Source organism: Psychrosphaera sp. 1_MG-2023 (assembly GCF_030548245.1).
Classification (GTDB): domain Bacteria; phylum Pseudomonadota; class Gammaproteobacteria; order Enterobacterales; family Alteromonadaceae; genus Psychrosphaera; species Psychrosphaera algicola.
This window is the reverse complement of record NZ_JAUORW010000014.1, coordinates 57672-115342: the sequence shown is the minus strand read 5'-3', so window position 1 is coordinate 115342 and position 57671 is coordinate 57672. Positions and strand designations below refer to the sequence as shown.

57 protein-coding genes and 5 tRNA genes (1 of these 62 only partly in view) are annotated in these 57671 nt (G+C 39.6%); 13 read left to right on the top strand and 49 right to left on the bottom strand.

Translation table 11 applies throughout. The features are described 5' to 3' along the window. The first annotated feature begins 243 nt into the window (after window positions 1-243). Window positions 244-2004, top strand: coding sequence for an acetolactate synthase 3 large subunit (locus Q4575_RS14305; RefSeq protein WP_252736564.1), 1761 nt, complete (start codon window positions 244-246; stop codon window positions 2002-2004). Further along, a complete protein-coding gene (gene ilvN / locus Q4575_RS14300) occupies window positions 2004-2501 on the top strand; it encodes an acetolactate synthase small subunit (RefSeq protein ID WP_215964833.1) in 498 nt (165 codons plus the stop codon). Before Q4575_RS14305 ends, ilvN begins: the two co-directional genes overlap by 1 nt. A gap of 115 nt (window positions 2502-2616) precedes the next feature. On the opposite strand, the gene Q4575_RS14295 is transcribed toward ilvN, so the two are convergent. The 5 genes from Q4575_RS14295 to Q4575_RS14275 are packed head-to-tail and all read right to left on the bottom strand — an operon-like array spanning window position 2617 to window position 7670. After that, entirely contained in the window at window positions 2617-3402 is a 786-nt protein-coding gene (locus Q4575_RS14295) for a VacJ family lipoprotein (protein WP_303523293.1), read from the bottom strand. After that, the gene (gene ccmI / locus Q4575_RS14290) at window positions 3399-4643 is read right to left on the bottom strand and encodes a c-type cytochrome biogenesis protein CcmI (protein ID WP_272182438.1); all 1245 of its coding nucleotides are present in this window, start codon (window positions 4641-4643) and stop codon (window positions 3399-3401) included. The genes Q4575_RS14295 and ccmI overlap by 4 nt, the downstream gene beginning before the upstream one ends. Beyond that, window positions 4640-5140: a cytochrome c-type biogenesis protein gene (locus tag Q4575_RS14285; protein ID WP_272182437.1), complete on the bottom strand. Its 501-nt coding sequence runs from the start codon at window positions 5138-5140 to the stop codon at window positions 4640-4642. The genes ccmI and Q4575_RS14285 overlap by 4 nt, the downstream gene beginning before the upstream one ends. Beyond that, a complete protein-coding gene (locus Q4575_RS14280) occupies window positions 5137-5709 on the bottom strand; it encodes a DsbE family thiol:disulfide interchange protein (RefSeq protein ID WP_303523292.1) in 573 nt (190 codons plus the stop codon). The genes Q4575_RS14285 and Q4575_RS14280 overlap by 4 nt, the downstream gene beginning before the upstream one ends. After that, a complete protein-coding gene (locus Q4575_RS14275) occupies window positions 5709-7670 on the bottom strand; it encodes a heme lyase CcmF/NrfE family subunit (protein ID WP_215964829.1) in 1962 nt (653 codons plus the stop codon). The genes Q4575_RS14280 and Q4575_RS14275 overlap by 1 nt, the downstream gene beginning before the upstream one ends. Window positions 7671-7915: 245 nt before the next feature. Here Q4575_RS14275 and Q4575_RS14270 point away from each other — a divergent pair, with 245 nt between their 5' ends. Both Q4575_RS14270 and Q4575_RS14265 read left to right on the top strand, forming a co-directional pair. Beyond that, on the top strand, window positions 7916-8824 hold the full coding sequence (locus Q4575_RS14270) for a hypothetical protein (protein ID WP_303523291.1): 909 nt from the start codon (window positions 7916-7918) through the stop codon (window positions 8822-8824). After that, window positions 8821-9102 carry an EscU/YscU/HrcU family type III secretion system export apparatus switch protein gene (locus Q4575_RS14265; protein ID WP_215964827.1) on the top strand — a complete coding sequence of 94 codons (282 nt, stop codon included), beginning with the start codon at window positions 8821-8823 and terminating at the stop codon, window positions 9100-9102. The genes Q4575_RS14270 and Q4575_RS14265 overlap by 4 nt, the downstream gene beginning before the upstream one ends. A gap of 94 nt (window positions 9103-9196) precedes the next feature. Here Q4575_RS14265 and Q4575_RS14260 read toward each other — a convergent pair whose 3' ends face one another. From Q4575_RS14260 to Q4575_RS14210, 11 genes are all read right to left on the bottom strand, one after another. Beyond that, window positions 9197-11047: a SurA N-terminal domain-containing protein gene (locus Q4575_RS14260; protein WP_215964826.1), complete on the bottom strand. Its 1851-nt coding sequence runs from the start codon at window positions 11045-11047 to the stop codon at window positions 9197-9199. Between the two features lie 238 nt (window positions 11048-11285). Beyond that, window positions 11286-11558 (bottom strand): HU family DNA-binding protein, encoded by a 273-nt coding sequence (locus tag Q4575_RS14255; RefSeq protein WP_215964825.1) that lies wholly within the window; start codon window positions 11556-11558, stop codon window positions 11286-11288. A gap of 208 nt (window positions 11559-11766) precedes the next feature. Beyond that, window positions 11767-14118, bottom strand: coding sequence for an endopeptidase La (gene lon, locus Q4575_RS14250; protein ID WP_215964824.1), 2352 nt, complete (start codon window positions 14116-14118; stop codon window positions 11767-11769). A 112-nt stretch (window positions 14119-14230) separates the two neighbouring features. Further along, the gene (clpX, locus tag Q4575_RS14245; RefSeq protein ID WP_215964823.1) at window positions 14231-15499 is read right to left on the bottom strand and encodes an ATP-dependent protease ATP-binding subunit ClpX; all 1269 of its coding nucleotides are present in this window, start codon (window positions 15497-15499) and stop codon (window positions 14231-14233) included. An 86-nt stretch (window positions 15500-15585) separates the two neighbouring features. After that, window positions 15586-16227, bottom strand: coding sequence for an ATP-dependent Clp endopeptidase proteolytic subunit ClpP (gene clpP / locus Q4575_RS14240; RefSeq protein WP_215964822.1), 642 nt, complete (start codon window positions 16225-16227; stop codon window positions 15586-15588). A 95-nt stretch (window positions 16228-16322) separates the two neighbouring features. Continuing rightward, entirely contained in the window at window positions 16323-17630 is a 1308-nt protein-coding gene (tig, locus tag Q4575_RS14235) for a trigger factor (protein WP_215964821.1), read from the bottom strand. A gap of 215 nt (window positions 17631-17845) precedes the next feature. Next, window positions 17846-17922: transfer RNA gene (locus Q4575_RS14230), tRNA-Pro, on the bottom strand. Window positions 17923-17936: 14 nt separating this feature from the next. Beyond that, window positions 17937-18021 (bottom strand) — tRNA-Leu (locus tag Q4575_RS14225). A 6-nt stretch (window positions 18022-18027) separates the two neighbouring features. Further along, window positions 18028-18103: transfer RNA gene (locus Q4575_RS14220), tRNA-His, on the bottom strand. Between the two features lie 25 nt (window positions 18104-18128). Then, window positions 18129-18205, bottom strand: a tRNA-Arg gene (locus Q4575_RS14215). Window positions 18206-18238: 33 nt separating this feature from the next. Beyond that, window positions 18239-18315, bottom strand: a tRNA-Pro gene (locus Q4575_RS14210). 256 nt (window positions 18316-18571) lie between these two features. Between Q4575_RS14210 and folD the strand changes: the two genes are divergently transcribed. After that, complete coding sequence (folD, locus tag Q4575_RS14205) at window positions 18572-19429, top strand: bifunctional methylenetetrahydrofolate dehydrogenase/methenyltetrahydrofolate cyclohydrolase FolD (protein WP_215964820.1); 858 nt, start codon at window positions 18572-18574, stop codon at window positions 19427-19429. A 100-nt stretch (window positions 19430-19529) separates the two neighbouring features. Here folD and purF read toward each other — a convergent pair whose 3' ends face one another. The 10 genes from purF to fabB form a co-directional block, all read right to left on the bottom strand. Beyond that, window positions 19530-21044 (bottom strand): amidophosphoribosyltransferase, encoded by a 1515-nt coding sequence (purF, locus tag Q4575_RS14200; protein WP_215964819.1) that lies wholly within the window; start codon window positions 21042-21044, stop codon window positions 19530-19532. 13 nt (window positions 21045-21057) lie between these two features. Next, window positions 21058-21549: a CvpA family protein gene (locus Q4575_RS14195; protein WP_215964818.1), complete on the bottom strand. Its 492-nt coding sequence runs from the start codon at window positions 21547-21549 to the stop codon at window positions 21058-21060. A gap of 68 nt (window positions 21550-21617) precedes the next feature. After that, window positions 21618-22268, bottom strand: coding sequence for an SPOR domain-containing protein (locus tag Q4575_RS14190; protein ID WP_215964817.1), 651 nt, complete (start codon window positions 22266-22268; stop codon window positions 21618-21620). Between the two features lie 8 nt (window positions 22269-22276). Beyond that, window positions 22277-23656, bottom strand: a complete 1380-nt coding sequence (locus Q4575_RS14185) for a folylpolyglutamate synthase/dihydrofolate synthase family protein (protein WP_303523290.1) — start codon at window positions 23654-23656, stop codon at window positions 22277-22279. Further along, on the bottom strand, window positions 23656-24528 hold the full coding sequence (accD, locus tag Q4575_RS14180; protein WP_303523289.1) for an acetyl-CoA carboxylase, carboxyltransferase subunit beta: 873 nt from the start codon (window positions 24526-24528) through the stop codon (window positions 23656-23658). The genes Q4575_RS14185 and accD overlap by 1 nt, the downstream gene beginning before the upstream one ends. A 199-nt stretch (window positions 24529-24727) precedes the next feature. Beyond that, a complete protein-coding gene (gene truA, locus Q4575_RS14175; protein WP_215964814.1) occupies window positions 24728-25513 on the bottom strand; it encodes a tRNA pseudouridine(38-40) synthase TruA in 786 nt (261 codons plus the stop codon). A gap of 62 nt (window positions 25514-25575) precedes the next feature. Next, window positions 25576-29112 carry a FimV/HubP family polar landmark protein gene (locus Q4575_RS14170; RefSeq protein WP_303523288.1) on the bottom strand — a complete coding sequence of 1179 codons (3537 nt, stop codon included), beginning with the start codon at window positions 29110-29112 and terminating at the stop codon, window positions 25576-25578. 523 nt (window positions 29113-29635) lie between these two features. After that, window positions 29636-30655 carry an aspartate-semialdehyde dehydrogenase gene (locus tag Q4575_RS14165; RefSeq protein ID WP_215964812.1) on the bottom strand — a complete coding sequence of 340 codons (1020 nt, stop codon included), beginning with the start codon at window positions 30653-30655 and terminating at the stop codon, window positions 29636-29638. Between the two features lie 243 nt (window positions 30656-30898). Further along, window positions 30899-32041 carry a 4-phosphoerythronate dehydrogenase gene (locus tag Q4575_RS14160; protein WP_303523287.1) on the bottom strand — a complete coding sequence of 381 codons (1143 nt, stop codon included), beginning with the start codon at window positions 32039-32041 and terminating at the stop codon, window positions 30899-30901. Between the two features lie 114 nt (window positions 32042-32155). Beyond that, window positions 32156-33364 (bottom strand): beta-ketoacyl-ACP synthase I, encoded by a 1209-nt coding sequence (gene fabB, locus Q4575_RS14155; protein ID WP_215964810.1) that lies wholly within the window; start codon window positions 33362-33364, stop codon window positions 32156-32158. A gap of 623 nt (window positions 33365-33987) precedes the next feature. Between fabB and mnmC the strand changes: the two genes are divergently transcribed. After that, a complete protein-coding gene (mnmC, locus tag Q4575_RS14150; protein ID WP_303523286.1) occupies window positions 33988-35397 on the top strand; it encodes an FAD-dependent 5-carboxymethylaminomethyl-2-thiouridine(34) oxidoreductase MnmC in 1410 nt (469 codons plus the stop codon). Window positions 35398-35419: 22 nt separating this feature from the next. On the opposite strand, the gene Q4575_RS14145 is transcribed toward mnmC, so the two are convergent. From Q4575_RS14145 to Q4575_RS14085, 13 genes are all read right to left on the bottom strand, one after another. Then, window positions 35420-36130, bottom strand: a complete 711-nt coding sequence (locus tag Q4575_RS14145) for a ZIP family metal transporter (protein WP_215964808.1) — start codon at window positions 36128-36130, stop codon at window positions 35420-35422. A gap of 52 nt (window positions 36131-36182) precedes the next feature. After that, on the bottom strand, window positions 36183-36614 hold the full coding sequence (locus Q4575_RS14140; RefSeq protein ID WP_272182421.1) for a hypothetical protein: 432 nt from the start codon (window positions 36612-36614) through the stop codon (window positions 36183-36185). 161 nt (window positions 36615-36775) lie between these two features. After that, window positions 36776-37237 carry a hypothetical protein gene (locus Q4575_RS14135; RefSeq protein WP_303523285.1) on the bottom strand — a complete coding sequence of 154 codons (462 nt, stop codon included), beginning with the start codon at window positions 37235-37237 and terminating at the stop codon, window positions 36776-36778. 284 nt (window positions 37238-37521) lie between these two features. After that, entirely contained in the window at window positions 37522-37998 is a 477-nt protein-coding gene (locus tag Q4575_RS14130; protein ID WP_303523284.1) for a GNAT family N-acetyltransferase, read from the bottom strand. Window positions 37999-38116: 118 nt separating this feature from the next. Further along, complete coding sequence (locus Q4575_RS14125) at window positions 38117-38695, bottom strand: YdeI family protein (RefSeq protein WP_303523283.1); 579 nt, start codon at window positions 38693-38695, stop codon at window positions 38117-38119. 348 nt (window positions 38696-39043) lie between these two features. Next, complete coding sequence (locus Q4575_RS14120) at window positions 39044-39250, bottom strand: hypothetical protein (protein ID WP_215964803.1); 207 nt, start codon at window positions 39248-39250, stop codon at window positions 39044-39046. 34 nt (window positions 39251-39284) lie between these two features. Beyond that, entirely contained in the window at window positions 39285-39680 is a 396-nt protein-coding gene (locus Q4575_RS14115; protein WP_368393327.1) for a DUF3465 domain-containing protein, read from the bottom strand. 300 nt (window positions 39681-39980) lie between these two features. Then, window positions 39981-40667: a 2'-5' RNA ligase family protein gene (locus tag Q4575_RS14110; RefSeq protein WP_215964801.1), complete on the bottom strand. Its 687-nt coding sequence runs from the start codon at window positions 40665-40667 to the stop codon at window positions 39981-39983. An 84-nt stretch (window positions 40668-40751) separates the two neighbouring features. Then, a complete protein-coding gene (locus Q4575_RS14105) occupies window positions 40752-41435 on the bottom strand; it encodes a YoaK family protein (protein WP_215964800.1) in 684 nt (227 codons plus the stop codon). 66 nt (window positions 41436-41501) lie between these two features. Beyond that, window positions 41502-41834: a hypothetical protein gene (locus Q4575_RS14100; protein WP_303523282.1), complete on the bottom strand. Its 333-nt coding sequence runs from the start codon at window positions 41832-41834 to the stop codon at window positions 41502-41504. Window positions 41835-42331: 497 nt separating this feature from the next. After that, window positions 42332-42703 (bottom strand): hypothetical protein, encoded by a 372-nt coding sequence (locus tag Q4575_RS14095; protein WP_215964798.1) that lies wholly within the window; start codon window positions 42701-42703, stop codon window positions 42332-42334. A 136-nt stretch (window positions 42704-42839) separates the two neighbouring features. After that, complete coding sequence (locus Q4575_RS14090; protein WP_303523281.1) at window positions 42840-43385, bottom strand: hypothetical protein; 546 nt, start codon at window positions 43383-43385, stop codon at window positions 42840-42842. Window positions 43386-43665: 280 nt separating this feature from the next. Then, window positions 43666-44544 (bottom strand): OmpA family protein, encoded by an 879-nt coding sequence (locus Q4575_RS14085; RefSeq protein ID WP_303523280.1) that lies wholly within the window; start codon window positions 44542-44544, stop codon window positions 43666-43668. 437 nt (window positions 44545-44981) lie between these two features. Between Q4575_RS14085 and rnt the strand changes: the two genes are divergently transcribed. After that, entirely contained in the window at window positions 44982-45611 is a 630-nt protein-coding gene (gene rnt / locus Q4575_RS14080; RefSeq protein WP_215964936.1) for a ribonuclease T, read from the top strand. A gap of 24 nt (window positions 45612-45635) precedes the next feature. On the opposite strand, the gene syd is transcribed toward rnt, so the two are convergent. Further along, a complete protein-coding gene (gene syd, locus Q4575_RS14075) occupies window positions 45636-46178 on the bottom strand; it encodes a SecY-interacting protein (RefSeq protein WP_215964795.1) in 543 nt (180 codons plus the stop codon). 91 nt (window positions 46179-46269) lie between these two features. Here syd and queF point away from each other — a divergent pair, with 91 nt between their 5' ends. Both queF and Q4575_RS14065 read left to right on the top strand, forming a co-directional pair. Next, window positions 46270-47166: an NADPH-dependent 7-cyano-7-deazaguanine reductase QueF gene (gene queF / locus Q4575_RS14070; RefSeq protein ID WP_303523311.1), complete on the top strand. Its 897-nt coding sequence runs from the start codon at window positions 46270-46272 to the stop codon at window positions 47164-47166. Window positions 47167-47256: 90 nt separating this feature from the next. Beyond that, window positions 47257-47652 (top strand): ribonuclease E inhibitor RraB, encoded by a 396-nt coding sequence (locus Q4575_RS14065; protein WP_303523279.1) that lies wholly within the window; start codon window positions 47257-47259, stop codon window positions 47650-47652. Between the two features lie 154 nt (window positions 47653-47806). Here the strand turns inward: Q4575_RS14065 and Q4575_RS14060 are convergent, their stop codons facing one another. Then, window positions 47807-49228 carry a sodium-dependent transporter gene (locus Q4575_RS14060; protein WP_215964793.1) on the bottom strand — a complete coding sequence of 474 codons (1422 nt, stop codon included), beginning with the start codon at window positions 49226-49228 and terminating at the stop codon, window positions 47807-47809. Window positions 49229-49401: 173 nt separating this feature from the next. Between Q4575_RS14060 and Q4575_RS14055 the strand changes: the two genes are divergently transcribed. Continuing rightward, window positions 49402-49701 carry a YciI family protein gene (locus tag Q4575_RS14055; protein WP_303523278.1) on the top strand — a complete coding sequence of 100 codons (300 nt, stop codon included), beginning with the start codon at window positions 49402-49404 and terminating at the stop codon, window positions 49699-49701. Between the two features lie 20 nt (window positions 49702-49721). Next, complete coding sequence (locus Q4575_RS14050; RefSeq protein ID WP_303523277.1) at window positions 49722-50162, top strand: hypothetical protein; 441 nt, start codon at window positions 49722-49724, stop codon at window positions 50160-50162. A 136-nt stretch (window positions 50163-50298) separates the two neighbouring features. On the opposite strand, the gene Q4575_RS14045 is transcribed toward Q4575_RS14050, so the two are convergent. The 3 genes from Q4575_RS14045 to Q4575_RS14035 all read right to left on the bottom strand — a co-directional run bounded on the left by Q4575_RS14045 (window position 50299) and on the right by Q4575_RS14035 (window position 52097). Next, window positions 50299-50733, bottom strand: a complete 435-nt coding sequence (locus Q4575_RS14045) for a hypothetical protein (RefSeq protein ID WP_303523276.1) — start codon at window positions 50731-50733, stop codon at window positions 50299-50301. A 121-nt stretch (window positions 50734-50854) separates the two neighbouring features. Continuing rightward, the gene (locus Q4575_RS14040; protein ID WP_215964789.1) at window positions 50855-51073 is read right to left on the bottom strand and encodes a hypothetical protein; all 219 of its coding nucleotides are present in this window, start codon (window positions 51071-51073) and stop codon (window positions 50855-50857) included. Window positions 51074-51083: 10 nt separating this feature from the next. Beyond that, window positions 51084-52097: a nucleoid-associated protein gene (locus Q4575_RS14035; RefSeq protein WP_215964788.1), complete on the bottom strand. Its 1014-nt coding sequence runs from the start codon at window positions 52095-52097 to the stop codon at window positions 51084-51086. 70 nt (window positions 52098-52167) lie between these two features. On the opposite strand from Q4575_RS14035, the gene Q4575_RS14030 reads away from it, so the two are divergent. Then, the gene (locus tag Q4575_RS14030; protein WP_215964787.1) at window positions 52168-52392 is read left to right on the top strand and encodes a DUF1414 domain-containing protein; all 225 of its coding nucleotides are present in this window, start codon (window positions 52168-52170) and stop codon (window positions 52390-52392) included. 40 nt (window positions 52393-52432) lie between these two features. After that, entirely contained in the window at window positions 52433-53899 is a 1467-nt protein-coding gene (locus Q4575_RS14025) for a DUF3413 domain-containing protein (protein WP_303523275.1), read from the top strand. A gap of 141 nt (window positions 53900-54040) precedes the next feature. On the opposite strand, the gene Q4575_RS14020 is transcribed toward Q4575_RS14025, so the two are convergent. The 5 genes from Q4575_RS14020 to pabC form a co-directional block, all read right to left on the bottom strand. Continuing rightward, entirely contained in the window at window positions 54041-54367 is a 327-nt protein-coding gene (locus Q4575_RS14020) for a PilZ domain-containing protein (RefSeq protein ID WP_215964785.1), read from the bottom strand. A 2-nt stretch (window positions 54368-54369) separates the two neighbouring features. Beyond that, window positions 54370-55236, bottom strand: coding sequence for a hypothetical protein (locus tag Q4575_RS14015; RefSeq protein ID WP_303523274.1), 867 nt, complete (start codon window positions 55234-55236; stop codon window positions 54370-54372). Then, a complete protein-coding gene (gene tmk / locus Q4575_RS14010; protein WP_303523310.1) occupies window positions 55236-55862 on the bottom strand; it encodes a dTMP kinase in 627 nt (208 codons plus the stop codon). Before tmk ends, Q4575_RS14015 begins: the two co-directional genes overlap by 1 nt. Window positions 55863-55875: 13 nt before the next feature. Beyond that, entirely contained in the window at window positions 55876-56859 is a 984-nt protein-coding gene (gene mltG / locus Q4575_RS14005; protein WP_303523273.1) for an endolytic transglycosylase MltG, read from the bottom strand. A gap of 65 nt (window positions 56860-56924) precedes the next feature. Continuing rightward, window positions 56925-57671, bottom strand: partial view of an aminodeoxychorismate lyase gene (pabC, locus tag Q4575_RS14000; RefSeq protein WP_215964782.1) — the 3' portion only. It continues 60 nt past the right edge of the window; the window shows 747 of its 807 coding nt (coding positions 61-807); its start codon lies beyond the right edge, outside the window — the gene reads right to left on this strand; its stop codon occupies window positions 56925-56927.

Genomic DNA, 57671 nt, shown 5'->3' with positions numbered 1-57671 from the left:
AATCTTTTAAAACTAAGATGGGCTATTTTTTAAGTAATATTGAAACGCCAAAATTAAGTATCCCCACACCTTCCTGGTTAAAAATCACACTATTATTTAGTAAATAAACGGTTATCGCACCAATCGTCCTAACATAGATAAATTTATTTTACTTATTCGGCGATTTGCCCTTGTAATCGGTGTGCGAATTAGAGTAAAAACGTAACTAGCTACGATCAATAAGTTTTGAAGTGAGAAAATACGATGGAGAAGAATTCGCCAACCATGTTATCCGGTGCGGAAATGGTAGTGCAAGCGTTAGAAGACATCGGGGTAAAACACCTGTTTGGTTATCCTGGTGGCGCGGTATTAGATATATACGACGCTTTGTTTGAACATAATAAAATAGAACACATTCTTGTCCGTCACGAACAAGCCGCCGTTCACGCTGCAGACGGTTATGCTCGTGCTACAGGTGACGTAGGTTCTGTCCTTGTGACCTCAGGTCCAGGCGCAACCAATACCATTACCGGCATCGCAACAGCATATATGGATTCTATCCCACTTGTTGTATTGTCTGGTCAAGTTCCAACCACTGTTATCGGTGAAGACGCATTCCAAGAATGTGACATGGTGGGTTGTTCTCGCCCTATCGTAAAACACAGCTTTTTAGTGAAACGAGCTGAGGATATTCCTGAAGCTATCGCTAAAGCCTATTACATTGCAAAAACAGGTCGACCGGGCCCTGTTGTTGTCGATTTACCTAAAGATATCGTCAATCCAAAAATTAAAGCGCCTTATGTAATGCCTGCTGAAATTAATATGCGGTCATATAACCCAACGGTTAAAGGTCATTCAAAGCAAATTAAAAAAGCGGCAGAAATTTTATGTGCTGCGAAGCGCCCTATTTTGTACACCGGTGGCGGTATTGTAATTGCCAACGCATCTGAACAACTCACTGCGCTTGCAGAAAAACTAAATGTACCGGTAACAAATACTTTAATGGGGTTAGGCGGTATTTCTGGCGTTCATCCTCAGTTTGTTGGCATGTTAGGTATGCACGGCACGTATGAAGCAAATAAATCAATGTCCAACGCTGATGTGATTTTTGCCATCGGTGCTCGATTTGACGACCGTGTAACTAACAACGTTGCTAAATTTTGTCCCAATGCCACTATCGTTCACGTCGATGTAGACCCAACGTCTATTTCTAAAACCATTCCAGCGAATGTGCCAGTGGTAGGTGAAGCGAAAAAAGTTATTGAACAATTGCTTGCTTACATCGACAGTCATGATCTCAATACGGACCCTGAAGCCATGTCAACTTGGTGGAAGACGATTAACGATTGGCGTGCAGAAGACAGTTTGGCTTATAGCAAAATTGACAACCAAATTATGCCGCAACAAGTCATTGAATCGCTTTACAAGGTGACAAATGGTGATGCTTACGTTACGTCAGATGTCGGTCAGCACCAAATGTTTGCTGCATTGTACTATCCGTTTAAAAAACCACGTCAATGGATTAACTCAGGTGGTCTAGGCACAATGGGCTTTGGTTTACCTGCTGCGATGGGGGTTAAATTAGCGTTTCCTGATGCTCATGTCGCCTGTGTGACAGGAGACGGTTCAATTCAAATGAACATTCAAGAACTAGCGACGTGTTTACAATACGGTATTCCAGTTAAAGTGATTAACATCAATAACTCAGCTTTAGGCATGGTTAGACAATGGCAAACCATGTTTTATGATGGACGTCATTCTCATTCTTATATGGACTCACTTCCAGATTTTGTCAAACTAGCAGAGGCCTATGGTCATGTTGGTATCCGTGTGACAGACCCAGCGAAACTAGATCAAGCCATGGAAGACGCCTTTGCAATGAAAGACAAATTAGTCTTTATGGATATTGTTGTTGACCAGTCAGCACATGTTTATCCAATGCAAATCAAAGGTGGAAAAATTGACGATATGGTTTTAGCACCTAAGGGCAAAGTCGCAGGGGAAATTCAAGGGGAGAAAGAATAATGAGACGCATCCTATCTATTTTATTGGAAAATGAAGCTGGTGCCCTTTCTCGCATTGTTGGATTGTTTTCGCAACGTGGCTATAACATTGACAGTTTAACTGTGTCTAAGACCGACGACGACAGCTTATCGCGTATTACGATTACAACGGAAGGCGATCAACGTGTTATCGAGCAAATTACCAAACAAGTCAATAAGCTTGTTGACGTTTTAAAGGTTCGAGAACTAACGGAAAGTGCCCATGTTGAACGTGAAATCGTGCTTGTAAAAATAGCAGCTGACACAAACGAACAACGTGAAGAAATAAAACGCTGTGCCGATATTTTCAGAGGCCAGATTGTTGACGTTGCAAGCCGTGCTTACACCGTTCAAATGCTTGGTACTTCAGGCAAAGTTGACGCCTTTATTGATGTTATGAGAGATAACGGAACGATTATTGAAACCGTACGCTCTGGCGTAGTTGGTATCGGTCGTGGTGAAAAGGCATTAAAACCTTAAGGCACTAGTTTACCTATAATTAATACTAAAAAGGCCAAATTCAAGAATATTGAATTTGGCCTTTTTATTTACCTGGAACCGATTTTATAACTCAGTTTCAGCACTATTTATTTTATTAATCTATCTCGTCTAAAAACGCTTCATCAAACTCTTCAGGTTCTTCAAGCGGCGGGTTGCCGTCGTGAAGTTTGAAATTCTGATTTTGGTAATAAACTTCTTTGACAAAAATGTAAGAGTCTACAGAATTCTCAATCATACCCTCTTGCGCGATTAAATCAGCGCGAGTGTAAACGGCTTTAATACCCGTTTTTAACAAGGCTGCTGGCCAATCAAGTAAATACAGTGGAAAGATTTGACCATCAATAAAATCCCCCGTACCGTCTCGAATAGTTGTAGGACCGTAACCTGGGATCATAACGTAAGGTCCGTTACCAACACCATAAATACCCATAGTCTGCCCTGCATCTTCTTTGTGGCGTTCTATTCCCATATAGTCAGCAACGTCAATCAGGCCAAAAATTCCCACCGTAGAGTTAATAAGGAAACGACCTACTGCTTTACCGCTATGTTTTACTTTACCTTGCAGTAAGCTATTTACCGCATAACCTGGCTCTTCAAGGTTCGTCACAAAATTACGGACACCTGTTTGAGCTGGTCTTGGTAAATATTCTGAATAACCAACGGCCAAAGGTCTTAATACGTATTTGTCTAAAACATTCCAGTTAAAATCCCATAATGAACGGTTCATCGACTCAAACGGGTCACGTTCATCAACAATAGGGGCTATCACTTGTTCCGTGTTGGTCGCATCCACAGGTTGTGGCTCTGGCGTTTTGGCACAGGCAGACAACAACAATACGAAAGTGATTAAAACGACTTGTTTAATCCAAGTTGACTTCATTTTGTTTCCTTATTAATAACTATCGTAATAGGTTCATTTGCTGAGGGCTTAATATCAAGTAACTCTCCTTGCCACTCCCCTGCGGTCAAACCAGCCGCTTCGTCAATCGACAAACGAGCTGTAATATTAACTGAACTCTGATCCGATAACTTCACATCTGGTAACATGATATCCGAATCAGATAAATTAACTGTCAACGGGAAATTGCTTATTGGTAATTTTTTCACGGCGACAGGAACCGGACTTGACGCTGACTTGGCGAATAAAAATAAATAACGAAATTGTGTTCCAGACGCCGTAACGCGGTCATCTAGTTGCACTGTAATTGTTAATCCATTTTGTATATCGTTAGTTTGCGTATCAGGTGTTTGAGTGCCTGTGCTTTGATTAATAAATTCAATTCGTTGACGTAAAGCGACAGTGCGCTCGTCATCAGCATTAAGCTGAGACAATGCCAATTCAAATGCTTCTTTCGCATTATCAAAACGTTTTAATAGTAGGTTACTTTCACCAAAAATGATCAAAGCCATCATATTATCTGGTTGTAAATATAATGCTTCGCGCAATATGTTTACTGCTTTACCCAGTTCAAAGTCCTCTCCTTTTAAATAAAGAGCCTGTGCGTAATTGACGATATTGGTTACGCTTTTAGGATCTCTATCGTAGGATTTTTTGAATGCATCTATCGCCGAATTAATATCGTTTAAAGCCAATAAAGTACGACCTAACAACATCCACCCAATCGCTTCGTCTTTTACCGCTAATTTTGTTCTTAATCCCAGAGCGAAACTTTGCAATTCTTGAACGGTCGGTGCTTGGTTTTGATTTTGAATTATTTTTTGAGTTAAATCAGGTAACTCATCAATTGAATCCTGCCAATTAGACAACTTTGTATAATTGCCATAAAACAAATAAAACCCAGAGATAAATACAACAAACAGAACCGATATTAATATTTTTGAACTGAAACCAAATTCATTAATTATCGTGGGTTGTACCTTATTCTCTTTGGTCAGTTCGAATTTAGTGGTCAGTTTTAATTCGGTAACTGCAAACTCGTATTGTTGCTGAGTAAAACGGCCTTGTTCTAGTTCGTCTGTTAATTCTGCAAGACGTTGTTCAAACCACTGCGCCGAAGCATTACGTTTATGGCCAAATTGGCTGAATCGAAATAGCGGTACACATATAAACACTAACGCGACAATGCACATCCCGATAAAACTAAAAAATAGACTGCTCACGGATTGTTCCTCGTCGTTTCTGCGTTTTGTAGGTCACTAACTTCATCTAACAAATTATCAAGTTCTGAATTTAATCCCGCGGTGTCGGTGGCATTATCAACTTGCATTGACAGTCGACTGCGTCGCCACAATAAAATGATACACATAAGGATGAAACCTACTGGGATAGCCCACAACATAATTGTAGCGATATTAACTGGTGGGCGATAATGAGCAAATTGTCCGTAGCGATTAATCATATAGTCAACAACTTGTTGTTTGCTTTTGCCTTCTTGTAATAACAATAAAGCTTTTGCCCGCATATCTTTTGCAACAATGGCATTTGAGTCTGCAATATTCTGGTTTTGGCATTTAGGACACCGCAACTCTTTTATAAGTTCCCGGTATTCGGCTTCTTGCTTAGGATTGTCAAACGTCACCATTTCGTCAAAGCCATAAGATTTAACGCTAACCAGTGAAGCTAGGATCACGATTAATATTGAAATTGATTTCATCATTGCATTTCATTCCAAATTGGTGCCAATTTATCGCGCCAAACTCGCTCATTAACATCTCCCATATGGTGGGCTTTGATTACCCCATTTGAATCCATCAGAAAGGTTTCAGGAGCGCCCGTGACACCCAAATCTAAAGACAATGTGCGGTCGAGATCCAATATATGAAATTGATAAGGGTCACCAAGTTGAGCTAGCAATTGTTTAACTTCAACTTGGATCTGAGGAATATTTGCAAATTGACCAAACTCAGGCGCGTGATTTTGATCGTAATAAATACCGACAACCTTAACGCCATATTCCGTTTTAATTTTTGTCAAAAAAGGCAGTTCATATTTACAAGTAATGCACCAGGTACCCCAAACATTAAGGAGCACTTTTTCACCTCTTAGTGTTTGTAATGAGTGAACTTTTTCTTCATTCATTAAATCGGGTAATTGAAATTCAGGGAACGACTTACCAACCACTGCGGAGTCGCGTTGACGAGGATCGCTAAATAAGCCTTTTAATAAAAAGCCAACTAAGATCACAAAAATAATCAAGGGGAGAAACAAGCTTAATTTATACTTCATTACACAATCTCCGCGGCGGCAGAACTACGCACTCGAACAGACGACTTTTGCTGGCGGTACCGCTTGTCAGCGACTATCAATGCTCCTGCAAATGCGACAACAATACCACCAAACCAAAACCATCTGACATAAGGCTTAAGATGCAAACGTAAAGCCCATCCTTTATCAGGAAGCTGCTCGCCTAGTGAAATATAAATGTCGCGGAAAAATGTCGCGTCTATCGCTGCTTCTGTCATAGTATTGCGTTGCACAGGATAAAAACGCTTTTCAGCCAACAAAGTGGATACTTCTTGTCCTTGTTGTGTGATATCAATTTGCGCCGCCCATCCATCATAATTTGGACCTTTAACATCTTGTAGTTTTACAAATTTAAAGTCAAAACCAGAAAACGATTCGCTGCCACCCACAAACATTTTCACATCCCGTTCTGTAGAATATTGACTCGTTAAGCCAACTCCTGCAATAACAAAGGCCAAACCGACATGCCCTAAGACCATAGCAAAATGACTTAAAGGCAACTTGGTTAAGCGAACTTTTTGAGTCGTCTTTACCAGCTCAACGGCGGTGAAAAGTATGATCCACCAGAATAAACTTGTCGATAACCAAGCAAGCCCTTTAACCTCACCAAATTCGACAACTAACCAAAGGTAAGACAGAGCGACCGACGCCAAACAAATAATCAACGGAGTAGCCACAAATTTATTCGGTTTGTCTTGTTTCCATCGAATGTGTGGCGCAATACCGATTAATAATGCAAATGGCACAATGAGATAAGTAAACATCTGATTAAAGAAAGGTTCGCCTATTGAAATGGTACCAAGACCAATTTCTTTATGCACAAGAGGTAGCAAGGTACCTAATAAAACAATGATGGTCGCAGCAACTAAAAAGACATTGTTAAGCCAAAGGCTAGATTCACGAGAAAAAATAGAAAACTTGCCAACACTTTTAATTAATCCTGCTTTTAAGCTATACAACAACAAACTGCCGCCAATCACAATCGCCAGCAAAACAAGAATAAACACACCACGTGCAGGGTCCGTTGCGAAAGCATGAACCGAAACAATGACGCCAGAACGAACTAAAAATGTGCCCAATAGACTTAACGAAAACGATGCAATGGCTAAAAATACAGTCCAACTTTTAAAGGCATTTCGTTTTTCGGCAACAGCTAATGAGTGCAACAAAGCCGTTGCAACAAGCCAAGGCATTAAAGAAGCGTTTTCTACTGGGTCCCAGAACCACCAACCGCCCCAGCCGAGCTCAGAATAAGCCCACCAAGAACCAATGGTGATGCCGAGTGTTAAAAAGCCCCAGGCAACAGCAGTCCATGGACGTGACCATTTAGCCCACGTAGAGTCAAGATCGCCACTTAACAAAGCCGCAATTGCAAAAGAGAAACAAATACTCATTCCAACATAACCCATGTACAACAAAGGTGGGTGTATGATCATACCAATATCTTGTAATAGCGGATTTAAGTCAGCGCCATCAACCGGAAAAAACGGTAATGTACGGTCAAACGGATTAGAAACCGTAATGATATAAGCGTAAAACCCAACACAAATCCAGCCAATCACCATCAATACACGCGTACGCATTGTCGTAGGTAACGATTTAGACCACACGGCCACTGCGCAGGCCCAGCCAGACTGCATTAACAACCACAACAGGAACGAACCTTCGTGACTGCCAAAAGACGCGGCAAACTTATACTGAACCGGCAATGCAGAGTTGGAGTTTTGAGCGACATTTAATACCGTAAAGTCGTCGGTAACAAACGCGAAAACAAGGCATAAAAATGCAAACAAGGTGAAAACAAAAAGGCCAACCGCTAAATTAGGGGCTGTTTGCATTAACCCCATATTTGACTTACGAAGACCGATAAACGGCAGTATGGATAACAGTAAACTAAATCCGAATGCGATATAAAGCGCAAAATTACCTAACTCTGGGATCATATTAATACTTTCTACTAGTTAACTTTGTAAACTTTATAAACAGCTTTTTGCCGTCTATTATGAGTCTGGTCGTTACGACCAGTGGTATTTTAATTTTTCGTAGTCTTCGATAAATGCCTGAAGATCCGAAATAAAACGCGGCATTGTAACATAATGAATTTGCCGCTACCTAGATATTCAGGCAAACTGATCACTAAATTTGCCACTTTTTGGTACTTTAAGAACACGCTCATAAGGTATTTATTGTGTCGCATATTCCAAGTTCTTCACAATTAGGACAAGTTACCCAAAACCGTGCTGCTGATGTATCTATTGCATTAGTATCGTCACCTATACGGGCTGTCGCTAAAGTAGATCAACATCTGCTCCTCACGGTCCAGAATATGCCTCAATTGACAAACATCGATATCTCGCCAAAACGGGTTTCCATTAACCAACGTCAACTATTGGATTCTCAAACCGTATTATTAATGCAAGCGACGACTCGATTAGAAGTTTATCTATCCTCCTCTCTTCGACCAGCGAACTTAACTCTCAATCCGGCAATGACGGTGCTGATGACGCAGTACCTCAGTAGACAACAAAATGATAAAAATGTTTCAGTGCCAAAGGAAATAAATAAACTTTTATCGCAATTAACGGGGGTTAGCTCATCTAAACTTGATCATCGGCTTACTCAACTGGAACTGAGAAATAACCAACTAACCGCCTTGCTATTCATGGATGACCCGATAACGGAAATAAGCGCCAGTAAAAGACAAATTGGACAAACGAACCAAGACAGTAGTTCGTCACTTCTAAATTTAATTATTTTGTTAGACGAAAAAGCCAAATCACTTATTTCAATAAAACAGCAATCGAGTTCAAATAACGATCAGAAGATAGAACAACAATTACTTTCATTCGACTTTCAAATCACCTTAGAAAATATTGGAATTGCGCGTTGTAATGTCCGTTTACGTAATCAAGATTTGCAATTCACCAATACGTGTTCGTCTGCGGTCATGCTTGAGCGTGTGAACAGCTGTTGGCCGCTTTTACAAAATAGATTTACCGCATTAGGATTTGAATGCCAAGCTAACTTCGCAGTCGACAGTGCGTTAATTCAACCGTCGCCGGCTAAATCTACTGGTTTAATAGATATTAAGATATGAAAAATCATCATCATAAAAATACCGAAGCACTGTCTTTAGTTTACGATGGTTTTAGTGCACCTGAAATCGTCAGTAAAGGTTACAACGAACTCGCTGATCAAATTATTGAACACGCACGTGCTCATAATATATTGATACATAAAGATGAGGTATTGTTTAAACGGTTAGAAACAATGGCGGTAGGTGACAAAATCCCTCCAAATATGTACGTCGTCATCGCTGAACTTATCGCCTTTAGTTATTTACTTAAGGGTAAATTTCCAGATTCCTGGCAATAATTTGAATCGAAATCGTCTGTAGTTGACGATAAATTTTTGACATAAAAAAACCTCGAATAAATCGAGGTTTTTTGTTTTTTATACCAAAGCGGTATTAACGTTCAATTTCTGCACTTAGTCTAGCCGACTCAATAAATGCTTTGTTTGTCGCTTGAGATAAAATGCCGGCAACTTGTTCACCTGCATTTTTATCGCCATTAACATTGACATCTACGGCTTTTAAAACAACAACAGCTGCGCTGCCATTGGCCATATCAACCCAGTCTGAGCTCGTAGCGTCAGTTGCTGGTTTAGGCATTGTAAACACATGCTCTTTAACCGCTCTATCAACAGCAGTATTGTTACGATCTACACGAGTAAACGTTTCCGCAGCCAATGATGTGTCCGTTGTATAGTCAAACCCTTCAGAGATTTTAGCTAATAGCGCTTTAGCTTGCTCCTGAGCAAGTTCTGACGCTTTTTGTTTAGTTAATGCGCTTGTCACTAACCCTTTAACTTCTTCTAACGTCTGTGGGCGTGAGGCTTCATGCTCTAGGGCACGAACAACGATTGACTTGGTATCACTCAATTCAATCAGGTCACTATTTAGACCTTCAGAAATAAAGTCGACATCAAAGACTTTGTTCACTAATAGAGGATTGCTTAAGTCACCCGTTAATTGATAACGACTCGCCAATTTTTGAGTGCTTAATTCTAAACCAGCTTCTTTAGCCGCGTCAGTTAGATCATCCGGCACTTCAAAGGCCACTTCTGTCACTTTAGTTTGTGCTTCAATATACAATTCAGCAACTTTAGATTGACGTGCTTCTTCAGCAATAGTTTCTTTTACTTCAGCAAATGGCTTAACAACTTCAGGTGTTAACTCTGTTAACGTAATGAAATGCTGACCGCCGTCTGTTTCTACTAATGGTGAAACTTCACCAACTGTAGATAATGACGTTACTGCTGAGTCAAATGCGTCACCAAATACGCCAGATTCGAAATATTCTAAGTCACCACCGTTTTCAGCACTGAATGAATCTTCAGATAAAGACTTAGCTACGTCAGCGAAATTTTCGCCCGCATCTAGCTTAGCTTGAATTTCAGCAACCTTAGCTGCATCGCCAGATTCAACTAGAATATGTGAAATACGACGTTTTTCAGCTGTTGTAAACTCAGCAATATTATTTGTGTAATACGTTTTCAACTCTTCTTCTGAGACAACAACTTTACTTGCAAGTTTTTCGCTGTCGATCAAAATATATTCAAAAGAGATTTTTTCCTGCGTCTGGTAGCGAGATGCATTTAATTCAAAATAATTTTTGATGTCTGCTTCTTCAAGCGTAATTGACGCTTCTAATGCTTTTGCATCAAATTTGACTAAGTCAAATGAACGAGTTTGATTAAACAAAGCGGCAAATTGTTGCTTCTCTGACGGTAATACAAATTCAGAGCCCATTACAGAACCTGCAAATTGCGTACGGCTCAATTGTTGACGTAACATTTCACGGAATTGACTAGCTGAATATCCCGCTTGGCGTATTTTTGCCAAGTAAATATCATTGCTAAATTCACCAGCGAGTTGGAAAGCTGGCATTTCGATAATTGCTTTACGAATTTGTTCGTCGCTAACGCGTACGCCAATTTCTTTAGCTTGTTGTTTTTGTAGTTCTTCAACAACTAAGTTATCAATAATTTGTTCGCGGTAAGTTGCAACATAGGCTTCGTCGGCAAATAATTGCTCTACCATTTCACCATATTGTGATTGCAATTGTTGACGACCATTTTGATATGCCTGATCAACTTCAGATTTGGTGATTTCAACACCATTTACTGAAATAACTGTGCTATCCGATGTACTATTTATATAACTACCGATACCACTAATGGCAAAGGTAAAAATAACTAAACCCAATACGGATTTGGCAACGATTCCTTGAGAACCTTCTCTAATTCTTTCTAGCATTTTCACTTCTCTTAGCTGAACTGGAATTCAAATCAAACTAACAATATAGGGTCAATATTGTTGACCTCAATCCCTAGCCTATTATAAAAAAAGCGCATCTTACCAGATGCGCTTTAATGCTTGAACCTTTAATTAGTAGAACAGTGGAAACACGACCTGAATAACAATGTGTGTTCCAGCACAACAGTCAATGTTTATAGAGACTTTAATGCGTTTCCGTTTAATTAAAGAGTTTTAATTAGTTACAAGCGTCTTTTAACGCTTTACCAGCTTTAAACGCTGGAACTTTTGCTGCTGCAATTTCAATTGCTGCGCCAGTTTGCGGGTTGCGTCCAGTTCTTGCAGCTCGATCACGAACTGTAAAAGTACCAAAACCAACAAGAGCGACAGAATCGCCTTCCGCTAATGCGCCAGTTACGGCTTCAATGAATGAATCTAATGCACGACCAGCAGAAGCTTTTGAAATGTCAGCGCCTTCAGCCATTTTTTCGATCAGTTGAGATTTGTTCACAATATCATCCCCTATAATTTTTTAATTTTTTTATTAACAGCTAGGTTTATCACTCAGGCTGTAGTCCATTATGAGTATCATCGGACTGTATATTTAAGGTCTGGAAAATTAGTCTCCTAATCCCCCTAGAGGCAATAAACTAGCACAGTCCGAGGTTTTGAAAAGCCTTTTTTAGTAAAAAATTGCTTTTTTTCACCTTTTTTTGATTTTATGCGCAATTTTCGGTCGAAATTCGTTCTACAGGCTGACTTAATGCCACATTGAGCACCTCATCAATCCATTTAACAGGAATAATCGTAAGGTCTTTTTTCACGTTATCAGGGATCTCTTCGAGGTCTCTTTCATTTTCGTGAGGGATTAGTACCGTTTTAATACCACCGCGATGTGCCGCAAGTAATTTTTCTTTCAGACCACCAATTGCTAGGACTTCGCCCCGCAATGTAATTTCACCAGTCATTGCAACATCAGCTTTCACTGGATTTCCTGTTAAACTAGACACTAACGAAGTTACCATACCAACACCGGCACTTGGGCCATCTTTTGGAGTGGCACCTTCTGGTACGTGAATATGAATATCGCGTTTCTCAGAAAAGTCAGTGTTAATACGAAGCGATTCGGCACGGCTTTTAACTACGGTTAATGCCGCTTGAATCGATTCTTTCATTACATCACCTAACGAGCCCGTATAGACGAGCTTGCCTTTGCCTGGGACTGTGGCACATTCAATAGTTAACAAGTCACCGCCAACCTGAGTCCATGCTAGGCCAGTTACCTGCCCTATTCTGTCGTCGCCTTCAACTTTTCCATAATCGTAACGACGAACACCCAAATAATTATTTAAATTTGCGGCGTTGACAGTCACTGATGTTGTGTCTTTCTGCGTTAATATTTCAGTTACGACCTTGCGGCAAATTTTTGAAATTTCACGTTCTAAACTACGCACGCCAGCTTCACGCGTGTAATAGCGAACAATATCTACAATTGCATCTTCCGTTAAGTCAAATTCACCGTCTTTAAGGCCATTACGCTTTTTCTGCTTACTTAATAAATGTTCCAGCGCAATATTTACTTTTTCGTCTTCGGTATAACCAGCCAAACGAATAACTTCCATACGGTCTAATAATGGGCCTGGTATATCCATGCTGTTTGATGTGGCGACAAACATGATGTCAGACAAATCATAATCAACTTCTAAGTAGTGGTCATTAAACGCTGAGTTTTGCTCTGGGTCTAAAACTTCCAACAATGCAGACGATGGGTCGCCACGCATGTCCGAACTCATTTTATCGATTTCGTCTAATAGAAACAGTGGGTTTTTAACCCCAACTTTCGACATTTTTTGCACAATTTTACCCGGCATAGAGCCGATATACGTTCTTCTATGACCACGTATTTCAGCTTCATCACGCACACCACCTAATGCCATGCGAACATATTTACGTCCAGTCGCTTTAGCAATTGATTGACCAAGAGATGTTTTACCAACACCTGGAGGACCAACTAAACATAAGATTGGCCCTTTTAATTTACTTGTTCGTTGCTGCACCGCGAGATACTCGACAATACGTTCTTTAACTTTATCTAATCCGTAATGGTCAGAATCTAGAATATCCTGCGCTTTATTTAAGTCTTTTTTGACACGTGACTTTGCTTTCCAAGGTACGTTTGTCATCCATTCAATGTATCCACGAACCACAGTGGCTTCCGCAGACATAGCTGACATCATTTTTAATTTCTTAAGTTCTGAGCGTGTTTTAAGCTCAGCCTCTTCTGGCATTTCAGCTTCAACGATTTTTTGTTCTAATGAATCAAACTCGTCAACGCCGTCTTCAGTCTCGCCTAATTCTTTCTGAATGGCTTTCATTTGCTCATTCAAATAATATTCACGCTGACTTTTTTCCATCTGCTTTTTAACTCGGCCGCGGATTTTTTTCTCCACTTGCAACAAGTCTATTTCGCCTTCCATCAATGCCATTAAATATTCAAGACGTTCTCGAACATCTTCAATTTCTAATGCTTTTTGTTTCTCTTCAACTTTTAACGGCATATGGGATGCCATGGTATCGGCTAAGCGGTCTGCATCGTCGATACCTGAAACAGATGTTAAGACTTCAGGCGGGATCTTTTTATTAAGCTTAATATAGCCTTCAAACTGATTAATCGCTGAGCGGATCAATACTTCTTGCTCGCGTTCATCGGCTTCAAACACTTGAATTTGCTTAATGTTCGCTTCGAAATATTCGCCAGTTTCAGTATATTCACTAATTTTCGCGCGATAGTTTCCTTCGACAAGAACTTTAACGGTGCCGTCAGGTAATTTTAGCATCTGCAAAATAGTGGCTACTGTTCCAACGGTAAACAACTCTTCAACAGTTGGGTCATCAGTCGTTGGGTCTTTTTGAGCAACGAGAAAAATCTTTTTGTCTTTTTCCATAGCTTGTTCTAAACAGGCAATGGACTTTTCACGCCCAACAAAAAGTGGAATAACCATATGTGGGTAGACAACAACATCCCTTAAGGCTAAAACGGGGATATTAGAATTTGCGGGATCATGGGTCATATCAATGAATTCTCTGGATTCTGTTAATTACTAAGTATATGGGGCGGAGGAGAAAAAGTTCAATTGCTAAAAACAAAAAAGGAGTCAATTGACTCCTTTTTAATCGTTCCTGCTATTCAGGTACCGCTTTTGATTGTGAATTATCGTAAATAAGAATGGGATCTGAATCCCCGTCTATTACAGAAGCGTCCACAACAACTTTAGAAACATCGTCCATTGAAGGCAATTCATACATTGTATTTAACAATACACCTTCAATAATTGAACGAAGTCCACGCGCACCGGTTTTACGTTGCATTGCTTTTGCCGCAATTGCAGCTAAAGCATCTTCACGGAATTCAAGTTCGACGTCTTCTAATTTAAATAACGCACCATATTGTTTTGTTAGCGCATTCTTAGGTTCGCTTAAAATTTGTACCAAGGCATCTTGGTCTAGCTCACCTAATGTCGCAACAACTGGCAATCGACCAATAAACTCTGGTATCAAACCATATTTTACTAGGTCTTCTGGTTCAACATTTTGGAAATGTTCGGTTAACGTTTTAGCGTCAGCCATCGATTTCACTTCAGCGCCAAAACCAATTGCGGTGCCCGTTTCTGAGCGAGCTTCAATCACTTTATCTAGGCCTGCAAATGCACCACCACAGATAAATAAAATCTTCGAAGTATCAACCTGCAAAAATTCCTGCTGCGGATGCTTTCGACCACCTTGAGGCGGAATAGATGCAACAGTACCTTCAATCAGTTTTAACAACGCTTGTTGAACACCTTCACCCGACACATCACGAGTGATTGACGGATTGTCAGCCTTGCGAGAGATTTTGTCGATTTCGTCAATGTAAACAATACCGCGTTGGGCTTTCTCTACATCGTAATCGCATTTTTGCAAAAGCTTTTGAATTATGTTTTCAACGTCTTCACCAACATAACCGGCTTCGGTTAATGTCGTAGCATCAGCCATTGTAAACGGAACATCCAATAAGCGAGCTAATGTCTCTGCCAATAATGTTTTACCACTACCAGTCGGTCCGATTAGCAAGATATTACTTTTACCTAATTCAACGTCTAATTCGGTTCCGGCATTTTTAAGACGTTTATAGTGATTATAAACGGCTACAGACAATACTTTTTTGGCATGTTGTTGGCCAATAACGTAGTCGTCTAAATGCTTACAGATATCCATCGGAGTCGGTAAAGCTGAGTTATCACGCTTTGGTGATATCTCTTTTATTTCTTCGCGAATAATGTCGTTGCATAAATCAACGCATTCGTCACAAACATAAACAGAAGGGCCCGCAATCAGTTTTCTTACTTCATGCTGGCTCTTGCCGCAAAATGAACAATACAGTAGTTTGCTGTCGTTATCTGTATGCTCTGACATAAAGTCACCTCACTTTGCTAGCTACAAAACACTACTTAAGCGTAGTCAATAAAATTATATTTACCTATATCGGTCAATAGTAAATATTATTTAGTTTCACGGCTAGTTAAAATAGAATCAATTAAACCATAATCAAGGGCTTCTTGAGGGTTTAAGAAGTTATCACGGTCTGTATCTTTACATACCTTTTCAAAAGGTTGACCAGAGTGATCTGCCATTAAACGGTTTAAACGTTCTTTAATGGTTAAAATCTCTTTTGCATGGATTTCAAAATCAGACGCTTGGCCTTGAAAACCACCCAAAGGTTGATGGATCATCACCCGTGAGTTTGGCAAACAATGACGTTTACCTTTTGCGCCACCAGATAGTAAGAACGCGCCCATACTTGCTGCTTGTCCCATACATATCGTTGCGATGTCAGGTTTGATGAAATTCATCGTATCATAGATAGACATACCCGCTGTGACACTACCGCCTGGAGAATTAATATAAAGATAAATATCTTTATCAGGATTTTCAGACTCTAAAAACAATAATTGCGCACAGATTAAATTCGCCATGTGGTCTTCAACTTGACCAGTAAGAAATATAATGCGCTCTTTTAACAAGCGGCTGTAGATATCGTACGAACGTTCGCCTTTGGCTGTTTGTTCAACAACCATAGGAACTAATGCACTTAGTACATCAGCAGGGTTACCGCCAGCCACAGTATTTGTGTGGTTAAACATAGACCTTCCTTAAAAACAAAAATGGCTCGAAATACATTTAGTATATCGAGCCATTTAACCTTGTGTTCAACCCCTAAGTCAATCGGGATTTCACATTAAGCTTGTTGAGGGTTCATTATTTCATCAAAGCTTACAGTTTTGTCCGTTACTTTTGCTTTTTCTAAAATCAAGTCAATGGCTTGATCTTCAGTTGCTAGGCTACGGATGTTTTGTAATAACTGCTCGTTTGAGTAGTAATGTTCAATAACTTCTTCAGGTGCTTCATAAGCAGACGCTTGAGTGTTAATAATTTCTTTAACACGGTCTTCGTCGGCTTTAATTTCGTTAGTTTTGATGAACTCACCAAGTAAAAGACCAGTACGAACGCGATCTTTAGCTTGCTGTTCAAACAACTCTGCAGGAAGGTCTGGCATGTTTGCTGGGTCCATTTGACCACCGAAACGTTCCATAGCTTGCTTGCGCAAAGTTTCAACTTCTTGGTCGATTAACGCTTTAGGCACGTCAATTTCATTTTTCGCCAATAAGCCTTTGATAGTTGATTCTTTTACTTTCGCTTTAAGTGCTTGAGAAAGTTCACGAGTCATGTTGTTTTTAACTTCTTCTTTAAGTGCGTCAACGCCGCCCTCTTCGATACCAAATTTAACAACAAATTCGTCGTTTAATTCAGGAAGTACTTGAACTTCAACTTTATTAACCGTTACAGCAAACTCAGCGTCTTTACCTTTAAGGTTTTCAGCGTGGTACTCTTCAGGGAATGTAACGTTTACTGTTACTTCTTCGCCTGCTTTCTTACCGATGATATCATCTTCGAAACCAGCGATCATACGGCCTTGGCCTAACTCAAGACTAAAGTCTTCAGCTTTGCCGCCTTCAAATTCTTCACCGTCAACTTTACCAACAAAGTTAATTGTAACTCGGCTACCGTCAGTTGCCGCTTCAGCTGTTTCTTCCCATGATGCTTGTTGCTTACGCAATGTTTCCATCATTTTAGCAAGATCTTCGTCAGTTACTTCAGCAACTAGACGTTCAATTTCGATTTCTTCAACCGCTTGCACTTCAACTTCTGGGAATATTTCAAACGTTGCAACGAATACTAAGTCTTCGCCACGTTTCATGTTTTTAGGTTCGAAATAAGGCGCGCCAGCTGGATTTACTTTTTCTTGAATTACAGCTTGGATGTAGTTTTGTTGCATTTGCTCTTGAGCAACTTCAGCAAAAACTGATTGACCGTAACGTTTTTCAATTACAGTAACAGGAACCTTTCCTTTACGGAAACCATCGATACGCGCAGTTTTACCAACTTCACGTAAACGTTTTTTAACTAGTTCTTCGATTGAACCTGAAGGAAGCGTAATTGTAAGACGACGCTCTAAACCTTGAGTCGTTTCTAATGAAACTTGCATTTTCTACCTCAATTATTTTTATCTTGATGGCCGGAAGTTGTAAATCATAGACAACGGCCCGAATTCATGTTCTTAAAATGACGGCGCATTATAGCCATGTCTTTATTAATCGTCCATCCAAAACACAGCCAAATGACTTAAATAATGAGCAAACGAGTAAATTAATTTGATTTTTTTGACTTTACGGAGAAATGTGGACTTTAAAATGGATTTAATGGTCGGTGTTGCAGGATTCGAACCTGCGACCCCTTCGACCCAAACGAAGTGCGCTACCAAGCTGCGCTAAACACCGACAAATAAAAGTATTGGTGCGGAAGGAGAGACTTGAACTCTCACACCTTGCGATACTGGAACCTAAATCCAGCGCGTCTACCAATTCCGCCACTTCCGCAAAAGATGGGGTGACTGATGGGACTTGAACCCACGACAACCGGAATCACAATCCGGGGCTCTACCAACTGAGCTACAATCACCGCTATAGGACGTGTCAACGAGAAATGGCGCACCCGGTAGGATTCGAACCTACGACCGACGCCTTAGAAGGGCGTTGCTCTATCCAGCTGAGCTACGGGCGCATAACCTACGGGAAATATTTCAAAAATTTAAAGTGGTCGGTGTTGCAGGATTCGAACCTGCGACCCCTTCGACCCAAACGAAGTGCGCTACCAAGCTGCGCTAAACACCGACTTTAAATCTTTGAGAAATTGCTTCCTCGCGACAGGGCGGCATATTACGGATAACCCCTTTTGCAGTCAAACACTTTTTGAAAGATTTTTATCGTTTGGCGATTTTTACAGCAAATGAGTTAACTTTAACCAAGTTTTGTCTAAAACACATGCAAATTTAAGATAAACCTCAACATTGTCTCTATTTATAAATGCGAACGTTCTTTAAAAGGTTTACAATTCACTCAGTTTTTAGCATTTATTTTAGAGAGCGGTATGACTGCAAAATTAATTGATGGCAAAGCAATTGCCAAAACAGTAAGGGATAAAGTTAAAACTGGCGTCGCTGCACGCGTCAAAGCCGGTAAACGAGCGCCTGGGCTTGCTGTGATACTCGTTGGACACGATCCGGCGTCACAGGTCTATGTAGGCAACAAAAAACGCGCCTGCGAAGAAGTAGGCTTAGTTTCTAAGTCTTTTGACCTGCCAAGTGAATCAACTGAACAAGAGTTATTGACGTTAATAGACGAATTAAATGAAGATAAAGAGATAGATGGCATTTTAGTGCAACTTCCTTTACCTCATGGCTTAAACGTAGAGACTATTTTGGAACGTATACATCCACATAAAGATGTTGACGGTTTCCATCCATATAATATTGGCCGTTTAGCGCAACGTGTCCCTGCCCTTCGCCCTTGCACGCCAAAAGGCATAATGACATTGCTGGCTAATACCAGCACAGAATTTAAAGGTAAACATGCCGTTGTTGTTGGCGCGTCTAATATTGTCGGTCGTCCGATGTCCTTAGAATTATTGCTGGCGGGTTGTACAACAACAGTTTGTCATAAATTCACAAAAGATTTAGAACAACAAGTACGTCGAGCGGAAATTTTGGTTATTGCTGTAGGTAAACCAGAATTTATTCCAGGTACTTGGGTTAAAGAAGGTGCGGTCGTCATTGATGTTGGTATAAATCGATTAGAATCAGGAAAATTAGTTGGTGATATTAAATTTGACGACGCAGTTGAGCGTGCAAGTTGGATAACACCTGTCCCTGGTGGTGTTGGACCAATGACAGTGGCTTCACTAGTAGAAAATACGTTAGAAGCCTGTGAAAAGTTCCACAGCAAATAATTGAGTAGACGCTATTTTGAGAAATTAACATTTTCAAAAGCTAGAATTAAAAAGGCCAGATTAAATCTGGCCTTTTTAGTTTGAGTCACAACAAAGACAATTAATTCTCTTCGTTATGCATTTCCAAACCATTATCTAATGGCTCTGGACGATTTGCTTTGGCATTATCATTACGCGTCGTTTCTAATGACTCAAGATAATTTTGGTCAATATCGTTAGTAATGTAGTTACCGTTGAAAACCGAAGTTTCAAATGACACTAATGAATCATTTTCTTCTCGTACTGCAGATTCTAAATCTTCAAGCGATTGGAAAATAAGTTCATCCGCACCAATCATCTCAGCAATTTCTTCAACATCACGCCCGTGGGCAATTAGTTCATTAGCCGACGGCATATCGATACCATACACATTTGGAAAACGAATTTCCGGAGCCGCAGAGGCAAAGTAAACTTTTGCCGCGCCCGCTTCTCGTGCCATGTCGATAATTTGCTCCGATGTGGTACCACGTACAATCGAGTCATCGACTAACAATACATTTTTACCTTTGAATTCAACTTCAATGGTATTTAATTTACGGCGTACAGACTTTTTACGCTCTGCTTGACCAGGCATGATAAACGTTCGACCAACATATCTGTTTTTTACAAATCCTTGGCGATACGGTAAATCAAGTTCGTGGGCAATCTGTAGTGCAATATCGCAACTTGTTTCTGGTACAGGCACAACGACGTCGATGTCTAAGTCAGCCCATTCACGCTTGATCTTACGGCCTAAATATTCACCCATCTTGACACGAGAACCATAGACTGAAACATCATTAAGTCGCGAATCTGGACGAGCAAAATAAACGTATTCAAATATACACGGAACACATTTAGCGTTGTCAAAGCACTGTTGAGTAAACAACTCACCAGACTCAGAAATATAAATTGCTTCACCAGGCGCAACATCTCGCACCAACTTAAAACCATCGATATCAAGTGCGACACTTTCAGAGGCAACCATATATTCGATACCATCTTCGGTTTCACGTTGACCCAGTACAAGTGGGCGAATACCGTTAGGATCCCTAAATGCTAATAAACCATGACCAATAATGACTGAAACAACAGCATAAGCACCACGGATAACTTGATGAACTCGAGAAACCGCATTAAAAATATCATCCGGTTTTAACTCTAACAATTTAGATTCACATAATTCATGTGCCAAAATGTTAAGCAACAATTCAGAATCGGAAGTTGTATTGATATGACGGCGAGCTTCTTTGAACAACAATTCACGTAACTCAGCAGCATTGGTCAAATTGCCGTTATGGGCAAGAGCAATACCAAAAGGTGAGTTAACATAGAACGGTTGAGCTTCAGAAGAACTAGAGCTACCCGCAGTTGGGTAACGAACATGGCCAATCCCCATGTTGCCTTGTAAGCGTTGCATATGACGTTCTTGGAACACGTCACGAACAAAACCGTTGCCTTTTCTCAATCGAAAATGACCATCATCAATAGTCACAATACCAGCGGCGTCTTGCCCACGATGTTGTAATACTGTTAATCCATCATAAATAATTTGATTAACAGAAGATTTTCCAACAATTCCCACAATACCACACATGATTAGCTCTCCATCAATGTTGTGTCGACAATAAACTTGAATTTTGTTGTAACAATTCGAAGAACCAATCAACTACGATTGTAAATTCTGGAATCAGTACAGATGTTTTCCACCAATCAGCACCGTTAGCGGGCGTCATAGTGTCTAGAAATAATAATGTAGCCGCAACGATTAATACGCCACGTAACCCACCGAACACCATGCCGAGCATTTTGTCAGTGCCACTTAAACCTGTGTAATGGACAATCTCTGATAACAAATGATTAATCAGAGCACCTAAAATGAGAGTAATTACAAATAGAATTGCGATAGCAGCGCCATTGCGCACGAGTTCTTTTTCGATACCCGTTAGATAAACAGCAAGATCGGCATAGAAGCGACTTGCTATGAAGAAGGCAGAAACCCAGACGGCAAGAGACACCGCTTCTTTTATAAATCCACGAACTAAGCTTATTAACGCCGAAATAGCAACAATAGCGATAATCGCGTAATCGATCCAAACCATTAAAATTTCGTTTAACCTGCTGGGTAAATTTCGGCGCGAATTCTAACAGAAGCCAAATTCACAAGCCACTACTTTATCGGATCGTAGCGGGTTATTTTCCCCTCTACATCGGCAATTTCTTTTATCTTGGCTTGCGCTAAAATAAGGACATCTTTATTTAACTCTGGACCTAAATAGACCTTAGACAAGACGCCCCCCTTGGTCTGCACAGGTTTGGTAAACGTTTTTAGCCCTGCATCTGCTAGCTTTTGTCGCAATACATTGACATTCTCTTTGTGCTTAAAACTACCAAGCTGCAATATCCAAGCTGGTTCTTTAAATTTGACTTGATTACTAACCGGCGTTGGTGTTGATGCTGATTGGAAATTCGATGTTTCTTCTTTTAAAGTCGATACTTGGGTCGAATCCCCTTTTTCAATAATATCAGCAGCCGCAACATTCACACTGCCGTCTTGATTAACAGACTGCTTTTCTGATTCATTATCAGAGTCACTTGGCTTTGTATTATTTACTGGCGCGTTTAACATTGCATCAGATATTTGCTGCGCTGGAAATTCGGTCAAAATCGGCTGTTCATTAATTTCCGGTTTCGCTGGGACTTTTTTAAACTCTTCTTTTGTCAGTTGTTTTTCACCGTCGAGTAGGTCTGGCAAAAAAACAACACCTGCGATTACGATGATCAACATACCAACTAAACGTTGCTTAATTATTTCACTCACAAAAATCCCTAACCTTTTACATCATTACACGACAAAATTTCAGCCACAGTGTAAAACGAACCAACGCCAAGTAAAAGCGTATCAGCATCTATTTTTGTCGATGCACTTCTCCACGCTGACTTAACATCGTCGTGTATTACAATATTTGTTTCACCTATTTTAGCCAATTGCTGCTTGATGACATCTTTGGTTGCAGCCCTTTTGTTGTCTTTAAGTGAACCTAAATGCCAGTTCCGGACATGTGGTGCTAAACATTTTAGTGAAGCTTCAATATCTTTATCTGCCATCATGGCAAGAACCACATCGATTTGTTTGACCTGTGCAAACATTGGGTGCGTTTTTATAGTATCAATCAAATAATTTAACGCATGGGCGTTGTGCCCGACATCGACCATAGCCAAACCGGTTGGTACTTTGGACTGAGCTTCAATGACACTGTCAGGTGTGATGCTCGCTGCATTTACGGATTGGGCTTCATCATCAATCGATATCAATTGCATGCGGCCATACAATGAGATTGTTGAACATAAAGACTGTAACGTGCTTAAGTCGAGCTCGATACCTAACAAATTTAGCCCTACAATTGCGGTAGCCACGTTTTGAATAGGGATTAGAGGTCTTGGTAAGTTTGCAAAGTTAAATGTGTTACAGGACAACTGCCAGTGTGTATGGTCTTTTGAATAACTCACCTGATAATCGCGCCCTGCAACTATCAAGTCACTGACGTTTAAATTTTCAGCTTGTTCAAACACCGTAACTGGTGGCTCTATCATTCCCACCAGTGCCGGTTTATCGGCGCGGAAAATACCGGCTTTTTCAAAACCAATTAATTCAATTGTGTCGCCTAACCAATCAGTATGATCAAGTCCTAATGACGTCACTATCGATAAGTCATGGGGGAGAATATTTGTTGCATCTAGTCGACCACCTAGGCCAACTTCAACTAATACGTAATCTAATTCTGCTTGCTTAAAAATAGAAAACGCGGCCAATGTACCGTATTCAAAATACGTCAGTGGTGTCGTACCGCGAATTTTCTCTATATATTGAAATGCTGCAACATGCTGCTCATCGCCAAGCAAAGAATCATTAATACGCACGCGCTCATGGTAAACGTGCATATGCGGCGAACTATAGACACCGACCGAAAAACCTTTATCGAGCAAATACTGCTCCATAAAACGAATCGTCGTGCCTTTGCCATTAGTTCCGGCAACTAGAACAATTTTCGATTTACCAAAGGTTGTCAGTTGGCCTTGTTCCGCAACGGCTCTAACCCGTTGTAATCCCAATTCAATCTCTGCTGGATGTTGATACTCTAAATAAAAAAGCCAGTCATTGAGAGACTGGCTTGTAGGACAAGTTTGAATTGTCTTTTGTGTTGTCATTACGCCATTCTGTGTTCTTTTTCCAATGACGGTAGTTTACACATTTTTGCGAACAAACGTGCAACAGTATTTCGCATTTCACGTCGGTCAACAATCATATCAATTGCACCATGTTCTAATAAAAACTCACTGCGTTGGAAACCTTCAGGTAATTTTTCACGAACCGTTTGTTCGATAACTCGAGGGCCCGCAAAACCAATCAATGCTTTAGGTTCACCAATATTAACATCGCCTAACATCGCCAAACTTGCAGAAACACCACCCATAGTAGGATCGGTTAATACTGAGATGTAAGGGATGCCTTTTTCGCTTAACTTAGCCAACGCCGCACTTGTTTTTGCCATTTGCATTAAAGAAAATAAGGCTTCTTGCATACGTGCGCCACCTGAGGCAGAAAAACAAATAAATGGAATGTTTTCATTCAAACAAACATTTATCGCTTGCACAAACTTTTCGCCAACAACCGTAGCCATTGACCCGCCCATAAAAGAAAATTCAAACGAAGCAGCAACACAAGGTACGCCTTTTACACGACCTTTCATTACTATCATTGCGTCTTTTTCGTTACTTTGTTTTTGCGCCGCTGAAATACGGTCTTTATACTTTTTGGTGTCTTTGAAAGACAATACGTCTTGAGGTTCAAGATCCGCAGCTATCTCTACTTTTTCACCTGAGTCTAAAAATAATTCTAAACGCTTGCGACCAGTCAAACGCATATGATGGTCACATTTAGGGCAAACGCCTTGTTCTTTCTCTAAATCATTTTTATATAAAATAGAGTCACAACTTGTACACTTTGTCCAAATCCCTTCTGGGATGTTGCGTTTAGTTGATGTATTTGTTCTTGGAAGGATCTTTTCTATCCAGCTCATGTGATTGCTACCTGTGTAATGCTGTGGTCAATATGGGCCATTTATTTAGATGGGCAAGGCGTTTAAACGACTTGAACTGCATCAAATATTTAGACCGACGTCAAAATTGGCCCTATTAAACCACAATGTTTATGAAAAGAACTCATTAAACTGGTCTTATTTGTCGATAATGACCTTCTAAAAACCACTAATTTTAATTCTATTCTGGTAAAAACAGTGGTCCGGCACTTGATTTTGGCAAGTCAAAAATTTCTGGATATTCCACTTCAATTAAATAAAGACCGTTTGGCTTTGCAGTTTCACCGGCCTGTCTTCTATCTTTAACTGCCAACAACTCACCTACCCACTCAATAGGCTTATCGCCGCGACCTACCGCAATAAGACTTCCTGCAATATTACGAACCATATGGTGGACAAATGCATTGGCTTTTATATCTATAACTATAAATTCGTTATGGCGGGTCACTTTAATAAAGTGCATAAAGCGAACTGGTGATTTAGATTGGCATTGTGAAGCCCGAAAAGAACTAAAATCATTTTCGCCTAACAATGCCTGTGCTGCGATATGCATCTTTTTTTCATCAAGTGGCATGTGATAATGGCTCAAACCATGATTGAGTATGCCAGGACGAAGTTTGCCATTGTAGATAATATAGCGATATCGCCGTGCTGTCGCAGAAAAGCGAGCGTGGAAATCGTCAGGAACAACTTTCATCCAACGGACTGCAACAGCGTCAGGCAAATTGGTATTGACCCCGAGAGTCCAGCCCCGCTCACCACGAACAGAGTCTGTTTCAAAATGCACAACTTGCCCAGTACCATGTACGCCTGTATCGGTGCGACCAGCACAAAATACATTAACTTTGTGATTAGCGACTTTCGATAAAGCGGCTTCTAAAACTTCTTGTACTGTCTCAACATCATTTTGCCTTTGCCAACCACAAAACTTTGCACCGTCATACTCTACGCCTAAGGCAATTCTCATAAGACCTAACTTAATATCTAAAAAGGTGCAAAATTATAAAAAACTGGCAGATTTATTCAATCTTATTTGTTAATAAATTCTTTTAATAGCAGATCAGCCTGTTCAATTGCGTCCGCATGACCAGTTTCTCGAATTTCATTTAATAGCAATTGTGCGTTTTCTTCATCGTCCATTTCAAGGTAAGTTCGCGCCAAATCCAGTTGCGATGCCATTCCACCATCTTCCAAGTCAACGTCAACTGAGCCACGTTCGCCATCTAATTCGTCAAAATCATCTAATCCAACATCGATATCAAAATCGTCTGGCACATTCGTTTCGTCACCATCACCAAGCTCGTCGATTAAATTATCAACACTGACAAAATCTAATTCTTCCGCTGTCAAATCAACATCGGCGGCTAAATCGTCTCCGAGTTCATCCGCAATATCTAACGCAGGTTCAGCAACATTACTAGCTGTATCATCTCCGCTCGGTAATTTTTGTTCAGTTACATCTGGTTCAAGCTCTGCAGTGCCAAAATCATCCGACAATTCCGATAATAAATCGTCAAAATCAGCCTGTTCCAATTCATCGATACTAAAGGATTCTTCAGTGTTTTTAGCCGACCCATTATCATCGCTGTCTGTTGGATCAGCCGCTGAATCTAAATCGATGTCTTCTTCACCAAATTCTTCATTCAGTAAATTCTCAATATCAGAGTCACCAAAACCGGCATTCATCAAATCAGCATCAGACATTAATTCTTCTGAGGATAATTCAGGATCCGACAGTAAACTTTCGATATCTGCGTCGATTAAATTATCTTCATCTGATTCTTCGGATTCGTCTTCTCCGTCAAGGCTTGGTAACGAGTCTGGATCAAAATCATTGTCTTCATCATCCATAGAATCGTCATCTAACGACTCATCAAGATTTAATTCGGGGTAAACGTCAAGTTCAGCACTCGCTTCAACATCTCTAATAGGCTGGTCGCTTTCTGCTTCATTTTCATCTAAATCTATGTCGTCTAATTCTGACTCGTCTGCAAGTTCATCAAATGAATCGTCGTCTTCTTCGTCTTCTGCATCAAGCTCTTCAGTTTCTAAATCGGATTGTTCTAAGTCAAATTCATCAAGTTCTGACTCATCGAACTCTGGCTCTTCTAGCACAGGCTCATCTAGCTCTGGCTCTTCTAGCTCTGGTTCTTCTAGCTCTGGCTCTTCTAGCTCTGGTTCTTCTAGCTCTGGCTCTTCTAGCACAGGCTCATCTAGCTCTGGCTCATCTAGCTCTGGCTCATCTAGCTCTGGCTCATCTAGCTCTGGCTCTTCTAGCTCTGGCTCTTCTAGCTCTGGCTCTTCTAGCTCTGGCTCTTCTAGCTCTGGCTCTTCTAGCTCTGGCACTTCTAGCTCTGACTCTTCTAACGTTTCGTCAAGCAATTCTGTATCTAATTGCTCATCGTCTAGATTGAGGGCATCTAACTCATCTATTGCGTCAAGTTCACTTTCTTCTAAGCCATCTATTTCAGATTCGATTTCGGCAAGTTCACTTGCTTCTTCAAGATCTAATTCTTCATCAATTGCCTCTTCAACGAGAGCATCTTCCTGCGACGGTGTTTCATCCGCCGCTGGTTCTGCAACCGGTTCATCGAGTAAATCTGCGATCAATTCGTCAGACTCGACTTCGCTAGTTTCCTGTTCAGTCTCATCTTCTTCTATTGTCGGATCAGTCTCATCACCATCAAATAGTGAATCGTCAACATCACCGATTTCAGGTTCAATGTGCGCTTCTAATGGCTCAGCCTGAGTTTCAGCAAGCAGAGCGTCAATATCATCCATTTCATCATCAGAATCAGTCGATGCTTGCCCTTTTTCTTCATCGCCCTCAGCCAAATTGGCGCTATCTATGAGTGCGTCAATATCAAATTCATCATCTACAGGGTTTTCTTGCTCTGGGGTAGCCTCTGGTTCAACCGTTGCTGAATCGATACCAGCTTCATCAATGAGTTGATCAACATCAAATTCATCATCCGCTTCAACTTCAGGTTCAGGCTCTGTTTCGGATTCATCTGCAGTTTCTTGCTCCGACGCTTGGTCAATTAAATCATCGATGTCAAAATCGTCATCGTCATCTGTAACACCACTAAATTCTTCTTCGGTATCGAGATCATCTAGATCGTCACCAATGCCCAACTCGTCCATAATCTCATCGACATCATCAACGCCAGTATCAAGCATAGTGTCTTCGTCGATTTCTGAACCATCATCTTCAGCCATTAACTGGTCGATATCGTCCGAACTTAATAAGTTATCGACATCTAAATCGTCGCCATCTAAATCGTCGTCTTCCGATAACAATTCGTCAATATCTGATGCCTGTAACAAGCCATCATCAGCACTCAATAAATCGTCTTTATCAGACTCGTCATCTAATAAAATTTCTTCCGAATCGTCACTTAATAGGTCATCAGCGAGTAGGTCATCATCAAAGTCATCGCCACCTAAATCAAGATCATCGCCGAGGTCTAAATCGTCACCAATGTCTAAGGTGTCAGATATATCTAGCTCATCTTCTACGTCAAGTTGAATGTCATCATCATGCAGTAGATCATCGCCTAAATCTAAATTATCTAACCCCTCGTCTAATTCATCAACCGGCTCAGACAGGTCAAGATCCGCCATCGTTGCTGCGGCCGCTGTCGCAGCGATTGGCGCTAAGACGTCAGGGGATTCTTGTTCTGATGCTTTAGGTTTGTTGCGATTACGCAGTTTCATTGCGACTAAAACCAACAACAAAATAAGAATAGAACTCGAAATAATGATCATTCCTAAGGTCGTTTTTGCAAAAGCAACAAACTCTTCCCACACCGTTGTTTCTTCAACTAATGCCGTTGTGTTCGTTAGATTTTGCTCTGACGTTATCCTTACCTGTTCTAAAAGCGCTAACTCCGCTTGGCGAATTTCGCGCTCTTTTAGCAACTCTTCCTGCATACGGAGCAGCTGTTCACCTAAAGCGGTAATTTTGTCCTGTAATAATTTATTTTCTGATAAAACATTTTCTACTGTCTGTTTAGACGAGTCGAATTGAACTTGTATTGAATTAAGTTTTTCGATGTTTTCTACTTGAGCTGCTTCAAGTTTCTTTTCTATTTCTTGCTTAGCGACTTTGACGTCAATCTGTTTTGCACCTTCGATTGGTGACAGTAAAGTTTCACGTTTATTTTCAGTAAATTTACCGGTCAATTTGTCGGCCCATAATTTATCATCTGCGTCCGCACGCTGCTTAGCGTATTTTCGGTCTATACCTTTAACTTCTGCATGACTTGGGATCTTTAGATATTCGCCGTCTTTAAGGCCATTTAAGTTATCAAATTCAAATGCTTGAGGGTTTTTCTTTAATACCGCCACCATAACCTGGTAAACCGATACATCATTTTTGACTCGGAATTTATTGCCCAATTTCCACATGGTATCGCGACTTGACACAGGGCCATAAATTTCCCCCATCGCACCATAGTCGACCCCCTTAGGGCCTTTTAAGCGTGACTCAGGCTTCGCGACAGAGAGATTGGCGACTAAAAAAGTTAGCGCGATAAAAAGTAAAATTTTAAGACTAGAACGCATCGATAATATCCAAATCAATCAAAACCTACACAAAACAATTACCTTTGTTTTATGTTAGACCAAACGCGACAAAATACACGTTTCCAAATTCGCATTAAATTGACGTCCATCAAAAATTAACGCGATATACAATTTTTGTAGCAAACCTTATACCAACAATACATTAACAAAACGGTAAAACGTTGTTTAAAACCAATGCTTCGGCTTTGTTATGCCAATAGATAAAGGCTATTTAACGACACTAGACGTTAAGAATATATCTATTCTAATGGCCTTTCGTTTAAATAACACCTATTAATCAGCAAGTTATTTTAATTGCCTTAAGTACAGTGCCAACAATTTGAATTCACTCTAATAGTTATATCCATTTTATGCTTTGGACTAAATAACGAGGTTTAAATGAATCTATCTAATATATCGATTAACCAAACAAAAACAATGCATTCAGGCCATCCCGCTGACAAATAGCCAAAAAAAAGCCCTTTGAAAATCAAAGGGCTGTTTTAATTCATTTAATTACAATTTATAAGTAATCAGCAATCAGTACTTCTGCAATTTGAATACTATTTGTTGCCGCACCCTTACGGATATTGTCCGCAACAACCCAGAGGTTTATGCCGTTTGGATGTGAGATGTCTTCGCGTACTCGGCCAACAAATGTTTGATCTTGACCACTACCGTGAGTCACCTGAGTTGGGTAAGTTGTGCTGTCGGCCATCAAAGTAACACCTGGTGCATCTTCAAGGACGTTTTTGACATCTTCAGCAGAAACTGGTTGACGTAATTCAATATGAATTGCCTCAGCGTGACCATAAAAAACAGGTACTCGAACCGCTGTCGGGTTAACACCAATCGACTCGTCGCCCAAAATTTTATGCGTTTCCCACACCATTTTCATTTCTTCTTTGGTGTAGTCGTTGTCTTGGAAAACATCGATTTGTGGAATTACGTTAAACGCCATTTGCATTGGGAATACGTCGTTTTCTACAGGACGACCATTCATCAACTGGCCAGTTTGGGCAACTAGTTCATCGACCGCTTCTTTACCCGCACCGCTTACCGACTGATAAGTACATACGTTAATACGATCAATTCCGTATGCGTCATGAATTGGTTTTAACGCAACTAACATTTGAATCGTTGAACAATTTGGATTCGCAATAATATTACGGTTACGGAAATCTGCAATTGCATGAGGATTTACTTCTGGGATCACCAGTGGAATATCCGGTTCGTAACGGAAATGCGATGTATTGTCGATAACCACAACACCCGCTTCAGCGGCAATTGGAGCGTATTTAGCAGATGCATTACCACCAGCAGAAAACAAACCAATTTGAGCTTTTGACCAGTCAAATTCGTCAACATTGATAACGTCAACATCCTTGCCCTTAAAGCTTACGGTCTTGCCTGCGCTGCGTGCGCTTGCGAGTGGGAATAATTCGCCCACAGGGAAATTTCTTTGTTCAAGGATCTCTATTAGATGCTGACCAACCAGGCCAGTCGCACCTAATATCGCGACATTATATTTTTGCTGTGACATGGTGTTCTCTGTACTTCCAGTTATTCGGCTTATTACAACCGTGTTTATTGTCTAAAGCGTATTGTTCAATGCAGGGTCATTAACTCAAAATCGTTCTCCTACAAGATAATGTAATTACATTTCGCTATTCTGCCAAATAAATCAAATACCTTGGTAAAAACCATTTATTCGCCACCCATTGGGTTCACCTAACATTGATAAACACACCTTAGTGTATTTGCACTAAAATTACCGTCTAGACGGCTAAATAGCAAACCCTATTTTCGATAAATCGATAGAATTTGTTGATCTTTTTTCAATTTCAACTTGCAGCGATGACCATTCACGCCGCGTTGGATAATTTTTTCTAAGCCAATCAAAGCCATTGGAATTTAGCAACTCTCGAAATAAGCCATCATCTCGGCGTACGTCAAATACTAAATGTACCAATTTTTTTAATTCGTCTGTCGTAGTAACATCCTGAGCTAACTTTGTTGAAGCAACATCAGCAATTGGCAATAACGTAGATAATTTGATTGTCGACGGGACGGCTAACAAAGCGCATACTTTTTGATACAACATTTCAGTACCACGTGCCTTCCCTTCTAGACTGTACCCAGCAATATGTGCCGTCGCCAATTCGGCCTTTTCAATCAGCGCCGGCATTGGGTTAGGTTCACCTTCCCAGACATCCAACACAAGTTTTATTGCAGGCTTAGACGATTCTTCGCGCCAAATAATGTGGTTATATAGCGCTTGGTTGTCGATAACTTCACCACGGCAAGAATTAATTAAAACGACGTCGTCTTTAAGTAGCGGTAAATTATTTTCGTTTAATAAATGAAACGTGGGATGTGCACCATCACGAGTTAATGGGGTATGAAACGAAATAATGTCGGCACGTGCTAATGCATCATTTAGGTCAATAAAATGCGCTGCGTCCGATTCGTTGTCTTGGCGAACAGGGTCACACAATAATACATCAACATTAAGTGTATTTAATCTCTGCAATAGTCGTTTGCCAATATTTCCGACTCCGACAATAGCAATGGTTTTATTAATAAAGTCTAGATTATAGCGGTCGTGGAGCACTAACAACGCACTGATCACAAATTCAGCAACTGAGGTCGCATTGCAACCTGGAGCAGAACTAAATTCAATACCACGCTGCTTTAATAATGGTTTATCAATATGGTCTTCACCTATCGTAGCGGTGCCAACAAATTTAAGTTTGTTGGCCTGGCTCAATAGTTCGTCATTTACTTTGGTAATTGACCTAACGAGTAAAACATCAACATCTTTTAGTTGTTCTGCTTTGAGCTCGCGCCCTGCAAATCGTTCAATGGTGCCCAAGGATGAAAAAAACGCTTCGGCGTAGGGAATGTTTTCGTCTATCAAAAATTTCATTTATGCAATTACCAGTTCGCTAATACTAAAAAACCCGAAACAGTTTACCTTGTTTCGGGTTTTTAATTCAGTGCTTTGCGCTATTTTATATAGTCAAAAATTTTAACTTAATTACTATACTTTTTTGAATACTAACGTCGCGTTTGTACCACCAAAACCGAAGCTATTTGACATTGCTGTCGTAATATTTGCTTCTGTGAATTCAGTAATAATGTTCAAGCCTTCTGCTTTTTCGTCTAAGTTGCTGATATTAATAGATGGTGCAACAAAGCTGTTTTCCATCATCAATATACTGTAGATAGCTTCGTGAACACCAGCCGCGCCTAACGCATGACCCGTCATCGCTTTTGTCGCACTGATAAGTGGGGATTTTCCACCAAATACGTTTTGGATTGCGCCAAGTTCTTTAACATCACCAACCGGTGTACTTGTTCCGTGTGTGTTTAAGTAGTCAATTGGTTGGTCAACCGTTGATAATGCCATTTGCATACAACGTTCTGCACCTTCACCTGACGGAGCAACCATGTCAAAACCGTCAGAAGTTGCGCCATAACCTACGATTTCAGCGTAAATTTTTGCACCACGTGCAATAGCGTGTTCATACTCTTCAACAACGACCATACCGCCGCCGCCTGAGATGACAAATCCGTCACGGTCTGCATCGTATGTTCTAGATGCATGCTCAGGTGTATCGTTGTATTTAGTAGACAATGCACCCATGCCGTCAAATAAACCCGCTAACGTCCAATCGACTTCTTCGCCGCCACCAGCAAAAACAATATCTTGCTTGCCAAGTTGAATTTGCTCTAAAGCGTGTCCAATACAGTGCGCCGATGTTGCACAAGCAGAACTAATTGAATAGTTAATCCCTTTGATTTTAAAAGGCGTCGCTAATGTTGCAGAACAGGTCGAGCTCATTGTACGAGGAACTTGGTAAGGACCAACACGCTTAACACCGCGTTCTCTTAAAGTATCACACGCTAAAATTTGATTTTTTGAAGATGCGCCACCAGAACCTGCCACTAAGCCAGTACGAGGGTTAGATACATGCTCATCTGATAATCCCGCATCCGTGATAGCTTCTTGCATAGCGATATAAGCGTATGCTGAGCCTTCACCCATAAAACGAATTGTTTTACGGTCAATATGTTCAGAAATATCAATATCGATATTTCCCCATACTTGGGAGCGAAGTTTATATTCTTTAAATTGCTCTGATGCACTTATGCCAGATTTTCCAATCTTTAAGCTTTCCAATACTTCTTGTTTGTTATTACCAATACTAGAAACAATGCCCAAGCCAGTGATGACTGCTCTTTTCATATTTAATCCAATTTATAACTTTAATAATTTTGCGGTATATTACGTTGTTTTTAATGTTAACTGGTCTTATTTCAGCGAACAAGTGTTAGCTGAAACTTTTTTTTGTATTTTTACCTAAATCAACTGTAAAAACTTTTATACAAAATTGTCCAAGTGACAATGATATAACGGCTTTATGACAATTTGAACACGACTTTGTGACACCTAAATATTTTTTCAATGCCCATGTATTATTTTTAAATAACCTATTCCATTTCGTTAAAACACGTTTTTTGGGCTGTCTTGTATGTCGCTTCATCTAGTTACTCCAGTTTCATACGATATTCATTTTTTGCGTAAATTGACCACGTCTAATATCAAAGGTCAGTTTTTCTAAATATAAATTAGAATTAGGAAAATAAAGTCGGGCCAAACAGTCCCCCCTTATTTGAAAGGTTGTTTAAATGACAATTTAAAAACTAAATAATTCGTTAACAAAAAGCGCTCAAAATCGGTTTCGTAAATCATCATCCATAAACGACCAATAAATCGTGAATATTTTGATTAAAAATCTTTATACTGGCTGGCATTTAGTAATTTCAATTTATTAATTATTTTGTAGCAGGAATTGTCAGAAATAGCTCATGCTTAAACCAGAACACCGACACAGCGTCATTTCCAATCTAGAACATGTGGCCATTATTGGCGGCGGTATTGCTACGGTTTGTCTCACATATGAGTTATTGCAGCAAAACCCAAAACTCTTAATAGACATTTATTGTGCTGATAACGCAATTGCTCAGGGTGCATCGGGCAATCGTCAAGGTGCGGTTTATCCATTATTGCAAGGTAAAAACAGCCCGCTTGCAGCGTTAAATTGCGCTGCTTATCAATATGCTTTGGATTTTTATTTGCAAATGGAACAACACACCAATACTAAACATTTTTACCAAACTGGGGTGTTGCAACAGGCATTCACTGAAGATTTGCAATCGAGATACCATCAAATAACTGAATTTTTCCCAAAGGTGTGTACGTTCGTAGACGACATTGAGTCATCTCGATTAGCTGGCTTAGAGTTGCCTTATTCGTCCTTATGGTTTGCTAAAGGGGGGTGGCTGGAACCATTTTCTTTTTGCCAGAATGCATTGTCTTATTTGACTTCTAAACACAAAGTTAATGTCCATTTAAATCATCGAATTACAACATTAAGCAACGAAACTGCAACCAAGACGTCAAACGGCAAAGGAGATAAGTTAACCGCAATAGTTGACCCCCATAGTGCTCGATGGGGCTTAGGGTGTGATGACCACTCAATCGCACAAAAATACGATGCGGTTGCGATTTGCGCAGGTCACTTGTCGTCAAAGTTTGAACAAACCAAGCACATTTCAATCGACCCTATACGAGGTCAAGTCAGTCAACTATCGACAACTACGCCACTTAATAAACTAAAAACAACCTTATGTCACAAAGGCTACGTCACACCGTCACAGGGCGAGTATCAATGTTTTGGTGCGACTTACCGTCACAACGATGCCAATACTGAAGTAAGGGAAACCGAAACTGACCATAATGTGTTGCAAGTTAAACAGGTATACGAGCAGCAACATTGGGCACACTCGCTGTCTAAAAATGATGTTATCGCCGACCGTGCATGTATTAGAGCAACGTCCATTGATCATTTACCCATTGCTGGTGAAGTTTTTCCAAATAATTGGGTACTAAAAAATATTGATAAAAACAATGGAAAATTAATGCGCAAAGATAAGTTAGCGCCCAACAACCTCGTTGATCCGGACGGTTATCATACTAACCCAACCAAAGGCCTCTATACCATTACCGGTTTAGGTGCCCGGGGATTAACGACTGGACCACTGATGGCGAAGTATGTCGCGAGCATCATGACCGCAGAAAATAATCAATCGAGTTCAACTTTGACTAGCATTTCAGCGAGTTTACCCACCGAATTAATTTCGGCTATTTCCCCTATGCGATTTCAAATAAGACAGCTAAAACGAGATAAAGACAGAATAGAGCAGATGTGGCAATAACACTTGTTCTAGTCGTAAACCATTAAACGAGCATTTGCCCTACCATTCCAAACATAAAACCAAGTACAGCTCCCATTGAAGGTAACCAATGTTTTTCCAGTTTAACTTGCGGGGCAATATCTTGAAAAATTGAATACAAAATTCCGCCCGATGCAAATAACATTATCGCTGATATCGTCGTAATTGAATCGGCTAAATAGAGATAACCTATGCTCCCTGCAACCGGCCCCAATAAAGCCATGGTGGCAAAAAGCAGTATAATTTTGAATGGTTTATATGACGATGACTCTTTGAGCTCTCGAAACGCATTAAATCCCTCTGGTAAATTTTGTAATGCGATTAATCCCGCCAATAAATAAGCACTACTACTCCCGGTTACAAATGCCGCGCCTAATGCGATTGATTCTGGAATAAAATCGGCAAGCATGGCGGCTAGCTGACTGGCTGGTGTTGCGATTTTTGTTAATAAAATATCCAGTGCCATAAAGCTTAGGCCGCCGGCCAGAAAAAATGCGGCTGCGGTCAAAGGTTTTAATTCAACTATCCCCTCTGGAACCAAAACCAAACTCACCGCTGACAATAATGCGCCAGCTCCAAATGCCATAACCAAATGTCTGATCTCATCTTCTAACCATTGTGGTTTTACATTTTCTATATTCGCAATAAAAGCACCAAAAGGCATTGCAAGTCCGGCAACTAACGTTACCCAAATGACGGTAAATAGAGAATCCATGAATGTCCTAATTGATTTGATGTAATGAGCATAATTAAACGTGCGTTTAACATTACAACTGGGGTTCTAGCAAACGCCATTGCTGTTTCACGCCTAAAAGATGAACCACTCCGATCAATAAACAAATTGCGGAGCTCCATAACCAAAACTGTGGGGTTCGGCCAATTGGGTAAAAGATCAAAAAGAGTCCAACAATTCCTCGACATAAATATAAAGCAGTAATCGTTACGAGAGCTAAACGCATAAAGGGTAATTTACCAATGATGCCCGCAGCAGAGAAAGCATACAGAGACCATATCGCCAATACCATTGTGATACCTGATGTTATAATTGTGGGTTGCAAACTGCCCTGTTCGGCCAATTGTGCCATTTGTTCCCCGGCACCAAAAATTCGATACCAAGGTGCTCCAAAATAGATACACCCTAAATGCAACAACGCGGCAACTGCGCTCAAAATGCCAGAAAAAACTAACAATACATTCACAGTTTTCACCACTCCTAATCAACAACTAATATTGTAGTGACTATATAACGTAAGACTGCAATATTAAATAATTGCAGCGTGATATTCAGTGCAAAATAGGAAATTTTTCAGCTTAATGAGGATGTAAGAATAGTGAAGTTAGTTAGGTAAACGTATTCAAATTAAACCGATTGTGATACTAACCACTGCAATGCATCATCTTCATTATCAAAAATATTAATTATTTGGCCAGATTTAGATGATTTGGTAATAATATTTTTGTTTTTTACTTGCCCATCATTAACAACGACAGCGACGAGTGCGTCTTTAAATTCTTCTCGTGACGCTATATAAGCGCCAAAAACTTCTTGTTCCGCAACTGAGATTTGGTAGTCGACTAACCTAGCGTCAATGTAAATTCTAAATCGAGTCGAATCATAGTGATCAACACACAAAGAGTGAACGACATTGATCCTTTCATCCAACGTAACAGCGCCACTATAGATAACTTTTAGAACACCTAAATGGCGAACACTTTCAATTTTAAAGGGCATAGCATTAACAACTCTGATAATAAAACAAATGGAAACAAAGCCGATTACCTTCATCGCATTTGCAACAAAACGACCGTAACACTTAACCAATTGTCCCTTCAGTTAAGACAACTTCTTGTTAACAAAGCTTAGCAGGTATTTTATGTAACGTAATTTGAATCGAATGAAATATGTTTATATTATGAAAATGAAACAGTTATGAATAACAATTAGAATTTGATTTGGCACAGAGGTCATTTAAAAATACAAATGGACTGATGTTGCCAATATTTGCCAATAAACGTTACGTAAATAAGTTTAACGTTAAAAAACAAATTGAGGGGTAACTCCATCTTGAAGATTAAACAACGAACTCCCCTTACTTTAATTGCAAGTTAGTAAAGTTGTCTTTGATAAAAAGTAACTCCGTTTTCGGTCGTATGACTTTGTTCAAATCCGAGTTTAAGTAATAACTTAGCGGATGGAACATTGGCGGCCTCAACCCCTCCGATTAACGATTTAACTAAGTGATTATCTCGGCAATCAGTGATAAATCCCGATAAAAACTCACTGGCATAGCCTTGTTGCCAAAACGACTCACCCAGCAAATAACCTAAATGTACGTTTTGGTTGTCCCACTCTGACAAAAATACAAAACCAATAATTGTCTTTGTATCTCGTAAACATACGGTAAAAAGATGACTTTGTGACACCATTTCGTCTAACCAATTTTTTGCTGCTGTTGTGGTTTTAATATTTTGAAAATTCGGCGGTAACGACTTCACTACGTTTGGGGTCAACAATGTCAAAATAGATGAGGTTAATTCTGATTCTGACCAAGCAAAATCAGAAAGTTCGGTGACATTAAACATTGTTAATCTCGTGGTTGAGACAACTAAATTTTTAAGTGATGAATTGTTTGGCAATTATCTAATCCCTGTATCCAAATAAAAAACATAATTCGCAACGAATAATATCCCCTTTAATAATTTAAGATGGCTTTGTATTACGCTCTAGCATTAACAAGAATTGGTTAAATCGTTTAAGCCTTGTTTCAGGTTTTTTAGCGGTCTGTAAACCCGTCGAAATTGTGAATTTTTGAGATCTTGTTAACGTTTCAAAGCATTGTTTTGCTTTACTATTACCATCAAGTGCGGCTAAAAAATCATCGGGGATGACCATTTCGCTTTGTGGCGCGTAAGCCGCCTGCCACCTTCCATCTTCTTTTGCTAAACGGACATGGATTAATCCTGACTCTTGCATACGACCGTCACGAATTAACTTCTCTACATGTTCCGTGTTCCGCTTTGACCAATTACTGCCCTGTCGTCTTGGCGTGAACCTTTGAAGATAAGCGTCATCGTCTAACGACTTTTTAACGCCATCAATCCAGCCCCAACATAATCCTTCAATTACCGCTTCACCCCAAGTAATTGTTGGTATTTTGGAGGATTTTTTAAAAATTTTTAACCACAACTCAGTCTTTGTATCGTGGTTCTGTTCCAGCCAAGTTGCAAATAACTCAGGTGTCTGAAAGGTTTTAACATTATCTAAATTAACTATAGGCATTTTAAGTTTATGCTTTTCCCATTAATAATTACTTTTCTAACCCATTAAAAATATACGTAACAACACCCGCTAGTCAATTTTACAAATATTTGTTCTAAAACTAAGTTACTGATATAACAGCGACCTCAATATAAAAACCATATCCTCATCGTCAGTCCATCACAATATGTTCAACACGAACACCAAAAGAAACACCGCGACCCGTGCCAATCGACTAAACACCGCTAAACATTTAATTTACTTCTTACTAGGTTATTTGATTTGTCTTTTGAGTCGAACATTCAGTTTCAGCTTTTGGAGAAGTTTTATTGGGTGCCCTCCAACATGTCTCAAAAACGACTAATTGAATTAAAACTTTATAAAATATGGGGCCACCAGCAAAATAACGCCAACAATCAGTAAGCTTGATAAGCTCGTCATAAAATAGGGATAAATGATAAGTGATAAACCACAGCACAAAGGAACTAACGACTTTTGCTTCTTTCCATATGAAAAATAGCCAAGGCCTAAGCCACTAAAAACAACACCCCAAAGCATCATTGTCGAACTATCCATAAAGCGCATCCTTTAAAACGAAACCGTTTTTGAATTATTGATATGTTTTGCCTTTATGCTTGAGCCAACCATGCACATGGCGATTATTTGGATCTAAATGTGTCCAATGCACAACGCCACCTTTACTGTTCCACTCATATTCACCATAGAACTTTACTGTATCCCCTTTAGATATTGATTTTATCCTAGGAGCAAGATCTATATTGTGCGCTATTAATATTGTCAGGCCAGTGTCTAATTTTAAGATAAACTTTTGGTGACGCGAGCCTTTATTGTCGTCGGGTAAAATATGAATAACCTTGCCACTGCCTTTAACCTGAATATTACTTTTTTGTTTGTCAAAAGCGTTTTTTAAGGTACTCGCCCCAGAAAGATTTGCCCACAGAATTAAAACTAACGAGCCAACAATAACGAGTAATACATTTTTAATCTCATCCATTTACTTTTTCTTATTTCCTTTAAATTTTAATTAAAACTGACCATTCTCAACTGAGTAACCTACCAATAAACTCGACTGTCTTAAACTCAATTTGAATGTAGTTTACCCTCTCAGTCGACATTAAACGACGCTCTCTAATTGTTTTTCAATTTAGGCAGTTATGGCCATGTTGAGTGTTAACTTCCTGTACAAAAGCTTTTTATCAACAATACATATGTTCTGCTTAGGCAGAGCACCGTTGTGGCAAACTATCACGTGTCCGTCGCTAATTAATAGCCCAACGCTCAAATTTTATTTTAGTTTTACGCTCGAAATCGATTTTGTTATTGAAGAATTTTGATACCAGTTATTAAAAACAAGTTCGACTGACTCGACTTCTAATGTCCCAAAATCATAATCCTTGTACTTGTGTAATAAATTGATCATAGCCGCACTATTATTAAAGGGGGAGATACAACGTACAACCGTCGTATGGGCTGTAGAAATTTTGTATCTAGAATCAATAGTCGTTTCAATAAAAGCTTTTTTGAACCTTTGTCTCAATGAATCTCTGAGTTTGGTTAACGGTTCAAAATCAGGGTAGCCTTGAACTAAAATACACGATGGTGAAACGGTAATGCCTTTAAAATGCACCTTAAATGGACCGGTGTCTTTTACTGCTGCTTTAAACACATTTGAATAAGCATCGGCGTCAATATCCGAATAGTTAAATCCATCTATGCAGCTAATAATCGACAAAATCGTTAAATGGAGATCGCTTGCGGGGTAATAATATTGCTCAGGTTCAATAGTTCTTAATTCATCGAGAAAACTCAATATATTATTTCCAACGACCTTGTCGAAATAAGATAATACCGTTATGCCACGTCGCATATCGGAGTTATTGTTAATTAGAGGATCTAACTCACATTCATTATGACTAAATTTGTCTATGGAGTCCGCCCACATTTGAGCATATACATGCTTAAGTTCTGACATGATCAATGTTCACTTTTCTGAATTCCACCATTGAACACCCTACTGCAACCCTTTTATAAACCAATACCCGTCAGCGATTGAACCTTAATCGTTTATTTCGACCGCTGAATGACTTATTTTTGCATTGTAAATTGAGTATGCCAAAGCCAGTAGCGCACAAATAATCGCTGGGATAAATAATGCGTTAAACCTGAACATTACAAAAAAATAAGCCCCTAATGCGCCCCCTAAAATAAACCCGACAATGATGATCAGAAACAATAGTGCTTTACGTTTATCAAATTCGTCGCCTCTTAGTTTTGCACCCAACATGATCCCTAAGTCTGTAAATAGGCCAGTGACATGAGTCGTTCTGATGACTGCGCCACTATAAGTAGTTACCAATGCGTTCTGAAGTCCACATGCGGCAGAGGCTAAATAGTGTCCTTGTAACGTGTCATTTGTTAAAAAATAAATCGAGCAAAGCAACAAAATTGCTTCAAAATAAAGCAATCGACTGTAATTACGTCCCAATTTTACAACGCCACTACTTAGGAAATATCCAGAAACCGCCGCGCCCACTAAAAAACTAATAAGTACCACAAGCAAATGAAAAACATCAGAATACGTTGAGTTAATAATCCCGGTGCCTAAAAGGGTCGCAGTGCCCGACAAATGAGATATTGATTGGTGTTTAAACCCCAACAGTCCTATGGAATTAACAAGTCCTGCAACTAATGCAAGAACAAAAGAGCCATATTCCACCCAACGAGGTAATTTAGATATCACGACAATCCTTTAGATAAAAAGCAAGCTAGTAACTGCGTAAATTGCAGTTTCTTATAATGGTGTAACCTAAATAGTACCGGTAGATAACCCTATACCCACAAAAATGTACCCAATTAGTATTTGTACGCCCAAAGCTAACAATGAAATAGTTAAACCTTTCCAAAAGCCAGTGCCAAGCACCAAAGAAAAAAGTATACCGTTTATGATTAACGCAGCTAATCCAGCAAAGCCCTGATTTTCAATTGCTGTGCGGGTGAAATGCTCAAGCGAAACAGCCCCAACAGCACTAATTAAACAAGCTTTAAACGACGTTTTGTTCGCCTTTAATATCTTGGCCGAAATCATTATCGGCAATACAGTTAAGCCAATAACAATCGCCAAAAACAATATAAAGCTCATTACTTACACCAATTTCAATCCCAGACATTTAAATAACTATCTGTTAACCAAGTCTATTCTGAAGGCTGTTCCAAAGTCAAATGAGTGCGTTACTATGACCGGAGTTACCACAAAAACTTATTTTTAACGTCTTCAGTTGGGATCAGAAAAAAATCGTACTACAAAACACATAGACCGCTGGTATGAATATCAACGTGCCCCATACTAATCTTTGCTTCTTGCTTAGGTTTAAAATAGGCTCATACATAACTAAATCACTAATTAACCATAGTGCGGGGGCAATTGACAAAAATAAGGCTTCTGTACCCATCAATTCAACAGTGCCACTTTTTTTATACATTGGGACTCCGGCCCAAAAAGCACCAACTAGGCAGTATATTAGTAAAATTGAGGGCAATAAGTAGTGTTTCAACACTCTTGAGATCACGCTTTCTTTTCTATATTCCATTTTTCAAAATTCCATTTCGTTACCAAATCCATACAACAATTGATAAAAACTAACAGTTGATATTTAACTTTCTATTACGGTACCAGGCTAATCCGCCTACCACTAAGAAACCCGTTCCCATTACAAATAAAAAGTAGTCAGGGCGTCCTTTCAATATTGTTTGATAAACGCCAAAACCTATAAAAGCTGCGGCAAAAAACATATACATCAGGATCCCGGTAGGCGGTAATTTACTGTCATTGCCTATGCCATAAATTTGTTTACTTTTATCCATGATGACATTTATATCGTTCAGTTCTTCAACACAAAAATCGCTACAGGCAAGCCCTCTTCCAGTATCAACAGCACATTCTGAACATACTGCTTTATTGCACGACTTACATATTCCAACGGAATCAACTTGGTGGGTAAAACATTTCATAAAACCATCCTTGTATTCTTTTACCTGCGCTAATTTCGCAGGCACATTGTGTCTAGTTTGGCGCCGCTGTTATTTCAATATCGGCTAAGAAAACCTAATAACGTAATAAAACCTAATAACGTAATAAAACAGCTCATTAACTTAACTCACCACGAACTAGTTTATTTTCTATTCCCAAGTACTTTTCTATTTCTTGCTCAACAAATAACGCCTGTTCACTTGTTGACAATCCGCTAAGTAATCTCGTCACTTTGCCACTATTTGTAATGGTATGGACTTCATAACTAACAGAGTACGAGTTGTGATTCCGGTTTCTAGAGGTTTTTTCTTTTACGCACAACTGCTTAATGTCATGGGAGTCTATGGTTTTATTGCCAATCCAAGGTAATGGTTTGTGGCTAATTTGAATTTGCTGCTTCGTAACATGAATGTTGGTAACATTACACCAGCCAGTAATGGCGTAATAGGTTACAGCAATTCCTGCAATAATATGTATCCAAGGCAACTCACTGTAAGCTTCAACACTCAAATAGTTGTTAAAAATAATACCATTCCAAACAACAGCAAATACAGTTAGAAAAATCACTTGCCACCCAAACCATTTCCTTGTGATTGTCATCGCGTTATATTGACGCTTAATATCCATTTTGTCAGGTAAACCTAACTCCACAAAATCCTTCACCACTTACTCCGTTAAGATGTTAAACGCTATTTAAATCCGTTCGACCAAACGCTCTTACAACCCGATCACCTGCAAATGAACTGTCACAACAATTAATCGGTTACTGCCAATTTTTATCTAATTAAAGACATTACTTTACTCAAGCGAATAATCCAACTGTACTTTATATCTAAATTTAATTTGGATGGCTTTTAAGCTATGAATTAAGCTTTATAATCCTGGTAATTGATAGCGGAGCTATGTCACGGCATAGCTCCGTTTATTAAGGAGAGTTGGGAGGTTATGGCTTGATAAGCTCGATAACAACTCTGCGGTTTTCACCACGGCCAAGTTCATTTTGGTTTGACGCAATGTGGCGTTTCTCACCAAAACCTTCGGTTTCAATTTTGTCTTGGACAACACCTAAATCGACAAAAAATTGTTTTAACATCATGGCTCGTTTTTCTGACATTTTTAAATTGGTATACCTGCCGCCCCACGACGAGCTGTAAGCTTTGACAGAAATAAATTCAATGTCTTTGTCGTGTTTTAAGTATTCTTCGATTTGTGCCAATTTATTGCGCGAGGCTTTATCGAGCTTTGAACTGTTTTTTTCAAAATGCAATTGCGCATATGAAATATCATCAAAACTGTACGGCAAAAGATTGTCTATGCAGTCCAAAAATTGATAATAGTTATCTTTAAAATTAGTTGCCGACAATGCCACTGACACTCTGTCGCGCTTATTGTGCCAATCGGCATAATAAAGCGTTGGAAAATACCCTTTTTCTAGTTCAGTTAACATGACCCATGCAGATTTTTCATCTAAGTCGCCATTAAATTGACGATGCCATTGAAGTTCTGCAATAGGTGTTGCGCCCTTACCTGGCATCCACCGTGGTGGCACTGACACCACCTGCGCTAACGAATAATCAGCCGGTAAACGTTTAAGATCAAGCTCAAAACCCATATTTGATATTTTATTGGCTTCACTAACAAACAAGGCTTCCCCGTAATTTGGAATGTTATGTGTGAGTTGGCATTGCAACCGACTTTTTTGTGAAACTTGCCATTTGGAGTTTTCTAAGGTGCCACTATAGCTGCGCATGCCCGCTGAGGACACAAAGCTACTAAGTAAAAATGGCACAACAAGGAGCAGTTGCTTAAGTATCTTGTTCATTTAAAAAACCTTTATCAACATGTCACATTGTAATTAATGTGTTATCGCATTTTGCGTCGTCTAATCATTTGTATTATTCAAAAACGCGTATGAAAATGTTCTAGCGAGCTAATTTGCACTGGCTGAATTTGTCATACACTTCACCACGATAAGACATTACCTCTGTGGACATGCTAAAAACGTTCCAGTTTTACGTTCCACGCCACTTTGCCAATAGTTACTTATTTATATCGGCCGAACACTCACTTTTAGCCACTATTTTTATTCTTCAATTTGAATAAAAAGATTATTTAATATTGAGTGTTAATGCCAGCGCTAAAATGGGATAATTTCAATCTCTCGCTGAATCTAAACTGCAATAAAAAGAGACCAAAATCTTGAGTAATGACGAATTATCACCAAACCAACCAAGCGCCACTTCGCCAGCTGAGCCACAAATAACAAATACATTGGCGTCCCGTTTCCGTGGGTTTTATCCTGTTGTTATTGATGTTGAAACCGCCGGTTTTAATAAAACAACTGACGCATTATTAGAAATTGCAGCTGTTACCTTAAAAATGGATGACGACGGAAACCTAGTTAAAGATGAAACAATTCATTTTCACGTTGAACCTTTTGAAGGCGCAAACATCGAAAAAGCCGCTATAGAGTTTAATGGTATCGACCCATTTAATCCGCTTCGTGGCGCAGTCGATGAAGCAACTATGATCAAAGAACTTTGCAAAATGGTCAGAAAAGGCCAGAAAGCGGCAGGATGTAACCGCTCTGTAGTTGTTGCACATAACGCGGCATTTGACCACGGATTTTTAATGTCTGCAGTAGAGCGGGTAAATTATAAACGGGTACCCTTTCACCCATTTGTAACGTTCGATACCACCTCATTTGCAGCGCTTACTCTTGGCCATACCGTTTTGGCCGAAGCATGTAAACGAGCCGGGTTAGGCTTTGACAACGCGTCTGCCCACTCAGCTTTATATGATACTGAAAAAACCGCAGACTTATTTTGTATGATGGTAAATCGTTATAAAGCACTTGGCGGCTGGCCAATGGTGCAAGAAGCCGAATAAATAGCTCTACCGTGAACCAGTTTACTAAACTGGTTCACACTCGGCTAAAAACGTCGCCAAATTTCGACTCAATACGGTATGTGGTTCTTTACCAACATATTCTAAACACACTTCACCCGTTAAGTTGTTAACAACTAAATTTAGATCTTCTTCGTCGGTTACCGCAAAAAACAAAGTTGGCAATTGTTTTAGGCGCTGTTTCATCATTAAGTGACCGATCAAGTTTTGTTGCAAACGAGCATAATCCTCTTCAGACCAAGCTTGCAATAACTCCAAATCACCATCTTTATGTTTAGCAAGGATATTTGAACTAAAGTAAGTGGAAAAAAACGCTTGAAATTGTTGATCTATTTTAATGTTTAAGGCCGATTCGACATTGCTAAAGTCCCCCTCAAATCCGGCTTCGGTTTGCAATACCGGTGCCCATTGCCACTGTCCGTCAACTTCGGTTTCGCAAGGAGACGGCCATTGTTCGTCTCGTTCAAAGTCGTTATATCCTCGTGCAGCTGTCAACACCTGCGCCTTTGTTACTAACGACGTCAAATTTTGAATTAAATCTTGGTCCATAAAATTTTCACTTCTAGTTAAACCTAAGTACAATAGCCATATCAAATATACCAGCGGTATATAAACTCTTGGCCCAATCGACATGAACGACATGGAAAACATGAACGACAAGTATAACGAATCTGATATTTTAAACGAGCTAACTTTAGGTAAAACAACCAAATACCACGACCAGTACGATGCAAAGTTACTGCAACCGGTGCCAAGGAGCTTAAATCGTGATCAACTCACCATTCCGGCTGCCATGCCATTTTACGGCCACGACTTATGGACCGGTTATGAGCTAAGTTGGTTAAACCCAAATGGCAAACCTATTGTTGCCATCGCAGAGTTTTTGGTGCCAGCCATAAGTCCTAATTTAATTGAGAGTAAATCCTTTAAGTTATACTTAAATAGCTTTAATCAAACTCAGTTTTCGGACTGGGAAGCGGTTAAAGAAACCATGGCCAAAGACTTAAGTTTGTGTGCGGGAGCGCCCGTTAATGTTGAATTGTTTGATGTCACTGATCCTAATAAGTTCCAAATTCAACAACTGCCAGGCACCAATATCGACAGCCTTGATATAACGGTTACTGATTACCAATACAATGACCAGTTATTGTCACTAGCGGACTCTGCTGCCAAAGACGACGTCGAAGACAGTAGCGACAGCAGCCCAAAAGTTGTGACTGAAACCATCAACAGCCACTTATTAAAGTCTAACTGTTTGATCACCAATCAACCAGATTGGGCAAGCATCATCATTAGTTATACTGGTTCTAAAATTTGCCATGAATCCTTATTGCGCTATCTGATCTCGTTTCGGATGCACAATGAGTTTCACGAACAATGTGTTGAACGGATTTACTGTGACATTATTGACGCATGTAATCCAAGCCAACTATCGGTTTATGCCCGTTATACCAGAAGAGGCGGATTAGATATTAACCCCTTTAGAAGCAGCTCAAGTCAACCTATTGAACACAATATAAGAACCCACAGACAATAATTACGTCAGATAGGTGGAATACATTTCACCTATCGGCAAATTGCCTTACAATCGCCCTATTACGAATTAACACGTTAGAAATGGAATATTATGCAATTTCCCAAAGATGAAACTGGTCAAATTTTACAAGAGATGTTTGACGCCGGATTTGATTTCAGTGAAGAATATGTTGTCGATTTTTTTGCGCTTTTTCATAAAGAAGAAGACGCTGATGCTGTAGCGAAAATATTCTTAAGACGAATTGACGAACAAGAAGCTATTGTTAAGGTTGAAAACAGAAAGTACGACCACGGCGGCAAAGAGAGTGACGCAATAGAATTGCAAATTTCTAAAGTACTCCCAGTCACATATGAAGCAATCAGCGAGTTTGAACAAGACTACAAACGTATCGCAGAAAAACACAACGGTTATTCAGATGGTTGGGGTGTTTATATGGGGGAAGATGGTGAGTCAGAAGAAGACTTAGAAGAAGATTCTTATACCTAAACGCTCACATTACTAACGACAGTTCATTTGGATGCCAAATAACGCTTCAAAAAAAGCCGCTAAGATGAAATCTCCCATAACCTTGGACATATTTCATCATAGCGGCTTTTTTAATGTCTAGTCGATAACAAACATCATCGAGTTCACTTTAATGTTAGAAGAGTAAATTTACCCCAAAAAACTTCAGCGCCACGGTATTTGCAAATATAACAAATAAGATCAGTGGAATGACGGTCGATAACGCAACATCTGAATATTTAAACAAAAAGCTATGTTTACCAGCTGCAGCCCCTTCTTTAAGTGCGTTGTTAAAGTTGTGTTTTTTCCATCGCATTGAAACAAACAAACAAATTAACAAGCCATTAAGTGGCAAAATAGTATCGTAAAATACATCGTAAATGACATCAAATAATGATTTATCAGCCCCGGCATACCAAACAAACTTGGTAAAAAATTCTGACATTCCAAACGACATAGATGCAAATACACTTAGTACAACAACCATTAGTCCTAAAATCACCAACGACTTCTTACGGCTAATACATTGTTGTTCCATTAATGCCGCATTTGGCACTTCTATTATCGATACAAGTGACGTAATCGCCGCAAAAAATACCAATAAGAAAAACACCGATGCGATAGCGCTTGCGCCAAAATAACCTATGTCGGTTTGCAGCGACAAAAATATTTTAGGAATTAATACGAAGATAAGTGAGATGGATGACTCAGAAAGCGACGACGGGTCGATTTGAGGGTCAAAACTAAATATCGCAGGCATTATCATTAAACCAGCAACAAAAGCGACACCTGTGTCTGTTAGGGCAACTAGCTTAGAAGAATCAGCAATGTCTTGATTGCGATTCATATATGACCCATAGGTAATTAATATACCCATACCGAGAGATAATGAGAAAAATGCCTGAGACAAGGCACCACTAACTACACTTGCTGTTATTTTAGAAAAGTCCGGCAAGATATAAAACTTCACTCCGGCCATCGCATTATCTAGAGTCAAAACATAGATGACTAACATGACCAACAGCATAAATAGTGTCGGCATAAGAATTTTGGCAGCACGTTCTATGCCCTGCTTAACCCCGCTCATCAGAATGAATCCCGTCAAAGCAACTACACCAACCATGTAACCAAACAATGACTTACCGGTAATAAATTCACCAAAGGTGTTTGGATTAGCGAGTAAATCGAGGTCTCCAGTAATCGCACCTGCCAAATAGCCAAATATCCAAACTGTTATTACGAGATAGAATACCCCAATCATAAACGGCGTTATGACACCGATTAAGCCAGCAACCTTCCATTTCTTATCGCCTTCAGATATTTCAGTATAGGCACCTAACGGGTCTTTATTTGTGCTTCGACCCAAGGCCATTTCGGCCATCATGACTGGCAAACAGATAACGATGACAAAAATTGCATAAATAAACAAAAACGCACCACCACCATTTTTAGCAGCAGCCACAGGAAAACCAACTAAATTTCCGATACCAACAGCCGAGCCGGCCGCGGCAAGTATAAAACCGAGTTTTGACGAAAAATGCTCTCTATCCGCACTCATACAGACTACCTTTTATTATCATTATAATTATTATTTTAGGTTGACCTTAGGTTAACTAAGATCACCATTGCGAAGCATGCTATCAACTAATTTAGCAACTGTCTTCCCATCCGACTTGATTTTTATGTCATTTGTAGCAAGATCCGTACTTCTCAAATAATTGGAATTTTTATATGTATTACATGATCTGCTCGCAGGATGTTGAAAACAGTTTGGAAAAACGTCTATCCGTTCGCGAACTTCACTTAAAACGCTTAAACGACCTAAAACAAGAGGGTAGACTTTTTGTTGCTGGCCCGTTCCCGGCGATTGATAACGAAAATCCAGGTGAAGCCGGATTTACAGGTTCATTAGTTGTTGCAGAATTTGATTCTTTAGCCGATGCTAAGGCGTGGGCTGATGAAGACCCATATATCAAAGCAGGTGTTTACGACCACTCCATCGTTAAACCTTATAAAATAGTATTACCATAACTGATTTGAGGTTTTAATTTATGCTTACGAAATCAATTGTCATGCTCCAAGTTTGTGTTGGATTATTATTGACCATATCGACCGACACTCGCGCTATTGATACTACGATTGCAGAAATCAAAAATTGTCAGAGTAAGCATAAACAGGACGAAAAAAAATATCTTCGTTGTTTAGATGCTGCCGACAATCAATTTGAGCGAGAAATGACTTCCTGGGAGAACAGCATTATTTTTAAACTTGAGGAAGCGAGTGAATCAAGTGGCCGCAAAGACGCCATTGCTGGTTTTAAAAAATCGATAAAATATTTTCAAAATTTCAAAAAGATCAATTGCCAGTGGCAATACTTAGCCTTTTTACCCGACGTAATGATGGCATCCGCTCGGTTAAAAGAATGCGAAGTTGGCATGTCTAAAGATAGAATTAGTAAGTTGATGATAATGAGCGAGCTGGAATACTACTAGGCCTGATATTATTCTGCGTATGGGCTATTCTTGTGCCCGGTTCTCTTCAAACAAGACATTTTTGTTTACCATAATCGTCGGTCGACAAATCGACTATGGTTTATGACTAAACATTAAATAGTCGTTCTACAGCTATCTATTTTTTCTTGTCTGCACTTTTTTCAAGAACAAAATCAGCCTCTGAACGTAACGACTTTTTTGTTCGAATATTTGCAAACGGATCATTTTCTAATGTCTCGGAACTCGCCGATACCGGCGATTCTTTGTTGATCTTATGTGACTTTTCCATCTCGCGTTGCAGGGTTTTGTTTTTGTCACTGCTCAGTGGCTTTTTCACGTAACGAATAAATACCCCAGCCGACAGTAAAATTAATCCCCATTTAAGTACATATGAATATGCGATCATAGACTGATTAGCTTCAACATCAAGTTGCGCATAAGACAAATAATCTTGATGAATAAAATTGAGCAATAACCAAAATGCGACTAGAGATAAAATACCGACAATATAATTGCGGTACTTACGCCAAATTGTTGCTGCTAACGTTAACCTAACCATTTGTTGAAACATATTATGCTTACCCTACCATTTACTAATCTGCCAAATCTGAACTTAATCAACGTGCAACTGTACCTAAGGTTAACCCAGACCAATGGGGTCAAATACAACCTAATACGACCTAATACGACCACTATCCCCAGAGTGATAGTCCTAACATCGCCGCCAAAGCCATAAGACCACGCTCTTTCGCATTGCCTTTTATCTTGTCTTCTTCTTCCCTTACGATCACTTCAAGTTGTTCTTCATCAAAGTCATTAGCGGTTTTACCCGCTAATATGATCCGTGTATTGGCGCGCATAATCGCTTTATCGCGAATTTTTCGAGCAATCTTTGCTTTAACATTTAACATTCTAAATTTCTCACTCAAGTCCAAATTCGTTTAGTAAATGCGCTTTAAGAGACGCAGGAACACCTTTAATCGTTAACGTATCGGTTTGCGGTTGATAGTTAACTCGGTCACCTAATAAGATGCGGTCAAAGGAAACGGACACACCACCACCGGCACCAGACAATTTAACCAGTTTCCGTACAGTACTTTTATCTAACGGTAAATTATCGTCAAATTTGTATTCTTTGGTTGCGACAAAATCATTAAATTCACTGTTACTTAGTGTCGATAATGTGTCGTTAAGTTCAGACATTTCTGCATCTTCGCCACTGGCAATACGTTCGTTACAATATTCGTATACTTTTTCACGGGTTTCGGCTTTTTCTTTTGGATCAAGTGACTCCGATGCCATAAAGTCATCAATCGCAGTAAGTAACTCTTTACTTTGTGCTTTAGCATTGACTGTTTCAGAGCAACCAAGTAAGTCCATAAAGAAGTCATTTACTTGACGACCGGCACGACCTTTTATAAATGAAATCGTTTTTAAGTCATCTTTTGCGTGCAACAAATTGCTTACATCAATACGAGCAGCGAGTTGTATTTTATTTAAATCCAGATGACGAGAGCGATTGATCCCAAATTCACTGTCTACTGAATAATGATCCGTCAAATTAACCACACCAACTAAAAAGTAACGACTTGCAACATATTCATAGTCGATTAACAACAAATATCCCGTCTCTTCAAATTCGTATTTTTCTAACTCAGCTTGGAATAATTGCAAAGTATCTTTTGATAAATGATCAAAGGCTACGTCGTTAGCCAGATAGCTGTGCAAGCGTTGAGAAAACGCTGTGTTTTTTTCCTCATTGAACGCCGCAAAGCTTTTACTTGGCTTTGCGGTATAGATATTATGCAACTGTTCGACAAACGATTCTGATTTGCCGAGACTATTATCTGTCATTACCGCCCACTTCGTGGAAAAGTCGGTATTTTCTTTTTTTTCGTAAAATGCGATAGAAAATTGATTTACTTCTAAAGACATGATTTTTCCTAATCATTTTGTTGTGTTAGCATTGCTTTTTATCATCTTTGAACAAAGCACAGACTTTAATATGCCAATCATATCAAAATACTCAAACGAAGAGATTAATAATTTAGTAGAAGAATTATTATCTGTAATACAAACTCAAAAACCTTCTGTAGACTTGGCATTAATTGCTTTGGGCAACGCGGTTAGTAATGTCATCGACTCAAATGTGCCTGCAAAAGCAAAAGCGGATATCGCAAAAAGCTTTTCAGAGGCGCTACTTGCGTCGGTTGGCGGCAAACAGCACTAATACAAAAAGAAAGTTAACGAAACACTAATACGGTTGGGTTATGGTTATAAACCTTCAAGGGCAACACGACACTGAACGCTCGTTTAATTTACTGGCGTGGGGTCACTGGTTTACATTTGCTAATTTAATTTTAGCATTGGTCGTTTCGTTTTTTTATTTTTCTGGCTCCCCCCTACCAGAAACCTTCATTGGCTGGTTTTATTTACTGATCACTTGGGTGGGTCATTTTGCGTTTATATCGCTTAGTTGTTTTATTCTAACGATATTTCCAGTAATCACCTTGTTTCCTTATAAACGGCATATTCGTGGTGTTAGCGCGATTATGGCTGCGTTTTTTCAGCTTTTTTTATTTTTAGATGTCCTTGCCTATCGTGGTTTAGGTTATCATTTATCCACCAGTTCAGTTGACCAACTCAGTGAAGTAGAAGACGTTTATCTTGCTAGCTTAGGCGGCGGATATTGGGTGCTACTTTTAGTCATGTTTATCGGGATATTGTGTTACCAATTTTTAGTGAGTAACTTGACCTGGAAACGCATTCATCAACTGCAAAATTATAGATTTAAAAATCAAATCGCAACGGGCCTAGTGATTTGTTTTGGTTTGAGTCACGCCATGCATTTATGGGGTGATGCCACAGTAAATACCGATATCGCTAAACAAAGCGCAATGTTCCCAGCAAGTTACCCCCTTACAGCAAAAAGCTTGTTGGTTCGTCATGGCCTAATCGATATTAATGAATACAATCAAAACAAAAGTAAATTTGCGTTTGTTTCAAATCGCGAGTTTGAAATGCGCCCGACGATTGCGCCATCGTGTGACGTCACAGACAAACCTAACCTACACATTTATTTACTGGACGCATCGATAGAACCAAAGGTTAAAAGTTGGTTACAGGCGAACAACATCGCTTCTAGTCACAGCCATCAGCTAAGTTTTAGCACCGACATGGATACCAACCTCTTTAATTTGAATACGGGCTTACCGGGTATTTACCGTTATGCCAATTCAGATACACCACTTGAAATAAATAAACTGTTTGATCAGCAAAAACTGACCATTCAAATTCATCAACAAACCTTTGATATTGAACAAGACTTCGGAAAATTGTCAGACCACAGAGTATTTTTGTTTTACCAGTCTAAATCTGAGCAATTGTTTTATCGAACAACGGCAATTTTTGTCGGTTTTGAATCATTTGGCGATGTCCCTATTAGCGCGCAAAACATTGTGGCGTCCTACATAGACAAAGGACTAAATTGTCCAGAATTTGTTCGTGACAACTTATTAGATTCAACATTAGAGGACGTCCAATTTACGGATGTAGCGAGTAATTATAGTGATGGTTATTTCCACTTAATTTATAAAGACAAATCCATGTTGTTTTCTAAAGGTCAGTTGGTTTCTAATAAAACGTTTTCAACCAATAAAAATGTCAACGAACCAATGGATATTGAAGCGGTACATAAAGCGATAGTGAAAATAAACGGACGACGTATTACAAAATAGCTAAGACTACTTAACACTCGCCATTTGAGAATAGTAATGGGACTGTTAATTAGCGGGTGTTTACGCGTTACAACATGCAAACACTTCGCTCAATTCACAAATACTCGGGGCATAATTACTTTGTTCGTCGCTTATTTGTAACTACATTGTATAAGTGGGCTCAGGCGAATTAAGCATTGGCCCTAATAGCTTTTCTATCTTTAACTGCATCTTATTGTCGTGATTATTAAGCGAACAGCCAACACCGGTTGGGTTTTCATTTTGAGCGCCCTGCGGGTTCATCCAAACTATCTGACTTGTAAACATTTCAGGTTCTAATGCGTCTGGTAAAGTAACGACCAAATTAACTTCATCCCCTATTTTAAAAGGCTGATTGCTCTTAACAAACAAGCCACCCCCTTTAATAAAAGGCATGTAGCTCTGAAACAATTCCTTTACGTCTTCTATTTCTATTGTCAGTCTGTTCATAGTTATCTAATCAAATATTCCAATTCTTGAATAAAAGTAATTAAGGCGACTTGTGCACCGAGGTTATGAAACTCTTTACGAGATAGTCGATATTGCGTTAATTTAGTATGCCCGTCAATTGCCTTTTGTCCGACATTTTTCAACATAAGTTGTCTAATTCTGCGTTCGATTAAATACAATAAAAACGTATTTAATTCAGCATGTTTCCCGGAGACTTCAACAAATTCATCTGCTGTTGCTTGTCCTTTAAGCCATCGAATAAAGGTTTGATACATCGCGGTAAAATGTTCGATATCGCCATCTTCACACCAACGTTCTAACTTGCTCTCAACACCAGCGGCATAACCAACTACATAGTCTGGTATGTCGCTAAACTTGACTTTCAAATCAGTATTTTGATCAATATCAATGGCCCACACTTGGCAACGACTTAATATTGTCGCCACTTGATTATGTCTATTTTCGCTCATTAATAAAATGAAACTGTTGTCTGTTGGCTCTTCCAACGTTTTTAATACCGCGTTGGCCGCACTTTCAGTCATTTTATCAGCATTATAGATAAGTACGATTTGCCGACCTGCAATATGGGGTTTTTGTGAGAAAAACGTGGCGATAGACCTAACCTCATCCACACCAACACTTAACCCTTCTTGTCCAATTGACAAAAGATCTGGGTGGTTGTTGGCTGCAAACAGTTTACAACTTTGACATTGGCCGCAGGGCGTATCTGAGCTTAATGGCCGCTTTGAACAAAGCATTAAAGCAGTAAACTGTAAACAAGATTCAACAACCTTTGGTAAGTCGGCACCTTCAATAATATGGGCATGAGCCAATTGTTGCGGTTGCAGGGCAAGCTGCTTTAAATTCATCAGCTTAGACTCTTTAACCAAGTCGACAACACGGCTTGTAGTTGCTGTTGAACGTCTTCAAGCGCTTTAGAGGCATCTACCGTGACTATTCGCGGATTAGTGTTCGCGTGATGTAAATAGACACTTCGAGTGCGGTCAAAAAACTCAATTTGCTCACGTTCAATCCTATCAAGGGCGCCACGTTCTGCTGCGCGACCGAGTCCAATGCGCGGATCTATGTCCATTAAAATTGTGAGATCAGGTTCAAAACCTTTTAATACTGCGTTTCGAATAGGTAAGATTAAGTCATCCGGAAGTTGTCTACCGCCGCCTTGATAAGCTAGTGATGACAAGTCGTGGCGGTCGCCAATTACCCACAGGCCTTTTGCTAACGCGGGTTTTATTACGTTCTCAATGAGCTGTATGCGACTGGCATACATCATTAACAATTCCGCTTCTGGGGTTAATAGTTCGTCAGTTTCAGCCTTAACAATTTCACGCATTTTCTCTGCTAGCGGGGTGCCACCAGGTTCGCGTGTATTAACAAAGTGAATACCATGATCTAATAATTGTTGGCTAATTTGGCTAATTGCTGTTGATTTACCTGCGCCCTCAAGTCCTTCGATTACAATAAATTTCCCTGGAATAACTGATGACATATTAACTTCTCGTTTTTTCTAAATAGCGCTTTACAGCAAGGTTATGTTCTTTAAGTGTCTGACTAAACACATGGGCTCCATCGCCGGAGGAAACAAAATAAAAATAATCGGTGGCTGCCGGATCTAACGCAGCTTTAATCGATTCGGCACTTGGGTTTGCAATTGGTGTTGGCGGCAAACCATTAATTCGATAGGTATTATACGCTGTTTTTTGTTTTAAATGTCGACGAGTAATATCGCCTTTGTATTCGTCCCAAACACCATAAATAACAGTTGGGTCAGTCTGCAGTCGCATATTTTTTTCTAGTCGGTTAAAAAATACCGAAGCGATAATATCGCGTTCCGATTTTAACGCAGATTCTTTTTCGATTATTGATGCAAGAATTAACACCTCATAAGGTGTTGTAAGGATCTGTTGGTGATTATTTTCATTCCATAATCGAATCAAGGTTTGTTGTTGTTTTAATGCTGCTCGTTTTAATAACGCACTGGCCGTTGTACCTTTAGTATAAAAATACGTGTCTGGATACAAAAATCCTTCCGGGTGTGGCTCTGGTAAATCAAGCTTTTGTGCTAACGAATTAAGGTCAAGTGTTGATACATCATCTGTTAAGTATTCTTGAGCACCAACCTTATCTAGCACCTGATAAACATTCTCACCTTCCAAAATAATAAAACTGAACTGTGCTTCTTTGCCTGCAATAAACTGCTGAACCACGGCGTCGAAATGCTGCTCAAGCTCGATTTTATAAGTGCCGGATTTAACTTTGAGACCGGTTCCAAATAGCTTGTTCTCTAGTTTATGGCCAAAACAATCGGTAATTAACGTTTGTTTTACAAGGTTTTTACATACTTTACTGAAAGATTCACCTTTTTGGATTGTGAATAATATTGGTTGAGAATTTTGCAAACGTTGTTCTTTGGAGCTAATAACTCTTGAACTTAACACTAATAATAAAATTGCGCACACTACGACGACAAACATTAGGACTTTTATTGTTCTTGGGCGATGTTTAATTGTCAGTCGTTTAGATAAATTGGAGAACAAGGTCATATTGTAAACTTCTTAATAAAGGCCTGGGCAATCTCTAAGTCTAGTCGCCTACCAGCCAAATGGAGAACCGGTTGCAACTTAATTAACGCATTAGATAAAACTAGCGCGTCAGCATTCGCCAAAACGTCTTGGCCGAGTCTTTTTGTGATCTTTATACCTTGACGCTGCGCCAGCAGGTTTTCCCTTACCGTACCGGCTACGCCGCACAATTCGAGATCGGGGGTATACCACTTACCGTCTTCACACCAAAATACATTCGCTTTGTTTGTTTCAATCAAATTACCGTCAATATCAACAACGAGCCCATCAAGACATTGAGTGCGTTCAAGTTCAACAGCAATCATCACTTGTTCAAGCCGATTGATGTGTTTAAGTCCGGCTAACATCCTATTATGACTTAGCGGAGTTTCTACTAGATCAAGATTATCCACAGGCTGTTGGAACGCCGAAAAATCTGCCATCGGTGTTAACCATACAAAAACCGTTGGCTTAGTTTCAGTCGTATTACCATAGCCCCGCACCGCTGAACCACGGTCAATTTGAATTTTAAGCACACCGCAAGGGGTGTTCTGGACTAACTCACTAATATTATGGATTAACTGAGTCCAGTTAAGTGCATTAAATTTAAGTCGTTGGTTTGCCTGTTGCAGTCGTTCAATATGCTGTTCAAGCATGGTAACAGAACCATTAACCACAGATGCAGTTGTAAAGTGGCCATCGCCGTACAAAAATGAACGTTGCTT

What these genes read in the sequence shown, in the direction of transcription:
- clpX (WP_215964823.1), bottom strand. Translation starts at nt 15,499, where the DNA reads ATGTCAGAGCATACAGATAACGACAGCAAACTACTGTATTGTTCATTT.
- queF (WP_303523311.1), top strand. Translation starts at nt 46,270, where the DNA reads ATGGAAAACATGAACGACAAGTATAACGAATCTGATATTTTAAACGAG.
- Q4575_RS14305 (WP_252736564.1), top strand. Translation starts at nt 244, where the DNA reads ATGGAGAAGAATTCGCCAACCATGTTATCCGGTGCGGAAATGGTAGTG.
- accD (WP_303523289.1), bottom strand. Translation starts at nt 24,528, where the DNA reads ATGAGCTGGATAGAAAAGATCCTTCCAAGAACAAATACATCAACTAAA.
- truA (WP_215964814.1), bottom strand. Translation starts at nt 25,513, where the DNA reads ATGAGAATTGCCTTAGGCGTAGAGTATGACGGTGCAAAGTTTTGTGGT.
- tig (WP_215964821.1), bottom strand. Translation starts at nt 17,630, where the DNA reads ATGCAAGTTTCATTAGAAACGACTCAAGGTTTAGAGCGTCGTCTTACA.
- Q4575_RS14275 (WP_215964829.1), bottom strand. Translation starts at nt 7,670, where the DNA reads ATGATCCCAGAGTTAGGTAATTTTGCGCTTTATATCGCATTCGGATTT.
- fabB (WP_215964810.1), bottom strand. Translation starts at nt 33,364, where the DNA reads ATGAAAAGAGCAGTCATCACTGGCTTGGGCATTGTTTCTAGTATTGGT.
- Q4575_RS14100 (WP_303523282.1), bottom strand. Translation starts at nt 41,834, where the DNA reads ATGAGCTTTATATTGTTTTTGGCGATTGTTATTGGCTTAACTGTATTG.
- Q4575_RS14265 (WP_215964827.1), top strand. Translation starts at nt 8,821, where the DNA reads ATGAAAAATCATCATCATAAAAATACCGAAGCACTGTCTTTAGTTTAC.
- Q4575_RS14040 (WP_215964789.1), bottom strand. Translation starts at nt 51,073, where the DNA reads ATGTTAAATGTTAAAGCAAAGATTGCTCGAAAAATTCGCGATAAAGCG.
- Q4575_RS14295 (WP_303523293.1), bottom strand. Translation starts at nt 3,402, where the DNA reads ATGAAGTCAACTTGGATTAAACAAGTCGTTTTAATCACTTTCGTATTG.
- ilvN (WP_215964833.1), top strand. Translation starts at nt 2,004, where the DNA reads ATGAGACGCATCCTATCTATTTTATTGGAAAATGAAGCTGGTGCCCTT.
- Q4575_RS14125 (WP_303523283.1), bottom strand. Translation starts at nt 38,695, where the DNA reads ATGCCTATAGTTAATTTAGATAATGTTAAAACCTTTCAGACACCTGAG.
- Q4575_RS14045 (WP_303523276.1), bottom strand. Translation starts at nt 50,733, where the DNA reads ATGTTTCAACAAATGGTTAGGTTAACGTTAGCAGCAACAATTTGGCGT.
- Q4575_RS14120 (WP_215964803.1), bottom strand. Translation starts at nt 39,250, where the DNA reads ATGGATAGTTCGACAATGATGCTTTGGGGTGTTGTTTTTAGTGGCTTA.
- purF (WP_215964819.1), bottom strand. Translation starts at nt 21,044, where the DNA reads ATGTGTGGTATTGTGGGAATTGTTGGAAAATCTTCTGTTAATCAAATT.
- syd (WP_215964795.1), bottom strand. Translation starts at nt 46,178, where the DNA reads ATGGACCAAGATTTAATTCAAAATTTGACGTCGTTAGTAACAAAGGCG.
- Q4575_RS14020 (WP_215964785.1), bottom strand. Translation starts at nt 54,367, where the DNA reads ATGAACAGACTGACAATAGAAATAGAAGACGTAAAGGAATTGTTTCAG.
- lon (WP_215964824.1), bottom strand. Translation starts at nt 14,118, where the DNA reads ATGACCCATGATCCCGCAAATTCTAATATCCCCGTTTTAGCCTTAAGG.
- mnmC (WP_303523286.1), top strand. Translation starts at nt 33,988, where the DNA reads ATGCTTAAACCAGAACACCGACACAGCGTCATTTCCAATCTAGAACAT.
- Q4575_RS14065 (WP_303523279.1), top strand. Translation starts at nt 47,257, where the DNA reads ATGCAATTTCCCAAAGATGAAACTGGTCAAATTTTACAAGAGATGTTT.
- Q4575_RS14060 (WP_215964793.1), bottom strand. Translation starts at nt 49,228, where the DNA reads ATGAGTGCGGATAGAGAGCATTTTTCGTCAAAACTCGGTTTTATACTT.
- Q4575_RS14095 (WP_215964798.1), bottom strand. Translation starts at nt 42,703, where the DNA reads ATGAAATGTTTTACCCACCAAGTTGATTCCGTTGGAATATGTAAGTCG.
- Q4575_RS14145 (WP_215964808.1), bottom strand. Translation starts at nt 36,130, where the DNA reads ATGGATTCTCTATTTACCGTCATTTGGGTAACGTTAGTTGCCGGACTT.
- Q4575_RS14165 (WP_215964812.1), bottom strand. Translation starts at nt 30,655, where the DNA reads ATGTCACAGCAAAAATATAATGTCGCGATATTAGGTGCGACTGGCCTG.
- folD (WP_215964820.1), top strand. Translation starts at nt 18,572, where the DNA reads ATGACTGCAAAATTAATTGATGGCAAAGCAATTGCCAAAACAGTAAGG.
- Q4575_RS14035 (WP_215964788.1), bottom strand. Translation starts at nt 52,097, where the DNA reads ATGTCTTTAGAAGTAAATCAATTTTCTATCGCATTTTACGAAAAAAAA.
- Q4575_RS14050 (WP_303523277.1), top strand. Translation starts at nt 49,722, where the DNA reads ATGCTTACGAAATCAATTGTCATGCTCCAAGTTTGTGTTGGATTATTA.
- Q4575_RS14130 (WP_303523284.1), bottom strand. Translation starts at nt 37,998, where the DNA reads ATGTTTAATGTCACCGAACTTTCTGATTTTGCTTGGTCAGAATCAGAA.
- Q4575_RS14260 (WP_215964826.1), bottom strand. Translation starts at nt 11,047, where the DNA reads ATGCTAGAAAGAATTAGAGAAGGTTCTCAAGGAATCGTTGCCAAATCC.
- Q4575_RS14170 (WP_303523288.1), bottom strand. Translation starts at nt 29,112, where the DNA reads ATGCGTTCTAGTCTTAAAATTTTACTTTTTATCGCGCTAACTTTTTTA.
- Q4575_RS14055 (WP_303523278.1), top strand. Translation starts at nt 49,402, where the DNA reads ATGTATTACATGATCTGCTCGCAGGATGTTGAAAACAGTTTGGAAAAA.
- Q4575_RS14110 (WP_215964801.1), bottom strand. Translation starts at nt 40,667, where the DNA reads ATGTCAGAACTTAAGCATGTATATGCTCAAATGTGGGCGGACTCCATA.
- Q4575_RS14030 (WP_215964787.1), top strand. Translation starts at nt 52,168, where the DNA reads ATGCCAATCATATCAAAATACTCAAACGAAGAGATTAATAATTTAGTA.
- clpP (WP_215964822.1), bottom strand. Translation starts at nt 16,227, where the DNA reads ATGTTTAACCACACAAATACTGTGGCTGGCGGTAACCCTGCTGATGTA.
- mltG (WP_303523273.1), bottom strand. Translation starts at nt 56,859, where the DNA reads ATGTTTGTCGTCGTAGTGTGCGCAATTTTATTATTAGTGTTAAGTTCA.
- Q4575_RS14195 (WP_215964818.1), bottom strand. Translation starts at nt 21,549, where the DNA reads ATGGTTTGGATCGATTACGCGATTATCGCTATTGTTGCTATTTCGGCG.
- Q4575_RS14025 (WP_303523275.1), top strand. Translation starts at nt 52,433, where the DNA reads ATGGTTATAAACCTTCAAGGGCAACACGACACTGAACGCTCGTTTAAT.
- Q4575_RS14285 (WP_272182437.1), bottom strand. Translation starts at nt 5,140, where the DNA reads ATGATGAAATCAATTTCAATATTAATCGTGATCCTAGCTTCACTGGTT.
- Q4575_RS14085 (WP_303523280.1), bottom strand. Translation starts at nt 44,544, where the DNA reads ATGAACAAGATACTTAAGCAACTGCTCCTTGTTGTGCCATTTTTACTT.
- Q4575_RS14015 (WP_303523274.1), bottom strand. Translation starts at nt 55,236, where the DNA reads ATGAATTTAAAGCAGCTTGCCCTGCAACCGCAACAATTGGCTCATGCC.
- Q4575_RS14185 (WP_303523290.1), bottom strand. Translation starts at nt 23,656, where the DNA reads ATGACAACACAAAAGACAATTCAAACTTGTCCTACAAGCCAGTCTCTC.
- Q4575_RS14280 (WP_303523292.1), bottom strand. Translation starts at nt 5,709, where the DNA reads ATGAAGTATAAATTAAGCTTGTTTCTCCCCTTGATTATTTTTGTGATC.
- Q4575_RS14160 (WP_303523287.1), bottom strand. Translation starts at nt 32,041, where the DNA reads ATGAAATTTTTGATAGACGAAAACATTCCCTACGCCGAAGCGTTTTTT.